This window comes from Kitasatospora sp. NPDC051853 (assembly GCF_044452665.1).
GTDB lineage: Bacteria > Actinomycetota > Actinomycetes > Streptomycetales > Streptomycetaceae > Kitasatospora.
On record NZ_JBITBY010000003.1, the window covers coordinates 568746 to 624060 of the forward strand.

General features: G+C 72.3%; 57 protein-coding genes, 2 tRNA genes and 1 other RNA gene (2 of these 60 only partly in view). 38 read left to right on the forward strand and 22 right to left on the reverse strand.

From position 1 onward, the window contains the following. Window positions 1–233 carry the 3' portion of a BTAD domain-containing putative transcriptional regulator gene (locus ACIA8O_RS11610; protein ID WP_396293466.1) on the forward strand. The gene continues 2752 nt to the left of window position 1, outside the view, so only the last 233 of its 2985 coding nucleotides appear in the window; the start codon falls outside the window, past its left edge; it ends in the stop codon at window positions 231–233. 170 nt (window positions 234–403) lie between these two features. Here the strand turns inward: ACIA8O_RS11610 and lepB are convergent, their stop codons facing one another. From lepB to ACIA8O_RS11635, 5 genes are all read right to left on the reverse strand, one after another. After that, on the reverse strand, window positions 404–1081 hold the full coding sequence (gene lepB / locus ACIA8O_RS11615) for a signal peptidase I (protein ID WP_396293467.1): 678 nt from the start codon (window positions 1079–1081) through the stop codon (window positions 404–406). Between the two features lie 143 nt (window positions 1082–1224). Then, on the reverse strand, window positions 1225–3519 hold the full coding sequence (locus ACIA8O_RS11620; protein WP_396293468.1) for an FtsX-like permease family protein: 2295 nt from the start codon (window positions 3517–3519) through the stop codon (window positions 1225–1227). Next, window positions 3516–4202 (reverse strand): ABC transporter ATP-binding protein, encoded by a 687-nt coding sequence (locus ACIA8O_RS11625; protein WP_396293469.1) that lies wholly within the window; start codon window positions 4200–4202, stop codon window positions 3516–3518. Before ACIA8O_RS11625 ends, ACIA8O_RS11620 begins: the two co-directional genes overlap by 4 nt. A gap of 83 nt (window positions 4203–4285) precedes the next feature. Beyond that, window positions 4286–4675 carry a hypothetical protein gene (locus ACIA8O_RS11630; RefSeq protein ID WP_396293470.1) on the reverse strand — a complete coding sequence of 130 codons (390 nt, stop codon included), beginning with the start codon at window positions 4673–4675 and terminating at the stop codon, window positions 4286–4288. 1034 nt (window positions 4676–5709) lie between these two features. After that, window positions 5710–5794 (reverse strand) — tRNA-Ser (locus tag ACIA8O_RS11635). A gap of 132 nt (window positions 5795–5926) precedes the next feature. Between ACIA8O_RS11635 and ffs the strand changes: the two genes are divergently transcribed. The 10 genes from ffs to ACIA8O_RS11685 all read left to right on the forward strand — a co-directional run bounded on the left by ffs (window position 5927) and on the right by ACIA8O_RS11685 (window position 15751). Further along, window positions 5927–6017: signal recognition particle sRNA small type (ffs, locus tag ACIA8O_RS11640), an RNA gene on the forward strand. A gap of 50 nt (window positions 6018–6067) precedes the next feature. Beyond that, entirely contained in the window at window positions 6068–8323 is a 2256-nt protein-coding gene (locus tag ACIA8O_RS11645; protein WP_396293471.1) for a DNA polymerase III subunit gamma and tau, read from the forward strand. Window positions 8324–8412: 89 nt separating this feature from the next. Further along, on the forward strand, window positions 8413–8751 hold the full coding sequence (locus tag ACIA8O_RS11650) for a YbaB/EbfC family nucleoid-associated protein (protein ID WP_396293472.1): 339 nt from the start codon (window positions 8413–8415) through the stop codon (window positions 8749–8751). Between the two features lie 164 nt (window positions 8752–8915). Further along, on the forward strand, window positions 8916–9515 hold the full coding sequence (recR, locus tag ACIA8O_RS11655; RefSeq protein ID WP_345287001.1) for a recombination mediator RecR: 600 nt from the start codon (window positions 8916–8918) through the stop codon (window positions 9513–9515). Further along, window positions 9508–10161 carry a DUF5063 domain-containing protein gene (locus tag ACIA8O_RS11660; protein ID WP_396293473.1) on the forward strand — a complete coding sequence of 218 codons (654 nt, stop codon included), beginning with the start codon at window positions 9508–9510 and terminating at the stop codon, window positions 10159–10161. Before recR ends, ACIA8O_RS11660 begins: the two co-directional genes overlap by 8 nt. A 304-nt stretch (window positions 10162–10465) precedes the next feature. Further along, window positions 10466–11746 carry an aspartate kinase gene (locus tag ACIA8O_RS11665; protein ID WP_396293474.1) on the forward strand — a complete coding sequence of 427 codons (1281 nt, stop codon included), beginning with the start codon at window positions 10466–10468 and terminating at the stop codon, window positions 11744–11746. Next, entirely contained in the window at window positions 11743–12810 is a 1068-nt protein-coding gene (locus ACIA8O_RS11670) for an aspartate-semialdehyde dehydrogenase (protein WP_396293475.1), read from the forward strand. The genes ACIA8O_RS11665 and ACIA8O_RS11670 overlap by 4 nt, the downstream gene beginning before the upstream one ends. A gap of 277 nt (window positions 12811–13087) precedes the next feature. Beyond that, window positions 13088–13651 carry a SigE family RNA polymerase sigma factor gene (locus ACIA8O_RS11675; protein ID WP_396293606.1) on the forward strand — a complete coding sequence of 188 codons (564 nt, stop codon included), beginning with the start codon at window positions 13088–13090 and terminating at the stop codon, window positions 13649–13651. After that, window positions 13644–14711 carry a hypothetical protein gene (locus ACIA8O_RS11680; RefSeq protein ID WP_396293476.1) on the forward strand — a complete coding sequence of 356 codons (1068 nt, stop codon included), beginning with the start codon at window positions 13644–13646 and terminating at the stop codon, window positions 14709–14711. Before ACIA8O_RS11675 ends, ACIA8O_RS11680 begins: the two co-directional genes overlap by 8 nt. A gap of 239 nt (window positions 14712–14950) precedes the next feature. Then, the gene (locus ACIA8O_RS11685) at window positions 14951–15751 is read left to right on the forward strand and encodes an SURF1 family protein (RefSeq protein ID WP_396293477.1); all 801 of its coding nucleotides are present in this window, start codon (window positions 14951–14953) and stop codon (window positions 15749–15751) included. Window positions 15752–15771: 20 nt separating this feature from the next. On the opposite strand, the gene ACIA8O_RS11690 is transcribed toward ACIA8O_RS11685, so the two are convergent. Then, a complete protein-coding gene (locus tag ACIA8O_RS11690) occupies window positions 15772–17589 on the reverse strand; it encodes a S9 family peptidase (protein WP_396293478.1) in 1818 nt (605 codons plus the stop codon). A gap of 146 nt (window positions 17590–17735) precedes the next feature. Continuing rightward, a complete protein-coding gene (locus ACIA8O_RS11695) occupies window positions 17736–18245 on the reverse strand; it encodes a hypothetical protein (RefSeq protein ID WP_396293479.1) in 510 nt (169 codons plus the stop codon). 279 nt (window positions 18246–18524) lie between these two features. On the opposite strand from ACIA8O_RS11695, the gene ACIA8O_RS11700 reads away from it, so the two are divergent. Continuing rightward, window positions 18525–18950 (forward strand): hypothetical protein, encoded by a 426-nt coding sequence (locus ACIA8O_RS11700; RefSeq protein WP_396293480.1) that lies wholly within the window; start codon window positions 18525–18527, stop codon window positions 18948–18950. A 139-nt stretch (window positions 18951–19089) separates the two neighbouring features. Continuing rightward, window positions 19090–19341: a hypothetical protein gene (locus tag ACIA8O_RS11705; protein WP_396293481.1), complete on the forward strand. Its 252-nt coding sequence runs from the start codon at window positions 19090–19092 to the stop codon at window positions 19339–19341. Between the two features lie 18 nt (window positions 19342–19359). Here ACIA8O_RS11705 and ACIA8O_RS11710 read toward each other — a convergent pair whose 3' ends face one another. Further along, a complete protein-coding gene (locus ACIA8O_RS11710) occupies window positions 19360–19887 on the reverse strand; it encodes a gamma carbonic anhydrase family protein (protein ID WP_396293482.1) in 528 nt (175 codons plus the stop codon). Between the two features lie 63 nt (window positions 19888–19950). Continuing rightward, window positions 19951–20646: a TetR/AcrR family transcriptional regulator gene (locus ACIA8O_RS11715; protein ID WP_396293483.1), complete on the reverse strand. Its 696-nt coding sequence runs from the start codon at window positions 20644–20646 to the stop codon at window positions 19951–19953. 118 nt (window positions 20647–20764) lie between these two features. Between ACIA8O_RS11715 and ACIA8O_RS11720 the strand changes: the two genes are divergently transcribed. The 3 genes from ACIA8O_RS11720 to ACIA8O_RS11730 all read left to right on the forward strand — a co-directional run bounded on the left by ACIA8O_RS11720 (window position 20765) and on the right by ACIA8O_RS11730 (window position 23093). Next, the gene (locus tag ACIA8O_RS11720) at window positions 20765–21400 is read left to right on the forward strand and encodes an NADPH-dependent FMN reductase (RefSeq protein WP_396293484.1); all 636 of its coding nucleotides are present in this window, start codon (window positions 20765–20767) and stop codon (window positions 21398–21400) included. Between the two features lie 9 nt (window positions 21401–21409). Then, on the forward strand, window positions 21410–22831 hold the full coding sequence (locus ACIA8O_RS11725) for a DHA2 family efflux MFS transporter permease subunit (RefSeq protein ID WP_396293485.1): 1422 nt from the start codon (window positions 21410–21412) through the stop codon (window positions 22829–22831). Window positions 22832–22907: 76 nt separating this feature from the next. Then, window positions 22908–23093: a hypothetical protein gene (locus ACIA8O_RS11730; protein WP_396293486.1), complete on the forward strand. Its 186-nt coding sequence runs from the start codon at window positions 22908–22910 to the stop codon at window positions 23091–23093. 74 nt (window positions 23094–23167) lie between these two features. Here the strand turns inward: ACIA8O_RS11730 and ACIA8O_RS11735 are convergent, their stop codons facing one another. From ACIA8O_RS11735 to ACIA8O_RS11750, 4 genes are all read right to left on the reverse strand, one after another. Continuing rightward, entirely contained in the window at window positions 23168–23446 is a 279-nt protein-coding gene (locus ACIA8O_RS11735) for a hypothetical protein (protein ID WP_396293487.1), read from the reverse strand. A gap of 164 nt (window positions 23447–23610) precedes the next feature. Beyond that, window positions 23611–23684: transfer RNA gene (locus ACIA8O_RS11740), tRNA-Pro, on the reverse strand. 100 nt (window positions 23685–23784) lie between these two features. Then, window positions 23785–24726 carry a metallophosphoesterase gene (locus ACIA8O_RS11745; protein ID WP_396293488.1) on the reverse strand — a complete coding sequence of 314 codons (942 nt, stop codon included), beginning with the start codon at window positions 24724–24726 and terminating at the stop codon, window positions 23785–23787. Window positions 24727–24856: 130 nt separating this feature from the next. Further along, window positions 24857–26038 carry an LPXTG cell wall anchor domain-containing protein gene (locus tag ACIA8O_RS11750; RefSeq protein WP_396293489.1) on the reverse strand — a complete coding sequence of 394 codons (1182 nt, stop codon included), beginning with the start codon at window positions 26036–26038 and terminating at the stop codon, window positions 24857–24859. 242 nt (window positions 26039–26280) lie between these two features. On the opposite strand from ACIA8O_RS11750, the gene ACIA8O_RS11755 reads away from it, so the two are divergent. Then, a complete protein-coding gene (locus ACIA8O_RS11755) occupies window positions 26281–26736 on the forward strand; it encodes a GatB/YqeY domain-containing protein (protein WP_396293490.1) in 456 nt (151 codons plus the stop codon). A 101-nt stretch (window positions 26737–26837) separates the two neighbouring features. On the opposite strand, the gene ACIA8O_RS11760 is transcribed toward ACIA8O_RS11755, so the two are convergent. Then, on the reverse strand, window positions 26838–29084 hold the full coding sequence (locus ACIA8O_RS11760; protein ID WP_396293491.1) for a transglycosylase domain-containing protein: 2247 nt from the start codon (window positions 29082–29084) through the stop codon (window positions 26838–26840). 400 nt (window positions 29085–29484) lie between these two features. Here ACIA8O_RS11760 and ACIA8O_RS11765 point away from each other — a divergent pair, with 400 nt between their 5' ends. Next, entirely contained in the window at window positions 29485–29808 is a 324-nt protein-coding gene (locus tag ACIA8O_RS11765; protein WP_345286967.1) for a WhiB family transcriptional regulator, read from the forward strand. A 153-nt stretch (window positions 29809–29961) separates the two neighbouring features. On the opposite strand, the gene ACIA8O_RS11770 is transcribed toward ACIA8O_RS11765, so the two are convergent. Together ACIA8O_RS11770 and ACIA8O_RS11775 are read right to left on the reverse strand one after the other, a co-directional pair. Next, window positions 29962–31209: an ArsA family ATPase gene (locus ACIA8O_RS11770; RefSeq protein WP_396293492.1), complete on the reverse strand. Its 1248-nt coding sequence runs from the start codon at window positions 31207–31209 to the stop codon at window positions 29962–29964. Next, on the reverse strand, window positions 31206–32264 hold the full coding sequence (locus tag ACIA8O_RS11775) for an ArsA-related P-loop ATPase (RefSeq protein ID WP_396293493.1): 1059 nt from the start codon (window positions 32262–32264) through the stop codon (window positions 31206–31208). Before ACIA8O_RS11775 ends, ACIA8O_RS11770 begins: the two co-directional genes overlap by 4 nt. 187 nt (window positions 32265–32451) lie before the next feature. On the opposite strand from ACIA8O_RS11775, the gene ACIA8O_RS11780 reads away from it, so the two are divergent. The 11 genes from ACIA8O_RS11780 (at window position 32452) to ACIA8O_RS11830 (ending at window position 40784) form a co-directional block, all read left to right on the forward strand. Next, on the forward strand, window positions 32452–32607 hold the full coding sequence (locus tag ACIA8O_RS11780) for a DUF4177 domain-containing protein (protein WP_345286961.1): 156 nt from the start codon (window positions 32452–32454) through the stop codon (window positions 32605–32607). Further along, window positions 32607–33071: a RidA family protein gene (locus ACIA8O_RS11785; protein ID WP_345286959.1), complete on the forward strand. Its 465-nt coding sequence runs from the start codon at window positions 32607–32609 to the stop codon at window positions 33069–33071. The genes ACIA8O_RS11780 and ACIA8O_RS11785 overlap by 1 nt, the downstream gene beginning before the upstream one ends. A 227-nt stretch (window positions 33072–33298) precedes the next feature. Further along, on the forward strand, window positions 33299–35116 hold the full coding sequence (locus ACIA8O_RS11790; RefSeq protein WP_396293494.1) for a recombinase family protein: 1818 nt from the start codon (window positions 33299–33301) through the stop codon (window positions 35114–35116). 604 nt (window positions 35117–35720) lie between these two features. Then, window positions 35721–35969, forward strand: a complete 249-nt coding sequence (locus ACIA8O_RS11795; RefSeq protein WP_396293495.1) for a hypothetical protein — start codon at window positions 35721–35723, stop codon at window positions 35967–35969. Window positions 35970–35971: 2 nt separating this feature from the next. Next, entirely contained in the window at window positions 35972–36469 is a 498-nt protein-coding gene (locus ACIA8O_RS11800) for a hypothetical protein (protein WP_396293496.1), read from the forward strand. Between the two features lie 50 nt (window positions 36470–36519). After that, window positions 36520–36729: an HNH endonuclease gene (locus ACIA8O_RS11805; RefSeq protein ID WP_396293607.1), complete on the forward strand. Its 210-nt coding sequence runs from the start codon at window positions 36520–36522 to the stop codon at window positions 36727–36729. A gap of 906 nt (window positions 36730–37635) precedes the next feature. Next, entirely contained in the window at window positions 37636–38130 is a 495-nt protein-coding gene (locus ACIA8O_RS11810) for a phage terminase small subunit P27 family (RefSeq protein ID WP_396293497.1), read from the forward strand. A 228-nt stretch (window positions 38131–38358) separates the two neighbouring features. Continuing rightward, complete coding sequence (locus ACIA8O_RS11815; RefSeq protein WP_396293498.1) at window positions 38359–39027, forward strand: DUF6879 family protein; 669 nt, start codon at window positions 38359–38361, stop codon at window positions 39025–39027. Then, window positions 39024–39866 (forward strand): helix-turn-helix domain-containing protein, encoded by an 843-nt coding sequence (locus tag ACIA8O_RS11820; protein ID WP_396293499.1) that lies wholly within the window; start codon window positions 39024–39026, stop codon window positions 39864–39866. The genes ACIA8O_RS11815 and ACIA8O_RS11820 overlap by 4 nt, the downstream gene beginning before the upstream one ends. 346 nt (window positions 39867–40212) lie before the next feature. Then, the gene (locus ACIA8O_RS11825; RefSeq protein WP_396293500.1) at window positions 40213–40527 is read left to right on the forward strand and encodes a hypothetical protein; all 315 of its coding nucleotides are present in this window, start codon (window positions 40213–40215) and stop codon (window positions 40525–40527) included. Continuing rightward, on the forward strand, window positions 40524–40784 hold the full coding sequence (locus ACIA8O_RS11830) for a hypothetical protein (RefSeq protein ID WP_396293501.1): 261 nt from the start codon (window positions 40524–40526) through the stop codon (window positions 40782–40784). The genes ACIA8O_RS11825 and ACIA8O_RS11830 overlap by 4 nt, the downstream gene beginning before the upstream one ends. Window positions 40785–40853: 69 nt before the next feature. Here ACIA8O_RS11830 and ACIA8O_RS11835 read toward each other — a convergent pair whose 3' ends face one another. After that, complete coding sequence (locus ACIA8O_RS11835) at window positions 40854–41114, reverse strand: GntR family transcriptional regulator (RefSeq protein WP_396293502.1); 261 nt, start codon at window positions 41112–41114, stop codon at window positions 40854–40856. A gap of 273 nt (window positions 41115–41387) precedes the next feature. Between ACIA8O_RS11835 and ACIA8O_RS11840 the strand changes: the two genes are divergently transcribed. The 4 genes from ACIA8O_RS11840 to ACIA8O_RS11855 all read left to right on the forward strand — a co-directional run bounded on the left by ACIA8O_RS11840 (window position 41388) and on the right by ACIA8O_RS11855 (window position 44009). Next, complete coding sequence (locus ACIA8O_RS11840; protein ID WP_396293503.1) at window positions 41388–41735, forward strand: hypothetical protein; 348 nt, start codon at window positions 41388–41390, stop codon at window positions 41733–41735. Between the two features lie 330 nt (window positions 41736–42065). Further along, the gene (locus tag ACIA8O_RS11845; protein ID WP_396293504.1) at window positions 42066–42911 is read left to right on the forward strand and encodes an NUDIX hydrolase; all 846 of its coding nucleotides are present in this window, start codon (window positions 42066–42068) and stop codon (window positions 42909–42911) included. Between the two features lie 94 nt (window positions 42912–43005). Further along, window positions 43006–43191, forward strand: coding sequence for a hypothetical protein (locus ACIA8O_RS11850; protein ID WP_396293505.1), 186 nt, complete (start codon window positions 43006–43008; stop codon window positions 43189–43191). Beyond that, window positions 43188–44009 (forward strand): MBL fold metallo-hydrolase, encoded by an 822-nt coding sequence (locus ACIA8O_RS11855; RefSeq protein ID WP_396293506.1) that lies wholly within the window; start codon window positions 43188–43190, stop codon window positions 44007–44009. The genes ACIA8O_RS11850 and ACIA8O_RS11855 overlap by 4 nt, the downstream gene beginning before the upstream one ends. 95 nt (window positions 44010–44104) lie before the next feature. On the opposite strand, the gene ACIA8O_RS11860 is transcribed toward ACIA8O_RS11855, so the two are convergent. Beyond that, the gene (locus tag ACIA8O_RS11860; protein ID WP_030288117.1) at window positions 44105–44779 is read right to left on the reverse strand and encodes a Crp/Fnr family transcriptional regulator; all 675 of its coding nucleotides are present in this window, start codon (window positions 44777–44779) and stop codon (window positions 44105–44107) included. Window positions 44780–45064: 285 nt separating this feature from the next. Between ACIA8O_RS11860 and ACIA8O_RS11865 the strand changes: the two genes are divergently transcribed. Next, window positions 45065–46093 (forward strand): MerR family transcriptional regulator, encoded by a 1029-nt coding sequence (locus ACIA8O_RS11865; RefSeq protein ID WP_396293507.1) that lies wholly within the window; start codon window positions 45065–45067, stop codon window positions 46091–46093. 10 nt (window positions 46094–46103) lie between these two features. Here the strand turns inward: ACIA8O_RS11865 and ACIA8O_RS11870 are convergent, their stop codons facing one another. Together ACIA8O_RS11870 and ACIA8O_RS11875 are read right to left on the reverse strand one after the other, a co-directional pair. After that, entirely contained in the window at window positions 46104–46532 is a 429-nt protein-coding gene (locus ACIA8O_RS11870) for an SRPBCC domain-containing protein (RefSeq protein WP_396293508.1), read from the reverse strand. A 129-nt stretch (window positions 46533–46661) separates the two neighbouring features. Then, a complete protein-coding gene (locus ACIA8O_RS11875; protein WP_396293509.1) occupies window positions 46662–47624 on the reverse strand; it encodes a sigma-70 family RNA polymerase sigma factor in 963 nt (320 codons plus the stop codon). Between the two features lie 151 nt (window positions 47625–47775). Here ACIA8O_RS11875 and ACIA8O_RS11880 point away from each other — a divergent pair, with 151 nt between their 5' ends. Continuing rightward, window positions 47776–48519: a VC0807 family protein gene (locus ACIA8O_RS11880; protein ID WP_396293510.1), complete on the forward strand. Its 744-nt coding sequence runs from the start codon at window positions 47776–47778 to the stop codon at window positions 48517–48519. Here the strand turns inward: ACIA8O_RS11880 and ACIA8O_RS11885 are convergent, their stop codons facing one another. Further along, a complete protein-coding gene (locus tag ACIA8O_RS11885) occupies window positions 48520–51186 on the reverse strand; it encodes an ATP-binding protein (RefSeq protein ID WP_396293511.1) in 2667 nt (888 codons plus the stop codon). Between the two features lie 153 nt (window positions 51187–51339). On the opposite strand from ACIA8O_RS11885, the gene ACIA8O_RS11890 reads away from it, so the two are divergent. The 3 genes from ACIA8O_RS11890 (at window position 51340) to ACIA8O_RS11900 (ending at window position 55190) form a co-directional block, all read left to right on the forward strand. Continuing rightward, window positions 51340–52494 (forward strand): PucR family transcriptional regulator, encoded by a 1155-nt coding sequence (locus tag ACIA8O_RS11890; RefSeq protein ID WP_396293512.1) that lies wholly within the window; start codon window positions 51340–51342, stop codon window positions 52492–52494. A 279-nt stretch (window positions 52495–52773) separates the two neighbouring features. After that, window positions 52774–53997 carry an alpha/beta hydrolase fold domain-containing protein gene (locus ACIA8O_RS11895; RefSeq protein WP_396293513.1) on the forward strand — a complete coding sequence of 408 codons (1224 nt, stop codon included), beginning with the start codon at window positions 52774–52776 and terminating at the stop codon, window positions 53995–53997. A 26-nt stretch (window positions 53998–54023) separates the two neighbouring features. Beyond that, a complete protein-coding gene (locus ACIA8O_RS11900) occupies window positions 54024–55190 on the forward strand; it encodes an alpha-hydroxy-acid oxidizing protein (protein ID WP_396293514.1) in 1167 nt (388 codons plus the stop codon). A 115-nt stretch (window positions 55191–55305) separates the two neighbouring features. On the opposite strand, the gene ACIA8O_RS11905 is transcribed toward ACIA8O_RS11900, so the two are convergent. After that, a protein-coding gene (locus tag ACIA8O_RS11905) for an alpha/beta fold hydrolase (RefSeq protein ID WP_396293515.1) crosses the window boundary here: on the reverse strand, window positions 55306–55315 show its end. The gene runs 800 nt beyond the window's last position; the window shows 10 of its 810 coding nt (coding positions 801–810); the start codon falls outside the window, past its right edge; it ends in the stop codon at window positions 55306–55308.

A 55315-nucleotide genomic window follows, 5' to 3' on the forward strand; every position in this document is an offset into this window, starting at 1 on the left:
AACAGGCCCTGACCATCGCCACCGAACTCACCAAGCCCTACGCCCAGGCCCTCGCCCACACCGTCCTGGGCCAGTCCCTCCCCTCAGCCACCCACCTCCGCACGGCCCTCACCCTCTTCGACCAGCTCGGCTCCCCGGAAGCCGCCGCCGTCCGCACCCTGCTCGCCGACCAGGCCGAGGCGGCGCCGGCCGACAGGCCGTCGGACGCGAGTACGCGCACGGGGATGTCGTAGCCGGACACCAAGCCTCGGCATGTCCGTCCACCCGGACGGTGAGCGGCAGGTCGTCACCAGTGCCTCAGTCGGAGGGAGTTGAGGCTTCCAGCCGGCTGCCGCCCCGGGCCCGGACCGCAACAGCGGTCCGGGCCCGGGGACGGCGAGGACACGTCGTGAGGAGGCTGGTCCTACCAGGCCTTCGCGCGGTGGCGCCAGGGGAGCCGGGCGGTGGTCCAGGCCGCCCAGCCACGCACGGTCGGCCATGCCGCGACCAGTCCGAGGAGACCCCCGACGACGATTCCGGCGAAACCGGCCAGGTAAACGGGGAACCGGCTCGCCCCGGCGGGTCCCGACAGGGAGCCCCAGTCCTGGAACGGCCAGGCGATTGCGACCAGTTGCCCCTGCACGCTGCTCACGGGCAGGGTTCCACCGCCGGCCTCCTTGAGGTGGGACCGCGAGTCGACCGAGATGCTGCGGGCATCGCCGAGGACGAAGATCCGCCCGGTTGGCACCTGCACGGTGAAGTCTCCGAAGGCCGCGGTGTCGCCGTGTGCGTACGGTTCGTCGACGGTCCGGCCGTTGACGCCGAGTCGACCCTGGGCGTCGCAGCAGCTGACCGTGTCGCCGGCCACCGCAACGACCCGGACGGTGTACGTCAGTCCTGCCGTGTCGCCGGCCCAGTCGCCGCTCCGGACGACGACGACGTCTCCGCGTCGGATGCCCTTCCCGCCGTCGGCCTCGGTGTCCAGGACGGTTTCGTTCCACGCCTTGGCCGTTGGTGACATGGCGATGGTGCCCACCCGGTGGAACTCGTAGCGGTGGGCCCACAGGAGTGCGCCGATCGAGACCAGGAGTGCGCCCGCCACGGCCGTGAAGATCCGCCAGTACCGGTACTCGGTCCTCGATTTCGGCGGATGGGTCCGGTCCGCGGAGAACATCCCGCCTTCGGCTGCCGTCTCAGGGGCCCTGCTTTCGATCCTGCTGTCCACAGCACTGCTCCGATCTTCTGCTACTCGCGGCGGAGGTCCTCGGGGCGGGGCCGCAGTCCCGAGACGAACAGGCTCACCGCACCGGCAACGGCCAACGCGACGGCCACCAGTGGGAGCGCGAAGCCGACGGCGCCGAGGTACCACCCGATCTGCTGACCCGAAAGCAGCAGCAGCGCGTTCGCGGCCAGGTGCCCCGTCCCCAGTGCCAGGACCAGGGCGAGGGCGAGCGGTGCCAGCAACTGCCAGGCCTGGACCGCCCGGAGCGTTCGCACCGGCGTACCGACGACGACCAGGGAAGCCACGTGGCGTCGCCGCTCGATGGACCGTCCGATGGCGCTGATGAGGAACGCGACGATCCCCAGGAGGAAGCCGACCCAGATGCCGCTGTACACCACACCCTGGTGCACGTGGTAGGCCTCGAGCCCGTCGAGGTCGAGGTCGATGACGCTCATCGTCGCGGCGGGAGCAACCTTCACCAGGGCGGAGGCGAAGCGGTCAAGGCCCTTGATGCTGGACGGCAGCCGGAAGAAGTAAATGGTGTTGGACGTCAGCATCCGGGGTTGCACGGCGCGGGTGTCCAGCAGCGCCATACCGGTGGGAAGCAGGCCGGCGTTGGGCACGTCCAGGGTCTGTTCGGGGACCTCCACCGCGGTGGTGGTGCCCTGTGCGTCCAGGTACGGCAGGACGGTTCCGGCGGAGACGAGAGGCGCCGTATACCCTCCGAGATGCGTCCTGAGCCGGTACAACTCCCCGTCCCGGCAGTCGGGCAGTGGCGTGTTGCTCATCATGCGCAGGGCTCGGCAGTCCGCGGAGATCTTCTGAACCCCCATGAGGCGTACCCGGTCCGCCTCGCCCTGGGGAGCTCCGCCGACACCACCACTGGGGGGTGCGGTGATGCTCTTCTGCAGCAGCCAGTGGAATGCCGCGGGCAGCGCGACGGCACGGTCTCGTGCCTCGGCCGGAACGTCGTTGCCGGACAGCTGCACGACCAGGTGATCGGGTGCGGGCAGGGCGGCCAACTCCGACTGCCTCAGGACACCCGCTCCGATCGTGGCCGTCAGAATGAGTACGCACAGGCCACCGAGGTGCCAGGACAGTCCGGCCGATTCGAAGCGGACCCGTCGAGCAGCGAGACGGACCGCCAGTGGCGACGACGTTCCGACGAGCCATCCGGCAACCGTCATCAGCAGCGGACGCAAGACCAACAGGAGGCCGACCGTCGCACACAGCACCCCGGCGATCAGCACGGCGCCCGATCCGCCGCTCATCGCCGCTCGGCGGCCCCCACCGTTGTCCGAGGTGAGGAGCGGGAAACCGATGAGCCCCAGCCCGAGGACGAACGGTACGCCGTACCACCACCGCGGTTCCTTGTCGGCGGTGTCGAATCGCGCCTCGACCGGCCTGGCCAGTGCCCTGCTGGTGCCCTGCGCCCCGATGAGGGCCGCGCTCAGCGTGATCAGCACCAGCGCGGCAACGGCCCCGGCCGTGGGCAGTTCCGAAGCCGAGGGGTACCAGGTGAACCCCAGGACGCCGGACGGCCCGAGCAAGCGGTTGGCCAGTCCGTAACCCGCGATGCCGAGCAGGCCGCCGAGCAGTCCCGCCGCGGCCGACTCGAGTGCGGCCAGCCGCAACACCTGGCGCCGAGGCAGCCCGAGCAGGCGCAGGGCGGCGTACCGGCGGGTCCGGGTCGCGGCCGAGAGGCGTGAGCAGACGTTGAGGTAGATCGCCATGGGCGCCACGATGATCAGCGCCAGCTCGAAGGGAACGTTGCCGAACTGGGCCTTGACCTCTTCGTCGGCGCCGGATCCGCCCCAGCCGCGCCCCTCTGCCGGGCGGCCCATCTGCTCACGCTGCACACCGACGTAGGCGTACAGCTCGGACGGCCCCAGCAGACCGGCCGGGCCGATCTCACCGATGCTCGTTCCTTCCAGCAGGCTCTTGAAATCGACGTCCCGAGAAGCCAGTTCGGCGGCCGCCGGAGAGAGGAGAACCTCCCCCGGGCCGGGTAGGCGGGAGACTCCAGGGGGGAGGGGAGCGTTCTCGGACCGCGTCACGAGCACGCGGGTCACGCGCGCATCGTGCCAAGCGCCGAAGGCGATCTGGAAGCTGAAGCTTCCCCTCTCTTCGGCAAGAGCGCTGAGGGGTTGCCGGTTGGAGCTGACCGCACCGCGTTCCGTCAGGACCGACGGCATCATCCCGACCAGCAGGACCACCACAGCGCCCAGCGCGAGCCCGAGGACCATCAGTGCCATCCGGATGGCGCCGGGCGCACCGCCACCCCGGATGACGCGAACGGCCAGCCGCAGATCGATCACTTCTCGGCACTCCCCGGCGCGACGGGCTCGGAACCGTGTAGAGCACCATCGCGCAGAGCGATGGCGCGATCCGCACTCCGGGCCAGTGAGTGATCGTGAGTCACCAGCACCACTGCGGAGTTCTGCTCCCTGGCCAGTTCCCAGAGCAGGTCGATGACCACGGCTCCGTTGGCACTGTCCAGTGCCCCGGTGGGCTCGTCGGCGAAGACCACCGCAGGGCGGTGAACGACCGCGCGTGCCACGGCCGCACGCTGCGCCTGGCCTCCCGAGACCCGGGCCGGCCGTCGGTCGGCCAGCTCGGCCAGGCCGAGCCGGTCCAGCAGGTTGCCGACACGCTCCTGCCGTTCCCCCCTCGGTACCTTCAGCAGTTCGAGGGGGAGCGAGATGTTCTCGGCGATCGTCAACTCTGGTACCAGCTCGGAAGATTGGAAGATGAAGCCGAACGAGGTCCGTCGGAGCTCAGACCGCTCGTCGTCCCCCATGCCGGCCAGCGAGCGCCCCTGGAACGCGACCGTGCCGCCCTCGGGTTGGATCAGTCCGGCCAGGCAGTAGAGCAGAGTCGTCTTGCCCGACCCGCTCGGACCCACCAGGGCAACAGCCTCGCCGGCCGCGATCGAGGCACTCACGCCGTTCAGCACCCGTGTTGTCTGGAACGAGTGGCTTACGTCTTTTCCGACGAGCATGTGGTTCCGTTCACTCTGAGCAGTAAGGTGGGCGGGTGCCCGCCCGGGGCTTCTGATCCAAGCCCCGGGCGGGCACGCTGGGTTCAGCGAGTCATGTACTCGGTCGCGCAGCTGTCAGTGCCCCAGCTGTTGTAGCGGCAGGTCTGGACCCACCCGTAGGTGACCCACGTGGCCTGCGGGTCGTACACCACACGGTCGACCCACACCGTCGCCCCGCTGCCGCCGGAAGTGCTGCCGATGGTCGAGTAGCTGTAGCCCGAGACCTTGGCGAGCGCCTTGACGCTGTTGCTGTCCGCGGCGGTGTCGGACAGCGTGCCGGAGACCTGCATCCCGCCGTGGTTGCTGCCCTTCGCCCACCAGGTGACGTTGCCCTCCAGGTTCTGGGTGGACGTACCCACCCAGATGTAGCCGTTGCCGCTCCGTGCGACCGCGGCGGTGGCCACGCCGGCCAGCAGCGCTCCGGTGAGCCCCACTATCGCTGTGCCCTTACGTATGGACGTGCGCATATCCCCTCCAGGGGTGCGATGGAATGGCTTTAAGTTGATCGTTCTTTCGAGGCCTCCCTCGTGATCAACGAAGGCGACTTTAGCCAGCGATGTGCGGGTGCGATCATTTTGCAGAAGGGGTGTGGCGTAGATCACATCTTGTACCGGACATGCGTGCACGTATCGGACGTCATGGAATATGACCCTCCTCTTGTATGGGTTGAAATAAGGATGACTGGCGGGCGGTCGGCGGCGCCGGGGGGAGGGGGCTCGTTGTTGCTGACTGTCCATCAACAGCGTTTGAAGTAGCATTAGTTGTATGGACCTCTACGCCGGGGTGGGGAGGTGGCGGCAGTCGTCGAGCGTGTGCCGCGTGCACCGGGTGCTGCGGCATCGGCCTCTGGTTCTTCGGCGTCGCGAATCGGTCGGGCGGTCATTCACCGGGCAGATTTTGACGAGTGCTATCGGGGTCTGGTTCGGCTGGGAGAAGTTCCCGTTGAGGGTCCTTTGAGATTTGTCGCTGAGGAGCCGAGGTGGGGGAGTCGTTGTATGTGTGAAGGCGCTCGAGGCTTGTAGCTCGGCGCGCTCCGGTTCGGTGCGAAGCGACCCTCGGCTCCCCGGTGTCCTGCTCCTGAGAAGGTCGGTATTGCTGGAGCGGGCTGCGAAGCCGCCCGCTCCAGGCCCGCACCCAGCCTTCTGGGTCCACATCTGGCCGGCGGCGTCCGCAGGGCTTCGACGGTGCGGTCGCAGTCCCGTTCGATCCCGACGTGGCCGGGCATTGCGCCGTGACTCGTGGAGCGAGGGCTTCCGGCGCGCCCGGTGCCGGCCGCCGCCTCGCCCCGACGTATCGAAGGGGGCCATGGGGGCTGTGGCGATCTCGGCCTCGCCGCGGGCCGTCCGACGCCGATCGTGTTCCCCTTCCGGCCGTCCGGCCGGTTCCAGCGTGCCTCGAGGTGACCAGGCCGTACCCGCGGAACGACGAAGGCCCCGGGCCGCTGTGCGGTCCGGGGCCTTCGTGAAGGCGGAGGATACGAGATTCGAACTCGTGAGGGTTTTATCCCAACACGCTTTCCAAGCGTGCGCCCTAGGCCTCTAGGCGAATCCTCCGTGGGAGAGCTTAGTACATGTTCGGGGGTGCTCGCGACCATCCATCTGCAGGTGGTCGGGGGTGGGTGCCTGGGGATGGGTGGGCGGGTGGGGTGGTGCGGCTCGGGGCCGGGATCCGCTACTGTGGGGACCAGCCCCTCGTGTGGCGTCATCTCTCTGAACCCCCCCAGGGCCGGAAGGCAGCAAGGGTAGGAGGGCTCTGGCGGGTGCACGAGGGGTCCTTGCGTTTCCGGGAGCGGCCCGGCTGTCCGTCTGGCCCGATATCGTCGGGGTGTGTCCCTAGCCCTGTACCGCCGCTACCGCCCCGAGACTTTCGCCGAGGTCATCGGGCAGGAGCACGTGACCGCTCCGCTCCAGCAGGCCCTGCGCAACAACAGGGTCAACCACGCGTACCTGTTCAGCGGGCCGCGCGGCTGTGGCAAGACGACGAGCGCCCGCATCCTGGCCCGCTGCCTCAACTGCGAGCAGGGCCCGACCCCGACGCCCTGCGGCGAGTGCCAGTCCTGCCGGGACCTGGCGACCGGCGGGCCGGGCTCGATCGACGTGATCGAGATCGACGCCGCCTCGCACGGTGGTGTGGACGACGCGCGCGAGCTGCGCGAGCGGGCGTTCTTCGCGCCGGTGCACAGCCGGTACAAGATCTTCATCCTGGACGAGGCGCACATGGTGACCTCGGCCGGGTTCAACGCGCTGCTCAAGGTGGTGGAGGAGCCGCCGGAGCACCTCAAGTTCATCTTCGCCACCACCGAGCCGGAGAAGGTGATCGGGACCATCCGGTCCCGGACGCACCACTACCCCTTCCGGCTGGTGCCGCCCGGCACGCTGCGGGACTACCTGGCGGAGGTCTGCGGCCGGGAGGGCATCCAGGTCGAGGATCCGGTGTTCCCGCTGGTGGTGCGGGCGGGCGCGGGCTCGGTCCGCGACTCGATGTCGGTGATGGACCAGCTGCTGGCGGGCGCGGCCGAGGGCGGCGTGACGTACCAGATGGCGACCTCGCTGCTCGGGTACACCGATTCGGCGCTGCTGGACGAGGTGGTGGACGCCTTCGCCGGGCACGACGGGGCGACGGTGTTCCAGGTGATCGACCGGGTGGTCGAGGGCGGGAACGATCCCCGGCGGTTCGTCACGGACCTGCTGGAGCGCCTGCGGGACTTGGTGATCCTGGCGACGGTGCCGGACGCGGGGGAGAAGGGGCTGATCGACGCGCCGGCCGACCGGATCGCGATCATGCAGGCCCAGGCCGACCGTTTCGGCCCGGCCGACCTCAGCCGGGCGGCGGACATCGTCAACACGGGCCTGACCGAGATGCGGGGGAACGCGGCACCCCGGCTGCAGCTGGAGCTGATCTGCGCCCGGGTGATGCTGCCCGGCGCGTACGGGGACGAGTTGTCGCTCCAGGCCCGGCTGGACAAGCTGGAGCGCCGGGCGATGGCGGGCGGTTTCGCCGCTCCGGTGCCGGCCGCCCAGGCGGTGCCGCAGATGCAGCCGCAGGTTCAGGTGCAGCAGGCGCCGCCGGTGGAGATGCCGGTGGCCCCGCCGGCCGTGCAGGCGGCCCCCGTGCAGGCGCAGCCGACGGCTCCTCAGCCGCCCGCGCCGCAGGGCGGGGTGACGCCGGGTCAGCCCGCGCCCGGTGCGTGGCCGATCCCGCGCAGCTTCCCGGCCGGTGGCGGTGCGCCCGCGCCCGCGCAGGCCGCGCCGGTCCAGCAGGCTCCGCAGCCCGTGCAGCCGCCGGCCACGCCGGTGGTGCAGCAGCCGCCCGCGGCCGGTCAGCCGTCGGCGGCCGCGCAGCAGGGGGCGGGCCAGGTGCGGCAGCTCTGGCCGCAGATCCTGGAGGCGGTGAAGAACCGCCGCCGCTTCACCTGGATCCTGCTGAGCCAGAACGGGCAGGTGGCCGGGTTCGACGGCAGCACGCTCCAGGTCTCGTTCATCAACGCGGGCGCCCGCGACAGCTTCGTCAGCAGCAACAGCGACGACGTGCTGAAGCAGGCGCTGTCGGACGCGCTCGGCGTGGACTGGCGGGTGGAGTGCATCGTCGATCCGTCGGGCGGAGCGGGCGGCGCAGGCGGTGCAGGTGGAGCGGGCGGAGCGCAGCAGGCCCCGGCGGCCCCGGCCGGTGGTGGCTGGGGAGCGCCGGCCCAGCAGCCGCAGGCGTTCCAGCAGCCGGCCCGCCCGGCGCAGCCGTTCCAGCAGCCGGCTCAGCAGCCGCAGCCGGCGGTGCAGCCGTCGGCCCAGCCGGCTCCGGTGCAGGCCGCCGCGCCCGTCCAGCAGCCTCCGGCCCCGGCGCCCGCCGTCGTGCAGGCGCCCCCCGTGCACTCCGCGCCCCAGCCGCCCCCGGCACCCCGGCCGGAGCAGCCTCCCGCCCCCGAGCCTCCGCACGAGGAGTACCCGCCGGACGACTACGACATCGAGGGTGACGCGGTCTACACCGGTCCGCCCACGCACGCGCAGCAGTCGGGCGTGGACACCACGGAGCTGATCGTCCGTGAGCTCGGGGCGACGGTGCTGGAGGAGATCCGGCACAACCGCTGAGCGGGCCCGGCGGGCCGGTCCGGGCACGTAGGCTCGGCCCGGAACGTTGGACCGAGCAAGAACGACCCGAGATCTCACAGGAGTGACCCGTGTTCCCTGGTGGTGGCCAGCCCAACATGCAGCAGCTGCTCAAGCAGGCGCAGAAGATGCAGGAGGAGCTGGGCAAGGCGCAGCGCGAGCTGGCCGAGACGCACGTCTCGGGTTCGGCGGGCGGCGGCCTGGTCGAGGCGACGGTGACGGGTGCCGGTGAGCTGGTGGCGCTGACCATCGCCCCGGCCGCGGTGGACCCGGAAGACACCGAGACGCTGGCCGACCTGGTGCTGGCCGCGGTCCGGGACGCCAACGCCTCGGCGCAGAAGATGCAGGCCGAGCGGATGGGCCCGCTGGCCCAGGGCCTCGGCGGCGGTCTGCCCGGCCTCGGTTTCTGAGCCGGGCGCCGAGCCGGGCGGAGGAGCGCAGCGCCGATTCGAACGCGCTGCGGGGATTTATCGTGAGTCGGGCGTCGGACGGTGTGTCCGGCGCCCGATTCGTTGGATGATGGCACCGGAGCCGGCGGCGCGACCGCCGGCCCGGGCCGAAGAGAGGCGCGACGTTGTACGAGGGCGTTGTTCAGGACCTGATCGACGAACTGGGCAGGCTGCCCGGCGTCGGGCCCAAGAGCGCGCAGCGGATCGCCTTCCACGTGCTGCAGGCCGATCCGGTGGACGTCCGGCGGCTGGCGCACGCGCTGCTGGAGGTCAAGGAGCGGGTCCGGTTCTGCGTGACCTGCGGGAACGTCGCCGAGGCCGAGCAGTGCCGGGTCTGTCTGGACCCGCGGCGCGACCTCGCGGTGATCTGCGTGGTGGAGGAGCCGAAGGACGTGGTGGCCATCGAGCGCACCCGCGAGTTCCGGGGCCGCTACCACGTGCTGGGCGGGGCGATCAGCCCGATCGAGGGGGTCGGCCCGGAGGACCTGCGGATCCGGGAGCTGATGACCAGGCTCGCGGACGGCACCGTCACCGAGCTGATCCTCGCCACCGACCCCAACCTGGAGGGGGAGGCGACCGCCACCTACCTGGCCCGGCTCTGCAAGCCGATGGGCCTGAAGGTGACCCGGCTGGCCAGTGGCCTGCCGGTCGGTGGGGACTTGGAGTACGCCGACGAGGTCACCCTCGGACGGGCCTTCGAAGGGAGACGACTTCTCGATGTCTGACCAGAGCAGCGGTAACCGGATCGGCCACGGCGCGGACGAGCCCGACGACTTCGCGGTGCAGATCGCGGACTCGGTGGAGAGCTTCGTGCTGGCCGTGACCGAGGTCGCCCGGGGCGACGAACCGGGCAGCGCGGTCTCGCTGCTCCTGCTGGAGGTGTCGCAGCTGCTGCTGGCCGGCGGGCGCCTCGGCGCGATCGAGGACGTGCTGCCGGAGGACCGCTTCGAGCCGGACGCCGGGCCGGAGCCGGACGGCATCGAGCTGCGGGAGAAGCTGGCCGAGCTGCTGGCCCCGATCGACGTCTACCACGAGGTCTTCGACCCGTACGGTCCGCCGGAGAAGCCGAACGCGTTCCGGATCTCGGACGACCTGGCGGGCGTGGTCAGCGAGCTGCGGCACGGGCTGACGCACTACCAGGAGGGCCGGGTCAGCGAGGCGCTCTGGTGGTGGCAGTTCTCCTACCTGTCGAGCTGGGGCTCGACCTGCAGCGCGGTGCTGCGGGCGCTCCAGTCGCTGATCGCGCACGTCCGGCTGGACAGTCCGATCGGCGCGGTGCCGGACGGTGCGGACACCGACGACGACGGTCTGACGGACGAGCAGCTGGAGCAGCAGGCGGGCGACCTGATGGCCGCCGAGCTCGGTCTGTAGGCGACCGAAGCGGGCCCGGTGGCACGCCCGGGCGGCGAGTGTGACGCACCAGTCACCGGGGCCGTCCGGGCGGGAAAACCGGGGCCGCGCGGGCCCCGTCCCGGCAAATCTCCGGGGCGGCCGGGCCGCGCCCGCAGACTCGCCGGTGGGCCCTGACCGGAGGCCGAGATCACCGTCTCATCATATGGAATCCGCAGGTCGGGCCCGGCTCGCTCGCTAGACTGGCGCCCGACCGCAGAACCCCCGCTCACCGGGGGTGCGGGGGCCACCACCCCCCGAAAACGACACTAGTCGAGGAGCGCACGTGGGCCTTGTCGTGCAGAAGTACGGCGGCTCATCCGTTGCGGATGCCGAGGGCATCAAGCGCGTCGCCCGCCGGATCGTAGACGCCAAGAAGGCCGGCCATGAGGTCGTCGTCGTGGTGTCCGCCATGGGTGACACGACGGACGAGCTCATCGAACTCGCGGAGCAGGTCTCCCCGATCCCCTCCGGGCGCGAGTTCGACATGCTGCTGACCGCCGGCGAGCGGATCTCGATGGCCCTGCTGGCCATGGCGATCCGTTCCCTGGGCCACGAGGCCCAGTCCTTCACGGGCAGTCAGGCCGGCATCATCACGGACTCCGTGCACAACAAGGCGCGCATCATCGACGTGACGCCGGGCCGGATCCGCAGCGCGCTGGACGAGGGCAACATCGTCATCGTCGCCGGCTTCCAGGGCGTCTCCCAGGCCAGCAAGGACATCACCACGCTCGGCCGGGGCGGCTCGGACACCACCGCGGTGGCGCTGGCCGCCGCGCTGAACGCCGAGGTCTGCGAGATCTACACCGACGTGGACGGCGTCTTCACCGCCGACCCGCGCGTGGTGAAGAAGGCCAAGAAGATCGACTGGATCGGCTTCGAGGACATGCTGGAGCTGGCCTCGTCCGGCTCCAAGGTGCTCCTTGACCGCTGTGTGGAGTACGCGCGGCGCTACAACATCCCGATTCACGTACGCTCGTCCTTCTCCGGCCTGCCGGGGACCATTGTCAGCAGCACCAACCCGACCAAGCCCGAAGGGGGCGAGATGGAGCAGGCGATCATCTCCGGAGTCGCCCACGACACGTCCGAGGCCAAGGTCACGGTCGTCGGCGTGCCCGACAAGCCGGGCGAGGCCGCCCGGATCTTCCGCGCCATCGCGGACGCCGAGGTCAACATCGACATGGTGGTGCAGAACGTCTCCGCCGCGTCGACCGGCCTCACCGACATCTCCTTCACCTGCCCGAAGACCGAGGGCCAGAAGGCCATCGACGCGCTGGGCCGGGTCAAGGAGGGCATCGGCTTCGAGTCGCTCCGCTACGACGACGCGATCGGCAAGATCTCGTTGGTCGGCGCGGGCATGCGCTCCAACCCCGGGGTCACCGCGACCTTCTTCGAGGCGCTCTCCGAGGCGGGCGTGAACATCGAGCTGATCTCCACCTCGGAGATCCGCATCTCGGTGGTCACCCGCGCCGACGACGTCAACGAGGCCGTCCGCGCCGTGCACAGCGCCTTCGGCCTGGACAGCGACACCGACGAGGCGGTCGTCTACGGCGGCACCGGCCGATGACTCCTGCGGGGAGGAGGCCGAACCTCGCGGTGATCGGCGCCACCGGCGTCGTCGGCGGGGTGCTGCTCGGCCTCCTCTCCGTCCGGCAGGACGTCTGGGGCGAGGTCCGGCTGCTGGCCTCCTCCCGTTCCGCGGGGCGGAAGCTGACGGTCCGTGGGGCCGTGGCCGAGGTGGGCGAGCTCACCGAGGACGCCCTGGCCGGGATCGACGTCGCGGTGTTCGCCGTGCCCGACGAGGTGGCCGCCCGCTGGGCCCCGATCGCCGCCGCCAAGGGCATCGTGGTGGTGGACGGCTCGGCCGTCTTCCGGCAGGACCCGGACGTCCCGCTGGTGGTGCCCGAGGTGAACGCCCCGGCCGCGCTGATCCGTCCGCGCGGCATCCTGGCCATCCCCGGCTGCGCCACCCTCACCATGATCGGCGCGCTGGCCGCGCTGCACTCCGAGTACGCGCTGCGCGAGCTGGTGGTGGCCTCGTACCAGGCCGCCTCCGACGCCGGACGGGCCGGGATGGCCACCCTGCGCGGGCAGTTGGGCGAGATCGCCGGTACCGGCGTGGGCGAGCTGACCGGCGACCTGCGGGCCGTGGTCAGCGACCACGGCCCCTTCCCCGCGCCGCTGGCGATGAACGCGGTGCCCTGGGTCGGCCGGCCGGCCGACGGCGGCTGGTCCTCCGAGGAGGTCCGGCTGCGCGACGAGCCCCGCAAGGTGCTCGGCCTGCCCGGCCTCAAGGTCTCCGCCACCTGCGTCCGGATCCCGGTGCTCACCACCCACTCGCTGGCCGTGCACGCGGTCTTCGAACGCGAGGTCACCCGCGAGGCGGCGCAGGAGATCCTGCAGGGGGCGCCCGGCGTGGTGCTCTACGACGATCCGGCGGCGGGCGAGTTCCCCACCCCGAACGACGCGGTCGGCACCGACCCGGTCTGGGCGGGGCGGGTCCGGCGGGCGCTGGACGACCCCAACGCGCTCGACCTCTTCCTCTGCGGCGACAACCTGCGCAAGGGCGCCGCGCTCAACCTGGTGCAGACCGCCGAGCTGGTGGCCGCCGAGTCCGCCGCCCTGGGCTGACGTGCCGGGCCGACGCCCCGTCGGGCCCGGAGGCCGGCCCTCCGCCGGGCCGGGGCCCGGTACGGTCCGGTCCGGGAGTTGGGCCGCGCGATCCCGGACGTTCCGTCAGATTCCCTCCCGGAAGCACTGGAGGGCCCCGGTCCGGTAGGCGAGAATGGCCCGCAGTCCGGGGCAACCATGACAGGGGATCGAGTGTCCAACAGGCGTGGCGAACGTGGTGGGGGCGGTACGCGTGGGCACGGTGCACATCGGCCCGGTGCGCGTCGGTGCGGGTACGGTGCGCGTGGCGGCGCGTCCCGACGGTAGCCCGGTGGGCACCGCCCCGGAGGCGCTGGGGGCCAGCGTCGACCACCTGACCGAGACCTACCGGGCGCACTACCGCTCCCTGCTCCGGCTGGCGGCCCTGCTGCTGGACGACATCTCCTCCTGCGAGGACGTGGTCCAGGAGGCCTTCATCCGGGTGCACGCCGCCCGCCGCCGGGTCCGCGAGCCCGAGAAGACCCTGGCGTACCTCCGCCAGACCGTGGTCAACCTCTCGCGCTCCACCCTGCGCCGCAGGATCATGGGCCTGCGTCTGCTGCCCAAGCCGATGCCTGACATGGCCAGTGCAGAAGAAGGCGCCTACGATGCGCTGGAGCGCGACGAGTTGAAGGCCGCGCTCCGGGGGTTGCAACGCCGTCAGCGGGAGGTGCTGGTGCTGCGCTACTACGCGGACCTGACGGAGGCCCAGGTCGCCGACCTGCTGGGGATCTCGATCGGCTCGGTCAAGGCGTACGGCTCGCGCGGGCTGGCCGCGCTCCGGACGCGGATGGACCAGAGCGCGGGGACGGGCGATGACTGACCACCAACTGCCTTCGGGGGAGGACCAGTTGGAGAACGAACTGCGGAGCCGTCTGCACCAGGCGGTGGCCCGGCTCGAACCCGATCCGGCCGCCCTGCCGCGGCTGCGCCAGGAGGTCCCCAGACGCCGGGCCCGGCACCGCACGACCTGGACCACGGCCGCCGCCGCGGTGCTGCTCAGCGCCGCCGCTTGGCCCACCATCCAGGGCGTCCAGGGCCTCGACCTCTCCGGCGGCCCGGTGGAGAGCCCCACCGTCGGCGCCGCGCCCAAGGCCACCGGCATCCTGCGGCCCAGCCCCAGCGGCACCACCCGCCCGGTGCCGCAGGCCCCGCAGAGCCCGGGCAGCCCGAGCCCGGTCACCGAGTCGCCCTCCGCCACCGCCGCGCCGGTGCCGCAGACCAGCACCACCGCGACGGCGACCGGTGGGCCCGGCGGCACGCCGACCCCCACGGCGGTGGCCCCCGCCTGCACGGCGGCCGACCTCGGGCGGCCCTCCGTCTCGGTGGGGCAACCCGACGCGGCCGGGAACGTCTACGGCTGGTTCCGGGTGCAGAACGTCTCCGCCCGGACCTGCCAGCTCGGCGGCGGCGGGGCCGTCTCCTCCGACCAGGCCCGGATCCGGGTGGCCGCCCACACCGCCGGCGGCCCGGCCACCGCCCTGCCCGCACCCACCTCGAACGGGCCGCTGCTGCTCGCACCCTCGACGGCGTACCTGGTCCGGTTCGGCTGGGTGCCGGAGACCGCCTGCCCCGCACCGACGCCCGCACCGGGGCCGAGCGCGGGCGCCGCCCCCGAGAAGGGCGAGGCCGCCAAGGCCCGCGCGGCCGCCCCCGCCCCCTCCGGTTCCGCCGCCCCCTCCGAGGGCCCCGGGCCCGACCCCACGCCCACCCCCACCCCGACTCCCACCCCGCCCCCCGGGCCGGAGACCACCCTGCTGCTCACCCACGTCCCCGACCCGGGTGGCCAGCCCGTCTCGGCCACCATCCCCAACGCCTGCACCGGCACCGTCTACCGCACCGCCCCCGAACACGACCAGCCGACCGCCTCGCCCACGCCGTAGGCGCGTGCACCGGGGCACGGCGATGGTGGTCACCCCGGGGGCGCGGGGAACTGCGCGCGGGGGAACGGCAGCACGTGCAACCGGCTGACGTGCCCCGACCTCACGCCGGTCCGCCTTCCGTACTCGCGCAGTTCCCCGCGCCCCCCGGGTGACCACGTACGTCCTCGCGCCCGGGCGGCCGTCTTCGAGGGGCGGACCTGGTGCCGGGGGTCGGTGTAGGGGCGGTTACCGTGGTGCGTGTGTACCGGTTCCTCCTGACTTCGCGCTGGCTCGGCGGCACCGTGGTCGCCGTCCTGGCGATCGTGGTCTGCGTCTTCATGGGCAGCTGGCAGCTCAGCCGCTTCGAGGACCAGGTCGACCGGCACCAGGACGCCGCCCGCACCGCCACCGCCGGCTCGACCGGCCCCGCCGTGCCGCTCGCCGAGCTGCTGGCCGGCCCGGGCGCGAAGGTGACCACCGACACCGTCGGCCGTTCGGCGACCGTCTCCGGCCGGTACGACCGCGAGCACCAACTGCTGGTCCCCAACCGCACGGTGGACGGCCGCCAGGGCCACTACGTGCTCACCCCGCTCTGCCCGGAGACCACCGGCCAGGCCTGCGTCCCGGTGGTCCGCGGCTGGGCCCCGGGCGCCCCGTCGGCGGACGCCGCGAACGCCCCCGCCGTGCCGGAGGGCACGGTGACGGTGGCCGGCCGGCTGCAGGCGCCGGAGAACAGCGGCAGCGACGGCGCCGTGACGGGCGGTCTGCCCGCCGGCCAGCTGGGCACCATCAGCCCCGCCGCGCTGGTGAACGTGCTGCCGTACCCGACCACCGACGGCTGGCTGGCGGCCGACGCCGTGCCGGACGGCTTCACCGCCGTGCCGACGGTGCAGCCGCAGGGCGGCAACGGCCTGAGCCTGCGCGCCTTCCAGAACCTGGGCTACACCCTGGAGTGGTTCGTCTTCGGCGGCTTCGTGGTCTTCATGTGGTTCCGGCTGGCCCGCCGCGAGGCGGAGAAGGCCAGGGACCGGGCCCTCGGACTGGACCCGGCCCTGGACTGATCCGACGGTGGGTCAGCCGGTCACCGAGCCCGGCCCAGGTGCCGCAGCGCGAAGCCGATCTCCAGCCGCAGCTGCTTGATCCGCTCCTCGACCACCAGCGACCCGTGCCCGGCGTCGTAGCGGTAGACCTCGTGCTCCTTGCCGAGCTCCTCCAGCCGGGCCACGTAGTTGTCGATCTGCCGGATCGGGCAGCGCGGGTCGTTGACCCCGGCGCTGATGTAGACCGGGGCCTTCAGCCGCTCGACGTAGGTGATCGGGGAGGAGGCCCGGTACCGCTCGGGGACCTCCTCCGGGGAGCCGCCGAAGAGCGTGCGGTCCAGCGACTTGAGCGCCTCCATCTCGTCCTCGTACGAGGCGAGGTAGTCGGCCACCGGCACCGCGGCCAGGCCGAGGGACCAGTTCTCCGGCTGGGTGCCGAGGCCGAGCAGGGTCAGGTAGCCGCCCCAGGAGCCGCCGGAGAGCACCAGCTGGGCCGGGTCGGAGAGGCCGGAGGGGACCGCCCAGTCGCGGACGGCGCCGATGTCCTCCAGCTCGATCAGGCCGATCCGCTCCTGGAGGGCGTCCGTCCAGGCCTGCCCGTAGCCGGTCGAGCCGCGGTAGTTGACCCGGACGACGGCGAAGCCGTGGTCCAGCCAGGCGGCGGGGCCGCCCGCGAAGGAGTCGCTGTCGTGGTGGGTCGGGCCGCCGTGCACCTCGAAGACGGTGGGGAACGGCCCCTCCCCGTCCGGCCGTTGGACCAGCGCGTGGACCCGGCCGCCGGGGCCCTCGACCCAGACGTCCTCCACCGCCACCGAGCCCGGCGGCACCGGGCCGGGCGCCCGCAGCACCACGTGCCCGGCGGTGGAGCGCACCGCGGCCGGCTCGGCGGCGGAGGACCAGAGGAACTCCACCGTACCGTCGGGGCGGGCGGTCGCGCCGGAGACGGTGCCGCGCGGGGTGGCCAGCCTGGTCAGCTCACCGGTCGTCAGCTCGTAGGAGAACAGCTCGCTGCGGGCCTCGAACTCGTGCTCCACCAGCAGGGCGGCGGCACCCGGCCGCCACTGCGCGGAGAGGTCACCGGGGAACTCCCGGCCCTGCTCGTCCCGCAGCACCAGCTCGGTCTCGGCGCCGGTCGCCACGTCCCAGAGCATCGGCTCCCAGCGGCCCCGGCGCTGGTGCGCGACCAGCAGCCGGGTGTCCCCGTCGGCCGGGGCGAAGCCCAGGCAGGCCAGCCCGCGCGGCTCCTGACGGCCGGTCACCTCGTCCAGCTCGGCCACCGTGGCGCCGTCGGGGAGGCGGAGCACCCGGATCGCGGAGTGCATCGCGTCGCCGTGCTCGGTGTGGTCGACCGCGAGCAGGGAGGAGTCGTGGCTCAGGTCGCCGATCCCGCCGTACTCCTGGTGGTGGTAGACCGTCTCGACCGCGGCCGAGCCCGGGCGGCGCAGGTGGATGGTGGTGCCCTCGTCGTCCTCCGAGGTGCCGACCAGCACGGTGCCGTCGCGGCCCAGCGCCAGGCCCGCGCCGTACGCGGCCTCGATGCCGGGGACGGCGAGCTCGTCCGGGCCGCCCGCGAAGGGCTGGCGCCGCCAGACGCCCAGTTCGTCGCCGTCGGTGTCGTCGAACCACCAGATCCACTCGCCGTCGGGGCTGAGCTCGGCGTCGGTGGTGCCGTTGGGGCGGTCGGTCACCCGGCGGTGGGTGCCGGCGGTGCGGTCCCAGGCGTAGACCTCGTAGGTGCCGGTGGAGTTCGACACGTACAGCGCCCGGTCGGGTGCCTCCTCGGCCCAGTCCGGCAGGGAGACCCGCGCTGCTCGGAACCGCTGCTCCCACGCCGGTACGGCACTCGTCTCGTCAGTCATCCCCCCAGGGTGTCACGGCCCGGGGGTGCTCCAGCAGGGGTCGGCCGGGCCGGCCGTCCGGGGTGGCCCGCTGGGCCGACCGGCCGGGCTGACCGGCCGGGGTTGACCGTCCGGGCTGACCGGCCGTCAGGGGCGGGCGCCGTCCCTCAGGCCAGGGTGGTCTCCACGACCCGGATGCGGTCGCGCCAGACGGTGACGTCGGTGGCGCCCCGGCCGCCGCCGAAGGACTCGGCCAGGGCGCGGTCGAAGGCCCCGGACTCCAGCGCGTCGGCCAGCCGCCGGGCCCGGCCGTACCGTTCCTCGTCCGGCCCCTGGTACGGCAGGCGGCGCCACCGCAGCGAGGTGGCACCGGGACCGTAGCGGTGGCCGCCGAGGCTGGGGTGCGGGAGGTCGAGGGAGAGAGCGTAGAGGTCCTGCTCGGCGTGGTCGGTGGTGGTGCGGAACCACGGCGGCCCGATCCGCAGCCCGGCCGTCCGCCCGTGCTCGCCCGGCACCGGGCCGGACTGCGACCAGCCGAACGCCGCGATCACCGGGTCCCGTCGCACCGCCTCGAACAGCGGCCGCAGCGCCGAGAGCGGCCGTTGGGGCACCCGGGTGGCGACGGGGCGGCGGCTGCGGTGGATCGGGACTCCGAAGAACTGGGTCGGCGTGGACACGGTGCCTCCTGCTGCTCTGTGCTGCTGGGCTGCGCTGCGGACAGGACCTTACCTAGATGCGTTCGCGAACGCGAACACGTATTCGAATTATTTCGAACGGCGTGGCGCGGCGCGAAACGGGCTGGTCCGGGGGCCGCGGGAAGTGGCAGCATCGGGCGGTTGGCGCTGTTAGCCTCGGTCGCGAACGCGGCTGTCCGCGCGCCGGCCGACCGGGCGACGGTCCGGGTCGATGTCCGCGCCCCAGAGCGGGGCCGGTGGCCGCGAGGGAGAGAGCACCAGATGCCTGCGACGACGACCGGCGGCGCCGACGAGGCGCTCTCGGTGCTGGTCCGCGAGGCGCTCGACCGCCCGGGCATGACCTTCCGCCGCTTCACCGAGGCCACCGTCGACCCGGCCACCGGCTACCGCCCCGGCACCACCTGGCTGCACAAGCTGGTGCGCAACGAGGTGGTCCGCGCCCCCGAGCCCCAGGTCCTGCGCGCCCTCGCCACCGGCCTCGGCCTCCCGCTGGCCCGGGTCCAACGGGCCGCCGCCGCCCAGTACCTCGACTACGACACCACCGAGCTCACCGGGCTGCCCGCCGACGCCCGCGCCATCGTGGCCCACCTCGCCGAGCTCGACCCGGCCGACCTGCCCAAGGTCCGCGCGGTGGTGGAGGCCTTCGTGGCCCGCCGTTCGAACCCCGGGGGCCCGGCCGGGGCCTGATCCGGGCCGCTCTACGCCCTCGACTGTCAGACCCGTGCGGTAATGCGGTTCCGCGCGCTTCTCCCCAGCCCCCATAATCGGTTGTACGTTCGATTCTGCCTCGGCCGAACACGCCCACCGCCACCGGGAAGGGGGTCAGATGAACAGGGTCAGCTGGTACCACGCCGAGCTCGACGACGGTGCCCCCCTCGTCCTGCTCACCTTCCCCGACGAGTCCGTCCTCATCGGCGACCCGCGCACCCTGCCCCCCAACCTCCTCCCCGTCCTCGCGGCCACCCTCGCCACCGGCCCCCTCACCCCGGCCCGGCTCCGCGCCCTCCTGGCGGACCACCTCCGGGCCGACGCGCCCGTGGCAGCCACCTCGGCCGACACCCGGCCGGCACCTGGCTGACGCCTGGCTGACGCCGGATCAGGCGCGGCCGATCTCCGCGTGGGCGGCGGCGAGCAGCAGGTAGCCCTCGCCGTTGGCCTTGATGCCGGCCTTCTCCTCCTCGGTCAGGGCGCGCTTCACCTTGGCGGGCACCCCGGCCACCAGGGAGCCGGGCGGGACCTGCATGCCCTGCGGCACCACGGCCCCGGCGGCGATCAGCGAACCGGTGCCGATGCGGGCGCCGTTGAGCACGGTGGAGTTCATCCCGACCAGGACGTCGTCCTCCACCACGCAGCCGTGCAGCACCGCGTTGTGGCCGACCGAGATCCGTGCCCCGAGCACCGCCGGGAAGCCCGGGTCGGCGTGCACGGTGCAGTTGTCCTGGATGTTGGTGTCGGGGCCGACGGTGATGCTCTCGGCGTCCCCGCGCAGCACCGCCCCGTACCAGACGCTCGCCCCCGCCCCCACCGTCACGGCCCCGACCACCACCGCGTTCGGTGCCACGTACGCCCCCGGGTCCACCTGCGGTTCGAGCCCGCCCACCCCGGTGATCAGTGCCTCCGCCATGCCCGTACCCCTCGTCTCCCGGTTGCCGCTGCCTGCGGTCGCGCCAGCCTAGGGGCTTCCCTGCTACCGGTCGGCGCGGTAGGCGCGGAGGAAGGCGGCGACGCCGCCGGTGACCAGGTGGTCGATCCGCTCGGGGGGCAGTGGCAGGACGCCGTAGTGGGAGAGGTGCACGATCGGCTGCGAGCCGAGCGCCATGAAGTGGGTGGCGGCCAGCCCCGGATCGCCGTGCAGGTCGAGCAGGCCCGCCGAGGCCAGACCGGTGAGCGCCTCGGCCAGGGCGCGGCCGACCGGTGCGGGCCCGGCCTCCTGCCAGGCGGCCAGGACCTCCGCCGGTACGTGGTCGGCCTCGGCGTGGATGTGCCGGACCAGTGCGAAGTGGTCCGGGTAGTCGGCCATCAGCTCGACGAAGGCCCGGGCCACGGCCGTCAGGTCGCGCTCCAGGTCCTCCGGCCGGGGCGGCCGGGCGGGGTCCAACAGGGCGGCCAGTCGCCCCAGTTGGGCGTCCTTGACCTGGTTCGCGGTCCACCGGATGACGGTCTCGAAGAGCTGGGCCTTGCCGCCGGGGAAGTGGTTGTAGAGCGTCCGGGTGGAGACCGCGGCGGCGGCCGCGAGCGCGTCCACCGAGGCCCTGGCGTAGCCCTCGCGGCCGAACACGGTGCAGGCGGCGCTCGCCATCGCCATCTGCTTCTCCAGCCGGCGCGGCGACACCGTCTCCCGTGCCCGCGCCACCAGGGCGTCGTTGCTGCTGCTGCCCGCCATGCCCGTCCTTCCTCGTGCTTCCGACCTAGGTACAACGACCGTTGTCATTTTTACAACGCTCGTTGTACTTTACTCGATGTCGGGCCGCACCGGGCAGCCCGTGGGGAGGGGAACACCCATGTCCGCCACCGCAGTTCACCCGTCCGGCACCACCACCCCCGCGGCGGAGGAGCCGCTCCGCATCGCCGTGATCACCGCCAGCGTCCGCGAGGGCCGCCACGGGCCCGCCGTCACCGACTGGTTCCTCGGGGTGGCCGCCCGCCAGGGCGGCGCGGTGTTCGACGTGATCGACCTGGCCGAGGTCGACCTGCCGCTGGTGATGCCGGGCTGGGGCGGCGAACCGTCCCCCGAGGCGGCCGCCGCACTGGCCGAGGTCACACCCCGCCTCGCCGCCGCCGACGCCTTCGTGATCGTCACCCCCGAGTACAACCACAGCTTCCCGGCCGCCCTGAAGAACCTCCTCGACTGGCACACGGGCCCCTGGCACGCCAAGCCGGTCGGCTTCGTCTCCTACGGCGGCCTCGGCGGCGGCCTGCGCGCCGTCGAACAACTCCGGCTGGTCCTGGCCGAGTTGCATGCCGTCACGGTCCGCGACACGGTCAGCCTGCACGGCCCCTGGTCCGGCCTCGGCCCCGACGGCGCCCCGCGCGACCCCGCCGTCGCGGAGGGCGCCGCCAAGGGCATGCTCGGCCAACTCGCCTGGTGGGGAAGCGCCCTGCGCACCGCCCGGGCCGCCCACCCCTACCAGGGCTGAGGCGGCGTCATGTCCTCCGCCCTTTCGCCGGCCGCCACCGCGCCCGCCGCCCTCCCACCGTCCACCGCCGCCTCGGTGCTCAACCGCACCCTCCTGGTGGTCGTCACCGGCTCGGTCATGTCGGTGCTCGACGTCACCATCGTCAACGTCGCCCTGCGCAGCCTCACCACCGCCCTGGCCGCCCCGCTGGAGACCGTCCAGTGGACCACCACCGCCTACAGCCTGTCGCTCGCCGCCGTCGTCCCCACCGCCGCCTGGGCGATGGGCCGGATCGGCGCCAAACGCACCTACCTGACCGCCCTGGCCCTGTTCACCCTCGGCTCCCTGCTCGCCGCCTGCGCCTGGAGCGCGGGCAGCCTGATCGCCTTCCGCGCCGTCCAGGGCCTCGGCGGCGGCCTGCTGATGCCGGTCGGCATGACGATGGTGATGCGGGCCGCCGACCGCAGCCGGCTCGGCCGCGCCATGGCCCTCTTCGGACTGCCCGTCCTGATCGGCCCGGTGCTCGGGCCCGCCCTCGGCGGCTGGCTGCTGGACGTCGCGGACTGGCGCTGGATCTTCCTGGTCAACCTGCCGGTCGGCGCCGTGGCCCTGACCCTGGCCGCCCTCCTCCTCCGCCCGGACACACCGTCGTCCGGCCCTTCCGCGGCCGCCCCTCCCCGGCTCGACCTCCCCGGCCTGCTCACCCTCTCGCCCGGCCTGGCCCTGCTCCTCTACGGCCTCACCCTGGGCGGCGAACGCGGCGACCTCACCACCCCCGGCGCGCTCCTCCCGGCCCTCGCCGGGGCCGCCCTGATCGCCGCCTTCGTCCGGCACGCCCTGACCGCCCGTCAGCCCCTGCTCGACCTGCGGCTGCTCCGCGACCGCACCTTCGCGGTCTCCGTCCTCACCCTGGCCCTCTTCGTCAGCGGCTACTTCGGCTCGATGCTGCTCGGCCCGGTCTACTGGCAGCAGGCCCGCGGCCTCTCCACCACCGCGGCGGGCCTGCTCGGCGCCCCCGTCGGCCTCACCGTCGGCCTCGCCATGCAGGTGGCCGCCCGCCGGATCGACCGCACCCCACCACGCCGCCTGGTCCCGGCCGGCGTCGCCGTCGGCGCCCTCGGCATGGCCCTGACCGCCGTCCAGATCGGCGACCCCACCGTCCCGGTCTGGCGGCTGGTCGCCACCGCCATGCTGATGGGCGCCGGCGCCGGAACCGTCCTGATGCCCACCATGACCACCGCCTCCCGGGGCCTCCCCGCCGAACGCCTGGCCGCCGCCGGCACCGCCCTCAGCATCAACTCCCAACTCTGGGCCGCCGTCGGCACCGCCCTCGTCTCCACCCTCCTCACCACCACCGGATTCCGCACCGCCTACACCGCGGCCGCCCTCCTGCTGGCCCTCGCCCTCGTCCCCGCCCTCCTCCTCCCGGGCCACCGCCCACAGGAGAACTGACGGCCCGTCGTCTTCACAGCAGAACCCCGTGCGTCACACCCGTCCCACACGATTACAGTGACCAGCGACGAGAGTCGTGCACGTCCCGCCGCCCGAGTGGGCCGACGGGACGTCCACGCGCTCCGGGGCCGCCGGCACCTGCAACAACCCCGGCACCTACGCCCTCCTCCAGGAGGACGGCAACTTCGTCCTCTACAAGGCCGAGGGAAGCCCGGGCGAGGGCGGCGCCCTCTGGTCCGCCTACACCTGGGACAAGATCTGACCGCCACCCACCCGACCCGTCCCCGACGGACGGTCACCCGCACCACGACAGGTGCCCTGCCCGTGCCCAACCGTTCAGACTTCGGGGCCAGATCCCCGGAGAACGTCCCCGGGTTCGACGCGGAGCCCGCCCGCGCCGGCACCGGTGAGCACGAGACGGGCACCGTGCGGCGGGTACACCTCGTCCACCGTCACCTGCGGGTAGCGGCGGATCTCCGCCACGACGACAACGACCCCCCGGCCGTCCGAACCGGCGAGGTGGAACCGCGCCCCCAGCCGCGTAGGCGCCAGGCACCGCACGACGACGGCGAGCCGATCCCCGTCGGCCACGCCCACCTGCACGACCTCGACCACGGGCTGCCCCTGCGCCCGCGGCGCCTGCACGGAATTCGTCGTCACACCATCATGATCCCAGGCCCGAACAGCCCCGTTCACGCCCGTTGCTGACACCCGGTCAGCGCGCCCGCGACAACGACAGATGCCCTGCCGGATCTCTCCGGCAGGGCATCTGCACTGGGTCGGGGTGGCGGGATTTGAACCCACGGCCTCTTCGTCCCGAACGAAGCGCGCTACCAAGCTGCGCCACACCCCGGTCTTTCTTCGTTGCTCTCCGTCCCCGGTGCAACGAGTAGAACTCTATCGGACGTCCGCCGAGATGCGAAATCCGGTTTCCCGGGGGCGTGAGCTGGGGGTCAGCGGCGGGGGGTGAGGGTGAGGAGGGTGGCCTCGGGGGGGCAGGCGAAGCGGACAGGGGTGTAGCGGTTGGTGCCGCAGCCTGCGGAGACGTGGAGGTAGGACTGGTGGCCGCCGGCGCGGTGGGCGGAGAGGCCCTTCACCCGGCGGGTGTCGATGTCGCAGTTGGTGACCAGGGCGCCGTAGAAGGGGACGCAGAGCTGGCCGCCGTGGGTGTGGCCCGCGAGGATCAGGGGGTAGCGGTCGGCGGTGAAGGCGTCGAGGACGCGGAGGTAGGGGGCGTGCACGACGGCGAGGGAGAGGTCGGCGTCGGGGGAGGGGCCGCCGGCGACCTCGTTGTAGCGGTCGCGGCGGATGTGGGGGTCGTCGAGGCCGGTGAACTCGACGTCGAGGCCGGCCAGCTTGAGGCGGCCGCGGGTGTTGGTGAGGTCGAGCCAGCCGGCGGCGTCGAAGCCGTCGCGGAGGTCGGTCCACGGGTTGTGGACGGCGCCGGTGATGCCGCGGCGGCCCGAGCCGTCGGGGTTGTTGAGGCCGTGGACGCCGGTGCGCAGGGCCTTGAGGTAGCGGGTGGGGCTCTTCCGGGCGGGGCCGTAGTAGTCGTTGGAGCCGAAGACGTAGACGCCGGGGAAGTCGAGCAGGGGGCCGAGGGCGTCGAGGGTGGCGGGGACGCCGAGCGGGTCGGAGAGGTTGTCGCCGGTGTTGACCACCAGGTCGGGGCGCAGGCCCGCGAGGCTCTGGAGCCAGCGCTGCTTCTTCCGCTGCCCGTCGACCATGTGGATGTCGGATACCTGGAGCACTCGGATCGGCCGGGCCCCGGCGGGCAGGACGGGCACCTCGACCCGGCGGAGCCGGAAGGAGCGGACCTCGTAGCCGGCGGAGTAGGCGAGGCAGGCGGCGCCGGTGGCGGCGATTCCGAGCGGGACGGAGTACAGCGGTCGCATCGGTCCATGCTCTCAGACCGCTGATCGCACCGAGAACGTCCCCGGGCTGACCCTCGGTCAGGAGGGCGGCCCGGGGACGTCGGGGGTGGGCGGGGGCTTGCGCGGGGAGGGGTGTGCTCGGCGGAGGGGGTCAGGAGCTGCGCCGACGGAGCGTCAGGAAGACGCCGGCGCCGAGGGCGATCAGGGCGGCGCCGATGGCGGCGAAGGTGGTGGTCCGGCCCGCGCCGGTCTCGGCGAGGCGGCCGTCGGTGGAGGTGGAGGCGGAAGCAGAGGCGGAGACAGAAGCAGAGGGGGAGGCGGTGGCGGACGGGTGGCCGGAGGCGGGCGGGGCCGGGGTGGCCGAGGGGGTGGTGGCGGTGACGAGCTTCACGGTGGCGCCCTTGACGCAGTGGGTGGTGCCGAGGAGGGGCTGCTGCGGGTGCTCGTTGACGACCAAGCAGCGGTCGATGCGGGTGTCGCCGGGAGTGGAGCCGGCCGGGTAGGAGACCCGGACGCGGTGGGTGGCGTCGGCGCCGGCCTTGAGGCTGGAGTCGCGGCCGTCCAGGTAGGCGGCGGAGGAGTTCCCGTCCCAGTGCTTGAGCTGGGTGACCCGCTGCCAGGAGCCGTCGGCCCGGCGGACCTCGACGACGGCCTTCGGGGCGACCGTCAGGGCGTTGGCCAGGTTGACGTAGCCGGAGGGGGTGTCGTTGACCAGGACGGCGTCGAACTCCACCGGGGCTCCGCCGATGACGGCGGTGGAGGGGACCGTGCCGAGGCCGAGCTTCGGGGTCTTGAGCGCGATGGTGCGGAGCTCGTCGGCGAGCGGGGTGGTGGAGTCCTCGGCGGTGAGCACGGAGTGCAGCGGGATCGAGGGGATGCCGCCGTTGGTGGCGCCCTGGTGCGGCAGGCCCATCGGGGCGCCGATCCGCAGGTCGAGGGTCTTCTTGCCGCCGGCCGGGACGGTGACGGCGGTGGGCAGGGTGCCGGAGTAGATGCCGCGGGCGAAGGCGAGCGGGACGGCCTTCCAGGTGCCCGAGGCCTGGTCCTTGTAGTCGATGACCAGCGCGTCGTTCGGGGCGCCGAGGGTGACGTCGGCGGAGAAGGAGAGGGTCAGCTTCCGCTCGGTCGCACCCGGGTTGGTGACCGTCTCGCTGAACTCGACGGGCTGCCCGGCGAAGCCGACCGCCTCGGGGGCGGCGACGGAGAGGGCGACCGCCCCGGCGGTGCCGGCCGGCTCGGCGGAGGCGGCCGTGGAGAGGGTGAGCGGGGCGGCCACGGCGAGCAGGACGGTGGCGGCGGCAACAGTGGTGCGAGTACGAACGGTGGTGGTCATGGCTGTCCCCCGGGAAGTGACGGTCGGTTTTCTGACAGGGCGTCCGCTCGGGCGGTCCGCCTGGTGTGCCGGGGGCTCCTCGCCACCCTCACACCCTGATAGACGTGCATCCCCCCGAGGGGTTGCAGGTGGTTCGGAAGAATTTTTCGGGCGCCTGAGGGAGGGGGTCGTGGGGGGCCGGAGGCGGGCGGTCGCGCGGGAATGGGTTTGCCGGGCGGACGGCGGCGGCGTAGGAATGCTGCATGACTACGCTCAAGCAGCAGCTGCAGGAGGACCTCACGGCTGCGATCAAGGCCCGGGACGAGCTCCGCACGTCCACCATCCGGCTCACCCTCTCCGCCGTCACGGCCGAGGAGAAGGCGGGCAAGACCGAGCGCGAGCTCGACGACGCCGAGGTGCTGAAGGTGATCGCCCGCGAGGCGAAGAAGCGCCGGGAGGCGGCCGAGGCCTTCGAGCAGGCCGGCCGTACGGAGTCGGCGGCGCAGGAGCGGGCCGAGGGCGAGGTGCTGGCGCACTACCTGCCGAAGCAGCTGAGCGACGAGGAGCTGACCGCGATCGTGGCCGAGGCGGTGGCCGCCAGCGGGGCGACCGGGCCGCAGGGCATGGGTGCGGTGATGAAGCTGGTGAAGCCGAAGGTGGACGGTCTGGCGGAGGGCGGCCGGGTGGCCGCTGCCGTGAAGGCCGCGCTCCAGCCGTAACCGGGTCGACGCCGGCGCCGGAAGAACCGGTGCCGGAGGGATGCGAGAGGGCCACCCCCGGGAAGGGGGTGGCCCTCTGACGTCGGGTCAGCCGGGCGGGGTCAGCGGTGGCCGCCGTTGCCCCAGCCGTTGCCGTTCCCGTTGCCGCCGTTCCCGCCGCCGATCATGCCGGGCGGGAAGGTGAAGTTGCCGCCGATCAGACCGCCGTTGCCCTGGCCGCCGTCGCCGGCCGGCGGGGTGGCGGGGTTGGTGGCGTTGGGGTCGGTCTTGGGCTGCGGGTCCGGGATGTCGACGGTCTGGAAGGTGCCGCGCGGGGTGCCCATCAGGACATCGTTCATGGCCATCTGCCAGATCGGGCCGGGGCCGGTGGCGCCGTAGACCGAGTCGAAGCGCTTGCCACCGATCTTGATGTTCTTCATCGAGACGTAGGTGGTCGGGCCGCCCATCCAGACGGCGGTGGCCAGTTCGGGGGTGTAGCCGTTGAACCAGGCCGCGTACCGGTTGTCGGTGGTACCGGTCTTGCCGGCGATCTGGCGGCCGTCGTCCAGGCCGAGGGAGGAGCCGGTGCCCTTCTCGGTCACGCCGAGCAGCAGGGTGTTGATGGCGTCGGCGGTGGTCTCGCTCATCGCCTGGGTGCAGTTCGGCTGCGGCACCGGGAGCTGGGTGCCGGCGTTGTTGACCACCGACTTGATGGCGATCGGGGTGCAGAACTTGCCGCGGGCGGCGAAGGCGGCGTAGACGCCGGCCATCGTGAGCGGGCTGAGCTCACGGGCGCCGAGCACCATGGAGGGCACCTCGGGGAAGGCCGCGCCGCTGGCCAGCGTCTTGATGCCGAGCTTGTTGGCCATCTGCTTGAAGGCGCAGAGCCCGGTCTCCTGGGCCATCTGGATGAAGTAGGTGTTGACCGACTTCGCCATGGCCTCCTTGAGCTGGTAGGGCCCGATCTCGCTCTTGCTCTCGTTCTCGATGGTGGCCGGGGGCTTGTCGGTGTTCTTCCAGGTGCCGTTGCAGGTGTTCATCGACGGGTACAGGATCTTGTACTCCGACGGGTACTGCTGGGTCACCGGGGTGCCGTTCTCGATCGCCGCGGCGGCCATGATCGGCTTGAAGGTCGAGCCGGGGGAGAAGCCGTTGCCGCCGCCCATCGCCGCGTCGACGTTGAGGTTGAGCACGGTCTGCTTCTGGTTGCCGTCGAGGCCGTAGGGGCGGGTCTGGGCCATCGCCAGGATCTCGCCGGTACCGGGCTTGATCATGGTCATCGCGGCCGAGACGTCGTCGGTCGGGTAGACCTTGGTGGTCACCGCCTTGTGGGCGGCGGCCTGGTTCTTCGGGTCGATGGTGGTGTAGATCTTCAGACCGCCCTGGGACCAGAGCTTCTGACGGTCCGTCGCGGTCTTGCCGAAGGACGGGTCCTGCTTCACCACGTGGCGGACGTAGTCGCAGAAGAAGCCCATGCCGTTCTGCGCGGTGATGCAGCCGTTCAGCGGCTCCTTGTACTTCAGGCCCAGCGGGGCGGCGGTGGCCGCCTTGGCCTCCTCGGCGCTGATGTGCTTGTTCTCCAGCAGCTTGCTGATCACCGTGTCGCGGCGGATCTGGGCCGCCTTGGGGTGCAGCACCGGGTCGTAGGCCGAGGGGTTCTGCACCAGGCCGGCCAGCATCGCGGCCTCGGGGATGGTGAGGTCCTTGGCGCTCTTGGAGAAGTAGCGCTGGGCCGCCGACTCGATTCCGTAGGCCTGGTGGCCGTAGAACGTGATGTTCAGGTAGTTGGTGAGGATCTGGTCCTTGCTCAGTTCCTCCTCGAGCTTGACCGCGATCTTCAGTTCCTTGATCTTGCGGCCGAGGCTCTTCTGGGTGGCGAGCAGGAAGGCTTCCTTGTCGTCGCCGGCCTGCTCGACGAAGACGTTCTTCACGTACTGCTGGGTCAGCGTGGACGCGCCCTGGGTGGCCTCGCCGGACTCCGCGTTCTTGCCGATGGCGCGGGCCACGCCCTTGAGGTCGACGGCGCCGTGCTCGTAGAAGCGGGCGTCCTCGATGTCGACCTGGGCCTGCCGCATGATCGGGGCCATCTGCTCCTTGGCGAGGATGGTCCGGTCGCGGTCGAAGACCTTGGCGATCAGGCCGCCGCCGGCGTCGTAGATGTACGAGGCCTGGGAGAGGGTCGGCGTCTTGAAGTCCGTGGGGACGTTGTCGAAGCTCTCCGCGGTGTCCTTCGCGGTCAGACCGAGCGCGCCGATCGCGGGCAGCGCCATCCCGGCCACCAGGACACCGGACAGCACGCTGATGCCCAGGAACTTGAGTCCGAGCCCGGCCTTGTCAAGCGGAGATCCCGCGGGTCGCTGAGGTGCCATGGGGAGAACACTACGTCGCTGATTCCCGTACAAGGGGGCAGGTGTTCGCCTACGCTTGTCACAACACTGCGACAGCTTCGCTCTGTTCATGGTCATCACTCTTGTGAGTGATGAGCTTTGCCCGAATTGACCCAATTTCAGACGGTCTACCGGCGGGTCCGTCGGTGGCGGTGTGGCAGAGGGTGACGAGAGTGGTCGGATGGCGTCTGACAAGGCCTCCGACCTGCGATCACTCCAACGGGTGAGTGGACGGATACCCATAGTCCGATCGGGTCATTTGAGATTGGGCCCGAAGGGGCTGTTGCGTCCTGGCGTTCTTCCGTAACGTCCTCAACTGGCAACGGTGAATATGCCGTTGCCGCCGTGGGGGAGCCCCGATTCGGGAGAGGACGGCGCCGGGATGGGCTGGGTGGACGACTGGAGTGCGCAGGCTTCCTGCCGCACGAGTGATCCGGACGAGTTGTTCGTACAGGGGGCGGCGCAGAACCGCGCGAAGGCGGTCTGCAGTGGCTGCCCGGTCAGGACGGAGTGCCTGGCCGATGCCCTGGACAACCGAGTGGAATTCGGTGTCTGGGGCGGAATGACCGAGCGGGAGCGGCGGGCACTTCTCCGCCGCAGGCCGACGGTGATGTCCTGGCGCAGGCTGTTGGAGACGGCCAGGACGGAGTACGAGGAGTCGCTCGCCACGGGCGTCATCCTCACCGACTACGCCCAGGCGGGCTAGGCGGTTCGGACGATCCGTCGGAGGGATCGGCGCCCGGGTGGGGGAGCCCGGGCAGCGATCGGTCCGTACGGCTGTGTGGGGGTACGCCCGCTGGGCGCCGCCGTGCCGGTGGCACGGGTGCTCAACGGGCGTGTCGCAGAGGCGGGCTGACGGTCAGTCGGTCGGCTCGCCGCCCAATCGCGCACCGATGGCCCGGAGGCCGTCGAGGTCGTGCACGTCACCGGGCAGGGCCGGCACCTCGACCATCGGCACGTCCGGGTAGACCGAGACGAAGCGGTCGCGGGTGAGCCGCTCGCGGTCCATCACCTGCATCCGTTCCGCGTGCAGCCGGAGCAGTCCGGCGGCCAGCGTCTCGGCGGCCACGTCGTGATCGGTACGGGCGTCCCCGTCGGAGTCGGGGGATCCGTTGCCGTCGGGGCCGCTGCCATGGGAGTCGCTGCCCCGAGAGCCGTTACCCGGGGAACCGCTGCCGTTGGAGCCGTTCTCCTCGAGCGTCTCGGCGGCGGCCAGCGCCCGTTCCGCGGTGAGCTGCGGTGCGCCGGTGCCGTGCACCCGGTTGAGCACCAGCCCGGCCAGCGGCATCTCGTCGGCGGCCAGCCGGTCGACGAAGTACGCGGCCTCGCGCAGCGCGTCCCGCTCCGGGGCGGCGACCACCAGGAAGGCCGTGCCGGGTGCCTTGAGCAGCTGATAGGTGCGGTCGGCCCGCTCGCGGAAGCCGCCGAACATCGAGTCCATCGCCGAGACGAAGGTCTGCACGTCCGTCAGCAGTTGGGCACCGAAGACCTTGCCGAGGGTGCTGGTGACCAGGCCCATCCCGACGTTCAGGAACTTCATCGCGCTCCGGCCGCCGACCTTGGCGGGGGCGGTCAGTATCCGGATCAGCTTGCCGTCCAGGAAGGAGCCCAGCCGGTTCGGCGCGTCCAGGAAGTCCAGCGCCGAGCGGGACGGCGGGGTGTCCACCACGATCAGGTCCCACTCCTCGGCCGCGCGCAGCTGGCCGAGCTTCTCCATCGCCATGTACTCCTGGGTCCCGGCGAAGCCGGCCGAGAGCGACTGGTAGAAGGGGTTCTCCAGGATGGTCCGGGCTCGCTCCGGGTCGGCGTGGGCGATCACGACCTCGTCGAAGGTCCGCTTCATGTCCAGCATCATGGCCTGGAGTTCGCCGCTGCCGTCCACGCCCTTGACCACCCGGGGGGTGTTGTCCAGCTCGGTCAGGCCCATGGACTGGGCCAGCCGCCGGGCCGGGTCGATGGTCAGCACCACGACCTTGCGGCCCTGCTCGGCCGCACGCAGGCCGATCGCCGCGGCGGTGGTGGTCTTGCCGACCCCGCCGGAGCCGCAGCAGACCACGATCCGGGTCGCCCGGTCGCCGATCAGCGCGTCGATGTCCAGCCCGGTCATGCCGCCCCCTGCCGCTTGAGCTCGCCGGCCAGGCGGTACAGCCCGCCCAGGTCCACCCCGCCGCCGAGCAGCGGGAGTTCGTAGGTGGGCAGCTTCAACTGCTGCACTGCGGCGCGCTGTTCGCGCTCCAGCTCGACCCGTTCGGCGTGCTCCCGGGCCTGTTCCAGCAGCGGGCCGATCAGCGGCTCCACCGCCGCCCGCCGGGTGGCGGCCGACGTGGAGCGCCCGCCGAGACCGGCCTCGACGAGGGCCAGCGCGACCTCCTCGCGGTGGTCGCCGTCCACGGCCGCCACCGCCGCCGCGTCCAGTACGGGCGGGCGCACCGTGTTGACCAGCACCCCGCCGACCGGCAGACCGGCCTCGCGCAGTTCGCCGATGCCGTCCACCGTCTCCTGCACCGGCATCTCCTCCAGCAGGGTCACCAGGTGCACCGCCGTCTCGGCCGAGCGCAGCACCCGCATCACCGCCTGGGCCTGTCCGTGGATCGGCCCGAACCTGGCCAGCCCGGCCACCTCGGAGTTGACGTTGAGGAACCTGGTGACCCGTCCGGTCGGCGGCGCGTCCATCACGATCGCGTCGTAGGCCCGCTTGCCGTCCGGCCCCTTCCGGCGGGCCGCCTCGCAGGCCTTGCCGGTGAGCAGCACGTCCCGCACCCCGGGCGCGATGGTGGTGGCGAAGTCGACGAAGCCGACCTTCTGCAGCGCCTTCCCGGCCATGCCCAGCTTGTAGAACATGTCGAGGTACTCGAGCAGCGCCTGCTCGGTGTCGATCGCCAGCGCGTACAGCTCGCCGGCCGGCCCGCGGCCCGGCAGCCCGAGCTTGGCGGGGGAGACGGTGGCCACCTTCCGCTCCTCGTAGGGCAGAGCGGCTATCCCGAACAGTTCGGCGATGCCCTGCCGGCCCTCCACCTCGATCAGCAGCGTCCGGCCCCCCTCGGCGGCCAGCGCCAGGGCGAGCGCGGCGGCGACGGTGGTCTTGCCGGTGCCGCCCTTGCCGCTCACCACGTGGAGCCGGACCCCCTCCCAGTCCGGGCCGTGCCGGTCCTGCTGCTCCACGCTCCGCCTCCGTGCCTCTCGGGTGCCGGCCGTCAGCCGGCGTCAGGTGCTGCCGTCGCCAAAGGTGCTCTCCCGCGAGGGTAACCAGCCTCCGCCGCCGATGCCGGGATTCCCGGACGGGTGACCCCTGACGGAGAACGGCCGGCGGGCGACGGCCGACAGGTGACATGGCACTAGAGTCGGGCCCATGACCAAGTGGGAATACGTCACCGTGCCGCTGCTCGTCCACGCCACCAAGCAGATCCTGGACACCTGGGGCCAGGACGGCTGGGAGCTCGTCCAGGTCGTTCCGGGCCCGAACCCGGAGCAGCTGGTGGCCTACCTGAAGCGGGAGAAGATCTGATGGGCAAGGTCGAGGAGAAGCTGGCCGAGCTCGGCCTCACCCTCCCCGAGGTGGTGCCGCCGGTCGCCGCGTACGTCCCGGCGATCCGCTCCGGCGAGTACGTGCTGACGGCCGGTCAGCTCCCGATGGTGGCCGGCAAGCTGCCCAGCACCGGCAAGGTCGGCGCCGAGGTCACCGCCGAGGAGGCCAAGGAGCTGGCGCAGGTCTGCGCGCTCAACGGCCTGGCGGCGATCAAGTCCGTGATCGGTGACCTGGACAAGCTGGAGCAGGTCGTCAAGGTGGTCGGCTTCGTTGCCTCCGCCCCCGACTTCACCGGGCAGCCGGGCGTGATCAACGGGGCCAGCGAGTTCCTCGGCGAGGTGCTCGGCGCGGCGGGCGTGCACGCCCGGTCGGCGGTCGGCGTCGCGGTGCTGCCGCTGGACGCGCCGGTCGAGATCGAGTTCCAGGTCCGGGTCCGCGACTGACGCTGCGCAGCTTCGGTGGGGCAGGGACCTCAGGGGCGCGAGGAACTGCGCGCTGGGGGACGGCAGCACCTGCAACTGGCTGACGTGTCCTCAGTTGCAGGTGAGCCGCCTTCCGGTTCGCGCAGTTCCCCGCGCCCCCGCGTAGGTCGCTTAAAGCATGTCAGAGCGGCAGCCGCGGGGAATCGCTCGGTCCCCACCACGCGTAACAACGCGAGGGAGGGCGCACCATGGCGCGCAGGAAGAAGACGGCCCGGAAGCTGGAGGGCGTCGCGGCCCCCACCACCCCCTACGACGGGTGCGGGAAGTGCTTCGTAGGGCTTCGGCGACTGTCCCGGGTGTCCTCGGACGACCCGAGCGACAGTCCTATGAAGCAAGCGGACCTGACCATCCGGGCGGTTGAGTCCATCGGCGGGCACATCATCGCCTGGGCCGATGACTGGGACATCTCCGGAGACCAGGACGCGGTTACCCGGCCCGAGCTGGGTCCGTGGCTGCGGGAGGAGAACGGTCCGCACGACGGCCTCGCCGGGTCCTCGGTCGAGCGGTTCGGCCGCAGCGTTCAGGACGGTCTCAACACCGAGAAGCTGATCCGGACCACGGGTCGGATGCTGGTCACCGCGGACCACCCGGGCATCTGGGACCTGACCGACGCCGTTCAGGAGCAAGAGTTCACCTTCCGGCTGATGATGGCTCAGACCGAGTTGCGGAACATCCAGAAGCGCAACCGCGACGGTGCCGAACGCGCCGTGGAGGCGCACCGGGTCACCGGGCCCCCGTCGTACGGGTACATGCACGTGCGGGCCACCCCGACGGCGCTGGTCGAGCGGGTGATCGACACCGAGGCGCACACCGTGCTGTTGGAGGTGGTCCGGCGCATCCTGTCGGACACCACCGGGAGCGTGACCGTGGACGGCGAGGTTGCCCGCCTGAACCGGGCCGGGGTGATGTGCCCGAGCGACCGCCTCGCCGTGCTGTACGGCCGGGAGCCCGAGGGCGGGGTGTGGCACCGCAAGACCCTGGCTCAGATCCTCTGCGGGGAGAACGCCCTCGGACTGCACATGCTCAAGGGCCGAATCCAGCTCTCGGCCGAGACGGGCCGGCCCGTCCGGATCGCCCCCGAGCTGTGGGATAGGGCCACCCATGAGGCCCTCAAGGCGAAGATCCGGCCGGAGTCGCGGAAGCTCGCGCCCGAGGTGAAGGCGACCCGGCGGTTCAGCAACCGGGCCGTTCTGCTCTCGGCGCTGGCCGACTGCGGTAACTGCGGCAACGGGATGGTCCGTGGCGGGAGCAGCCGCGCCAATGGCAAGTACGTCCCTGCCTACACCTGTCAGGGGCGGCGGCGAGGCATCCCGGGGTCGGAGATGTGCACGCCCGCGCCGATCATGGCCGGGCCGACCGCAGACAAGATCGTTGAGACCCGGTTCCTCGCCCGCTTCGGCGCTGGCGAGATCATGCGCCGGGTGTACGACCCGGGAACGAACCTCGCTTCCGAGATCGCCACCCTGGAGGCGGTCAAGGCCCGGTTGCTGGCGGACCGCGCGGTCGGCATCTACGACGAACCCGAGGACTTCGCCCGGTTCGAGACGCAGTTCAAGGCGTGCACCGCGGACATCAAAGCCCTGCGATCGCTGCCCGAGCGGCCCAGCGGGTGGATCACGATCCCCACGGGCGAGACCGTCGCGGAGCGGTGGGCGCGCGAGGACGTACAGGGGCGCCGGGAACTCTTGATCGAGCACGGCGTCCGGGTCGCGATCCGGCCCGGCCGAGACTCCGAGGCACGCGTCACGGTGACGGCCGAGATCGCCGACGACCCGACGGCCGAGGTGCTGGGAGCAGTCGACGGCGACCCGACCCGTCCCGAGGCCCCGGCGGTCGAATCCGCGGCGGCCACCGTCCCGGCCGAGCGCACGTCCGTCCGGCTCGCCGAGCCCGAGGGCGAGGTGCAGGGTCCGCCGATGCTCCGGATCATCCTGCCCCGGCCCGAGGAACCCGAGAAGACGCCCGCCAAGCGCACCAGGCGCAAGGGGGTGACCCTGGCGGCCTGACGCCCTCTCAGAGCCCCGTACAGCCCCGGTCTGGCCCCGTGCCCGGCCGGGGCTTCGTGCTTCCCGCCCCACAGCAGGGGTGGTACCGGTGGTGGTTGAAGCTCAATTTCTAGGTTCTCTTGAGATGTCTAAAGAGACCTAGAAAAAGGGCTCTAACCATCACCGGTACCACTCCCGGGCGAGCGGGTGCCGCCATGCCCGTTCGGCTGCCGCGGACCAGCCTTCGGCCTGCACCGTGGCGAGGACAGCCCACACGCGCTGCTCGACCTCGGCCAGTCCCTCGGCCGAGCCGCAGGGATGCGCCTACAGCGGGGTGGTGAGGGTGGTGGTTGAAGCCCTATTTCTAGGTCTCTATAGACATCTCAAGAGAACCTAGAAAATACCCTTCAACCACCACCTTCACCACCCCGGGGGCGATCGGGAATCCCTCGGTCCCTACTACTCCCGGAGGAAGGAACGGACCGAGTCGACCCAGGGGCGACCCGCACGAATCAGCGGCCCGCGGGTGACCGTCCGTCCCCACCATTCCCGGAAGCAGAACAGACAACGCTGGAACACCAGCGGGAACCGTGCCGTCGACACAGCCGCCACCGGAGGTAGCACCGTGATCAACCCCAGCAGCTTTCCCCACTCGTACGAGGACCGTGACACACGGCGGCTCCGGCTTCGCGCCGATGCCTTCCAGTACAGCTCTGCCATGGAGCAGCTTGCCGAGATGAAGCGCAACCGCCCCGAACAGTACGACCAGATGGGGGCCGTCGCTCACCTCTCCTTTGGCTACTACGAAGCGGCGAAGAGCGCCGCCGCGCAGCTCGGCCGCAACATGTCAGCCCCGAGCAGCCAGGAGAACTGATTATGAGTCACGACGTGACCCGAGCCGCCGAAAAGCTCGCCAAGCTGCGCGCCCAGGCCGATAAGTTCGCCGCTCCGCTCGCCGAAGCCGAAGCCGCACTGGCAGCCGCCCAGGAAGCCGAACAGGCCCGCCGCGCGGAACGGGCCGCGAAGTACGACCGCGCGTTCCTCAAGACCTGGCAGGAACAGGCTGCTGAGCGTGCCGACCGGGGCAACGAACTCCATACGACGTTCCTTGAACTCCTCACCGCAGAGCCGTGGTTCGAGGCGTACGTCGCACACCGTGCCGAGCGGTACAAGCGTGAGCAGATCCTCACTGCCGCACAGAACGCCCAGTCCCAACTGGGCGAAGTACGCACCGTGCCCGAGCAGCGTTGGTACGGCCTGCGCATCATCGAGGACATCACCAGCGCGGTGGACAATGCCGCTGCCGCGATCGGGGCCGCCTACGCGGAGGAACTGGAGTCCAAGCGGAACGCCTACCTCGACGCGTCGGACTGACACTGCCGGGAGGGTTCCAACCGAGCGGGGGCAACTCCAGTGCCGCACGCCTGCGGAAGCAACTTCGCCGCGCCGGCCAGGCCACCTGCGGGGGCTGCGGGGTCGACTTCCTACCGTCCGCCGTGGACGTGGACCACCGGACTCCGCTCGCTCTCGGCGGCGAGGACGTGGACTCGAACATCTGGCCCCTGTGCCGCCCATGCCACAAGGCCAAGACACCCAAGCCACAGAGCGGCAAATACGCCCTTCTGAACATGTGAAGGCCGGGTGGCTCGCGCTTCGTACTTCTTCCCGGGTCACCCGGTCGCCCAACGGGTTATGAGAGTCACCTCACCGGCCTACGTGTGCGCCGGGGACTCGGCTTTCCATTGAGTGCAAATCTAACTCGCAGGGCAACCAGGCGAATGATTACGCAAATCCAGATGACAATCGTTCCGGAATTTACTACGCAGTCAAGCGTCTCCATATGCGTGTACCTTTCTCGGTTGATAGCTCCCCTTACATGGAGAGTTCCGAGTTTGATCCTGGCTCGGAACACGGAAGCCACCCACCGTTCGGGCGACACGCCCCACAGGCACTTTCAGGATGCGCCTTACACAGCGCAACTGACAAGACCTGCGGCGGGGGCGAGTGACGGCATATCGGGGGACTGATCGGAGGCCCGCATGCCCCGCAAGCCGAGACCCCCGTGCAGCGTCCCCGGGTGCCCCGAGCTGACCACTGGTGGCCGCTGCCCCGCTCACGAGCGTGAGGCGACCAGGAACCGGGAGACGCCGGGCACCAGCGCGTACGGCACTCGCTGGCCGCGCATCCGGAAGGCGTACATCTACGCGCACCCGTGGTGCCTGCTCTGCGGCCGAGCGGCGACCGTAGCCGACCACTTCCCGCGCAGCCGAAGGCAGTTGCTCGCTGACGGGGTGTCCGATCCCGACGCGTGGCACAGGCTCAGGCCGCTGTGCACGCAGTGTCACAACCGCGAGACCGCCAAGCACCAGCCCGGAGGCTGGGCAGCGGAGCAAGTCAAGCCAAAAAGGCTCTGACCTGCGGCTTTACCAGGGGGGTGACCCCCTCTCCCTCCCCAGAGAGCACGGCAGGGAGGCAAAAAACTCACGCCGGGGCTGTAGCCATTTTTGGGTGCTCCGGTGCCAGCACGGCGAAGGGAGACCATGGCGGATCGCTACCGGCCTCGGCCGGCTGTCGCACGGGCCCGCGAGGGGAACCCGTCCAAGTCCGAAATCAGGGAGGGGGTGGTCGTCCCTCGCGCCGTTCTCGCCGAGCCTGACTGGGGCGAGGTGTTCCGGGACTCGCCGGACCCCGAGATCAGCGCGGCGAACCGGCGCTGCCGTCAGGTAGCGTCCGCTGAGTGGCGGCGCATCGTGCCCGTGCTGGAGATCGCGGCCGGGCTCGGCGAGGTGGACCACACCACCGTCAAGGATCTGTGCGTCTGCGTCGCCCGGATCGACCAAGCCGAGCGGGACCTCTCCGAGCGCGGCCTCATGGTCACCGCCGAGCGCGGGACCGTGAAGAACGGCGCCGCCACCATCGCCGCACAATACCGCTCCCAACTTGCCCGCTACATCCGAGAGTTGGGGCTATCTCCGAGTGCGCGCGTCGCCATCACGGCACCAGAGCCAGACGACGACTCCGACATCTGGGACTGACAGCGAAGGCCCCCGTACCCTCCCCATCGTGGGGTCGGTGCGGGGGTTTTCGTCGTCTCGGGAGAATATTCGAGAATCCGCGCTCGCTGTGGGGCGATACCAAGGCATCCTGATCCAGCCTGTCCGACGGTGAGGGGAGCGGCTGTGAGCCGACGACTGCGGTACATCGGAAGCAACTCGGGGAACAACGGATGCCCAACGCTCTACGAGGACGTTGAGACTGGGGAAGTGCTGGTGCAGGGCGACGCGGTCACCGACCCCGATGAAGTGGCCCAACTCCGTAACACCAAGCCCGGCGAAGGCTTCGTCATCGTGCCGCGGGTGCTGCTCGCCGACTTCGCGCCGCGTGACGTGGACCGGGAGCCAGTCTTGATCAGCTTCGACGAGTTCGACGGCATGTTCGAGAGCTTCCAGCACACGGCCTTCCGGCTGGAGACTCGCCACCGGTACCGCTCTGACGAGCAGACAGAGACGTACCGTCGTTTCAGCGCCGGGCAGGCCGCCGGATGGGACTTGGACGACCCGTGGTGCCGTTCGCGACGTGAGCAGGTGGCCTTGGGCAAGCGGTTCGAGCGGGTCAGGATCATGGACAACCCGCCCACTCCGGGGCAGCGGTACCTACTCGACAACGCCGAGCGAAACAGTGCCGTCGGCGAAGACATCCGGTACCTGTGGCGTGCTGACGCCGACCGGCTCGGCCTTCCTCGCGAAGATGCCTGGCTGTTCGACTCGCGCGTGATCGCACTGCTGCACTTCGACGCCGACGACGACATCACCGGCGTGGAGCTGATCACCGACCCGGTGCAGGTGGCTCGCGCCTGCCAGGTGCGGGACGCCGCTTGGCATTTCGCCACGCCGCACCGAGCGTTCGGCGCTGAGGTACCGTCCGGCATGTGAGCACCGACTTCCAACAGGCCCGAATCGCCCTCGGTCTGCGGCTTCGCGAGCTGCGCACCGAGGGCGGTCTCACGGGTCGGCAACTGGCCGACCGTCTGGGCTGGCCACAGTCCAAGGTCAGCAAGCTGGAAACCGGCCGACAGACGGCCACCCACGACGACCTCAACGCATGGGCAGAGGGCGTTGGTCAGCCGCAGGCTGCACCCGAACTGAAAGCCAGGCTAAGGGCGTTCGAGTCGCAGTCGCGTTCCTGGCGTCGGCAGCTCGCGGCTGGGCACCGGCCGGTGCAGGACAGGTTGACGGTCGAGTACGAGCGTTCGACTGTCCTGCGCGCCTGGGAGGGTTCCATGGTCGTCGGCATGCTCCAGACAGCCGACTACGCCCGGCACGTTTTCAGTGCCTACGTCGACCTTCACCAATCACCGCGCGATGTCGAAGATGCCGTGCGCTCCCGCGTTCGACGGCAAGAGAGCCTGTACCAGCCGGGCAAGCAGTACCAGATCATCATGTGGGAGGCGGCGCTCCGGGCTCTGGTCTGTCCGCCGGCCGTGATGGCCGCTCAACTCGACCGGCTCACCGGCGTGATCGGGCTGGACACCGTGCGCCTGGGCATTGTCCCACTCAACGCCTCCCTCAACTTGCCTCCGGCCAACGGGTTCTGGCTCTATGACGAACGGCTCGCCATCGTGGAGGACTGGCACGCCGAACTCTGGCTGGACCAGCCCGACACCGTGGCCTTGTACCTGCGCGTATGGGAGTCACTCGCCGACGCGGCTGTCTACGGCGCGGATGCGCACAAGGTCATCGCGCGGTGCCGCCGAGCACTCGGAGCGGTTTGAGAATCCCCGCGAGCCTCAGTCGCGTTCGCTGGAATATTCGCGAATCATCGACTCATCAGTGATTCTCGGGCGCTTAGCGTGCTGGTCACCGATTCTGACCAGTCCGAGGGAGCGGCCCGTATGGCGGCGAGCACCACCACCCGCAGAATCAAGACATGCGAGGAGTGCCGGGCAGGGCAGGGCGAGCGCGCCCCAGCCCCTTTTGTTGACCTCGGTGCAGCGCCGTCAGCGCTCCGGGCAGCGCTTCCGCCCTTCCCTCCGGGGCCGACGCAGCACAACCTTCACGAGTACCTCCGCCTCCCGCCCGATCACCAGCCGAGCGACTCCAACTCTTGTACAGCTAAGCGTGGTTGACGACATGAATGAGGGCGGGAAGCCATCGCCGCGTGACGTGGCCAAGGCGCGGGCTCAGCGGATCGCCGAGGAACTTGGCCGGTTGTACCGGCGTACGCCGTCGGTTACCTGGACCGAGGAGGGGCACCTTCGGGTGTCGTTGCGGATTGCCGAGCAGCCCGACGAGGCTCTGCTCCTGGCGACACTCGAAGTACTGGGCCGGGGCGATCGGATGGGGCACATCAAGAGGCTTGCATGGCAGGCCATTTGGGCCGAAGTGGAGATGAAGATGTCGGAGGAACCGCCGGCTGGAGAGGGGGAAGCGTGAGCGTGGTCGAGTTCTACCCGCAGGGACACTTCGGGCTGCACTGGGAAGCCGTGGAACAGCCGGAGGGCGAGGAAGGCGACGTGCACGGCCTTGTGGTCGCCGCGACACAAGACCGCAGGATCGCCGTGGCGCACATCAGCAACCCGTGGGCCGTCGTGATCGGTACTCGCGCCGAACTGGCAGCCCTGCGCGACGCACTGAGCAGCGACCGGCTCGACTACCTGCTGGCCGACGCACCCAACCCACCGACTCGGTGATCGACTGCTGACCGAAGCGGCTGTCTGACGCATGGCCCCGTTCCACTGGTGAACCCAGTGGGGCGGGGCCTACTTCGTTTTCGGCTCCGGACGGTCAGTGGGTGGAACGACTGTCGACCCCTTGCCCCACCGCGTGGTGATCAGCCCCTCTTCCTCCCGCAGCACCTCAAGCGCACGCCGGATAGTCATGTTGGCCATCCCGAACCGGGACATCAGGACCGTCTCAGACGGGAACGGCTCGCCCTGGTCGTAGGCACCACTGCGAATCTCAGCGGCCAACTCGGCAGCGGCGAGACGATACGGGGGCACTCGGCGGGGGCGGTCAGGCATGGCGTCAGCGTAGAGAGATGATCCGCTTCCATCTACTTAGGTGGGTGAGTGAGTAGAGAACTTAGAGGAGTGGCCCTATCTTGGAACACGAAAGAACCCCGGCGCCGCTTAGGACCGGCTCCGGGGTTCATGTCCGCACAGCTATTGGGAGCTGCCGACATGCGACACCTTATCGCCTGCGCCCTGCACGCAGCCCTGCGCTTCGCCCTGCCTGCCCGAGGTCGACACCGCCGCCCTCGGCCCTTCGTCGCGATTTGCGCCCCTATCGAGCCCGTGAACCTCACCGTGCCGAAGCGGGTCATCTGTGCCCCCGTCCAGCCCGTCCCGCTCGATGACCTGCGCCTGACCGTGCCGCCCGTCCTGGTGCGCGGACACCTGCTCGCGTTCGAGCGGATGACCCCGGAGCAGCGGGAAGCCGCGCGGAACTTCCATCTCGCGGACACGGAGACGCGCTGGCGGAAGATCATCGAGTTCGAGTTGCAGCGGGAAGCCGACGACCGCCGCCGCCGCCGCAGAGCCGCCCTGTTCGCCGCAGAGATGGACCTGCCGGACCCGCTGCACTGGCTCGATGAGATCACCACCGGAGAGCCGCACACCCTGACCGGGAAGCGGGTCGCGTGATGACCGAGAACCCCGAGCCCCCTGCGGGCCACTGCGCCCGCTGTGGCCGAGCTGACGGCACTGTGCAGGAGATCGGCGCGGTAGAGCGCCAGAGCGGCCCCGCATGGCCCGTCTACGGTTGCACCGAGCACGCGAAGATCCTGCGGGCTCTGGCCGCGCCGGTCGAGTCCTCGGCCTGCAAGTAGTTCCACCAGGCCCCGCCCGGCATACGATCGGGCGGGGCTAACGTCTGGGTGCAATCCCGCATCTAGACATGTCTTAAGGGGATGGCGCCCCCGGGATGACCACGGCCCCTGCCGGAGGCGCTGCACCGGCCGGTAGCATCCGGCCATGATGTCGATGCCGCCGTCGTGGCCAGCCAGGATCCGGGCCCTCGCCGCGGGGGAGCTGACCCCGCCGGTGCCCAAGCAGTCCGCCACCGTGGTGCTGCTGCGGGACGGTGCGGAGGGGCCGGAGGCGTACCTGCTGCGCCGCCGGACCTCGATGGCCTTCGCTGCCGGCCAGTACGCCTACCCGGGCGGCGGGGTGGACCCGCGCGACGCCGAGGGCGGCTACGGCTGGGCCGGCCCGTCCCCCGCCGAGTGGGCGGAGCGGCTGGGCACCGACGAGCCGACCGCCCGGGCGGTGGTCTGCGCGGCGGTCCGGGAGACCTTCGAGGAGGCCGGGGTGCTGCTGGCCGGTCCGGACGCGTCCCGCACCGCCGATCCGCGCGACTGGTCGAAGGAGCGCGCCGCGATGGAGCGGCACGAGCTGGCCTTCGCCGACTTCCTCTCCGCCAACGGCCTGGTGCTCCGCTCCGACCTGCTGGCGCCGTGGGCCCGCTGGGTGACGCCGGAGTTCGAGGAGCGCCGCTTCGACACCTGGTTCTTCGTGGCCGCGATGCCGCCCGGGCAGCTGGCGGCCGAGACCGTCGGCGAGGCCGACCGGGTCGCCTGGCTCCCGCCGGCCGAGGTGGTCGAGGGCTACGCGGAGGGCCGCTACCGGATGATGCCGCCCACCGTGACGGTCCAGCGCGAGCTGCTGACGGTCCGTTCGGCGGCCGAGGCGGTGGCCGCCGGGGCCGACCGGAAGGTGGTGCCCGTGCTGGGGCGGGCGGAGACTTCGGGGGATCGGCTGACAGTTCGCTGGCCGGGGTATGAAGAGCTGACTATCGAAGGTATTTTTCCTCCCGAGTAGCCGTCACGATCTCCCGCCGGGACCGTGGGAGGCCGGACGCCGCTCGCCCGCATCCACCGAGAAGCACCAGCTCACACCCAGGAAGGACGATCCGATGACCCACAACGACGTGGCTCGCCGGTCGGCGCTCACCGACAACACCCTCGCCGCGCGTCCGCTGACGCTCCGTTCGCTGGCCGGCCGGGAGGCCGACCGCGTGCCGGAGGAGCCGACCCTGCGGCGCCTGGAGCGGCAGCTGCCCCTGCGCAGCCTGTACCGGGTCAGCGAGGGCGGCCGGTGACCGGTCTCCTCCCGGGTGACCCCGCCGACGGGATCGGCGGCGGGGCCACCCCCCGGGCGTTCTGCGTGCTCGCGCCGAACCCCTCCCCGATGACCCTGGACGGCACCAACACCTGGCTGCTCTCCGAGCCCGGCTCCGACCTCGCGGTCGTGGTGGACCCGGGCCCGCTGGACGAGGGCCACCTGCGCCGGGTCGTCGACACCGCCGAGCAGCAGGGCAAGCGGATCGCGCTGACCCTGCTCACCCACGGGCACCACGACCACGCCGAGGGCGCCGCCCGCTTCGCCGAACTGACCGGTTCCGACGTCCGCGCGCTGGACCCGGCCCACCGGCTGGGCTCCGAGGGCCTGCGCGGCGGCCAGGTGATCGAGGTCGGCGGACTGGAGATCCGGGTGGTCGGCACCCCCGGGCACACCGCGGACTCGCTCACCTTCCACCTGCCCGCCGACGGCGCGATCCTGACCGGCGACACCGTGCTGGGCCGGGGCACCACGATGGTGGCCCACCCGGACGGCCGGCTCGGCGACTACCTGGACTCGCTGCGCCGCCTGCACACCATGGCCGCCGAGCGCGGCGTGCGCACCGTACTGCCGGGCCACGGCCCGGTGCTGGCGGACGCGCTCGGTGCCGTCGACTACTACCTGGCCCACCGGGCCGCCCGGCTGGCCCAGGTGGAGACCGCGGTGGAGGCGGGGTACCGGACGGCCGAGCAGGTGGTGGCCAAGGTGTACGCGGACGTGGACCGTTCGCTCTGGCCGGCCGCCGAGCTCTCGGTCCGGGCCCAGCTCGCCTACCTGGAGGACCACGGCCTGATCTGACGGGCCGCAGGACGGCGGAAGGCCCCCGGGACGATCGCGTCCCGGGGGCCTTCCTGATGTCACGTCAGCAGCGGGGCCGCGCCGGCCGGGCCGTGTCAGCGCGAGCGGCGGGAGAGCCGCTCGACGTCGAGCAGCACCACCGCGCGGGCCTCCAGCTTCAGCCAGCCGCGGCCGGCGAAGTCGGCGAGCGCCTTGTTGACCGTCTCGCGGGAGGCGCCGACCAGCTGGGCCAGCTCCTCCTGGGTGAGGTCGTGGGCGACGTGGATGCCCTCCTCGGACTGCACGCCGAAGCGGCGGGAGAGGTCCAGCAGCGCCTTGGCCACCCGGCCGGGCACGTCGGAGAAGACCAGGTCGGACATCACGTCGTTGGTCCGGCGCAGGCGGCGGGCGATGGCCCGCAGCAGCGCGATGGAGACCTCGGGGCGGGCGTGCAGCCAGGGCTGGAGGTCGCCGTGGCCGAGGCCGAGCAGCTTCACCTCGGTCAGCGCGCTGGCGGTGGCGGTGCGCGGGCCCGGGTCGAAGAGCGACAGCTCGCCGATCATCTCGCTGGGGCCGAGCACGGCCAGCATGTTCTCCCGGCCGTCCGGCGAGGCGCGGTGCAGCTTCACCTTGCCCTCGGCGACGACGTACAGGCGGTCGCCCGGGTCGCCCTCGTGGAAGAGCGACTCGCCGCGGGCCAGCGTCACCTCGGTCATGGAGGCACGCAGCTCGCCGGCCTGCTCGTCATCGAGAGCCGCGAACAGCGCGGCACGCCGCAGAACGTCGTCCACGTGCTTCCTCCTGCTGGTGGTGGATGGTGCATCCGGTCATGACTTGCATCACCAAGGATGACGCATGTCGCTCCGATCATATGAGGAGGGGTGCTGGCCGGGGGTACGGTACGGGGCCATTTGTACTCATCACGGCCGGTCGGGTACCGCTGTGCGCGTCCGTTCACCCGTCCGTCGCAACGGCGCCGGCGCCCCGCGGCGACCCGCCGGGCGGTCGAGCGGTCGGGCGGTCGGTCGGGCCCCGGACTTGACCTTCGAGCCGCCTGAAGGACGAGCATCACCCGCATGGAACTCATCGGCATCAGCGCCTTCGCCCGGTTGGCCGGGCTCGCCCCCAGCGCGCTCCGCTTCTACGACGACTGCCGGATCCTCCTCCCGGCCCGGGTCGACCCGGCCACCGGCTACCGCCACTACCACCCGGACCAGGCCGGGCGGGCCCGGCTGCTGCGCGGCATGCGCGAGGCCGGGCTCCCGCTGGCCGACGTCGCGGTGGTGCTGGACGGCACGCCCGGCGAGGCGCGCACGGTGCTGGCGGAGCACCGGGAGCGGCTCGGCGAGCAGGCCGCCGCGGCCCGGGCGGCGCTGGACGCGGTGCTCGCCGCGCTGGGCGAGCCGGACGGACCGCAGGGCGAGGGTGAACTCCGGCTCTCCGGCGCCGAGTTCGCCGGGGCGGTGCGGCAGGTGGCCCCGGCGGCGGCCCGGACGGCGGAGCACCCGGAGCTGGCCGGGGTGCTGCTGGACGTCGACGAGGCGGAAGTCCGGCTGGTGGCCAGTGACCGGTACCGCTTCGCCCTCCGCACCCTCCGCAGCTCCGGGGGCGGCGCCCCGCGGCGGCTGCTGCTGGACGTGGACGAGCTGCTCGTCCTCGCCCGCTGGGCCGCCCGTTCGCACGAACTGGTGCTGACGGGCTCCGAGCTCCGGGCCGCCGACGGCTCCACCCGCCCGCTGCCGGTCCGGGACGGCGAGTTCCCGGACTACCGGCAGATGCTGGCCGCCTTCCCCGCTCCCGCCCATCGGGTGCTGGTCGACCGGCTCGCCCTCCGCGACGCGCTGGAGAGCGAGGACGGCCGTGCCGTGCTCGCCTTCGCCCCGGACCGCCTCACGGTCGGCGCCGTCGGCCTGCCCGTCGTCACCCAGGGCACCCCGCCGCCCTGGCCGGTCGGCTTCGACCCCGCCGTGCTCGGCCCCGCCCTGGAGGCGGGGATCGGCCCGGACGTCCTGCTGGAACTGGCGGGCCCCCGGCTGCCGGTGCTGCTGCGCTCCGCCGACCAGGGCAGCTTCACCACCCTGGTGATGCCGGTCCCGGTGAGCTGACCCCCGGGGATCACCCGGCCAGGTGGGCGGCGAGGCGGTCGAGGGAGGAGTTGAGGCCGGCTTCGGCCTGCGGGCCGAGGTACTGCGGGGGGACGTCGGTCTGGTGCAGCCGGACGGCGGTGCGGCCGTCGCCGAGGTCGGTCAGGTGGATCGTGCTGAGCATCGTGGTGCCCCGGACCCGGAAGGCCAGCAGCTCGGGCTCGGTCACGGTCTCGAAGACGGCGTCGAGCGGGAAGCTCCGGTCCGTCCCGTCGACCACCATGGTGGACTCGAAGCGCCCGCCCGCGAACGGCTCGATGGTGACGCTCTCCAACGGGACGTGGGTGCCCTCCGGACCCCAGAAGTCCACGAAGCGCTCCGGGGTGACGTAGGCGTGGAACACGTCCGCGCGGTCGGCCCGGAAGACGCGGTCGATGGTGAGCTCGCCGAGGTCGGTCATGTCGTACTCCCTGGTCGGTGGAGGCTCCTTCCGAGCCTCTCGCAGGGGTGGACCGCCGGCCCCGGCCGGACTCATCGGTCCCCGGGAGGAAACTTTCCGCCGCGACGTGTGCCGACGTGTGACGGGCGGTCAGCCGTCGAGGCGCGGCGGGAGGCCGAAGAGCGGGAAGAGCGGGTCGGTGTCCAGGAAGTTGTGGAGCCCGGTGATCCGCCCGTCCCGGACGTCCAGGACCTGGAGCGCCCACGGGACGAAGCCGCCGTCCGGGTCGGGGCGGTACTGGGCGAAGGCCGGGGCGCCGTTGGCCGAGACCGGGAGCAGGCGGGAGCCGCGGCAGCCGCTGCCCGGGCCGTGCAGCCAGAGCAGGTACTGGTCCAGGCCCCGGAGCCACATCTCGAAGGGTGGCATGGAGAGCACGACGTCCTCGGCCAGCAGCGCGGCCAGCCGGTCCAGGTCGAAGCTCTCGAAGGCGGAGACGAACTTCGCCAGCAGCGCGGCCTGGTCGGCGTCGAGCGGCCTGGCCGGCTCGGCGTCGGCGCCCGGCTGCGCCGCCAGGGCCGAACGGGCGCGCTGCATCGCGCTGTTGACCGAGGCCACGGTGGTCTCCAGCAGCTCCGCCACCTCGGCCGCCGACCAGCCCGCCACCTCGCGCAGGATCAGCACCGCGCGCTGACGCGGCGCCAGCCGCTGGAGCGCCGCGACGAAGGCCAGCCGGACCGACTCGCGCTGCGCGGCCAGCTCGGCCGGGTCCCCGGCCAGCACCCAGGCGTCCGGCACCGGGCCGATCCAGGTGACCTCGGGCAGCTGGGTCCCGTACGCCTCGGAGACCGGCACCGGGCTGGTCAGGTCCATCGGCCGGGCCCGGCCCTGACGGCCCTTCAGGGCGTCCAGGCAGACGTTGGTGGCGATCCGGTACAGCCAGGAGCGCAGCGCGGAGCGGCCCTCGAAGCCCCGGTGGCCGCGCCAGGCGCGGATCATCGTCTCCTGCACGGCGTCCTCGGCCTCGAAGGCCGACCCCAGCATCCGGTAGCAGTAGCCCGTGAGCTCCCGCCGGTACTGCTCCAGCTCCTGCTCGACCTCCGCCGTGACCGCCACCGTGCCGCCCCCTGCCGCCTCTTCGCCGTTGCCCGGCCGCGGCCCGGTGCGGAGCCAAGGTCCGTGCGGTGCGGCGGGCCTGACGCTACCTCAGCCCGCCGACGCCCTGGTGTCGGGCCTGACGGGCTGCTACCCTCCCCGGCTGTTGATCATGAACGCGATCGTCCGTACGGGGGAGACCATGACCGAGTCCCAGCTCAGACCGTCCGCCGAAGCCGTCGGGGCCCTTCCGGCGCCGCCCGAGCGGGGCGGTGCCGCAAGCGTGCTCTGGCAGTGGGGCCCGTTCGTCCTGTTCGGCGTGGTGCTGCCGCTGATCACCTACAACCAGCTGGTCGACCACGGCGTCGGCACCGCTGCGGCGCTGCTGCTCTCGGCGCTCTGGCCGGCCGCCGAGACGGTCGGCATGCTGCTGGTCCGGCGCCACGTGGACGAGATGGGCGTCCTCTCGCTCACCCTGCTCGCCCTCACCCTGCTCAGCTCGCTGGCGTTCAACAGCCCCCGGATGATCCTGGTCAAGGACTCGGCCCTGACCGGCCTGTTCGGCCTGGTGATGTTCGCCAGCCTGCTGGCGCCCCGGCCGCTCTGCTTCTACCTGGGCCGCAAGTTCGCCACCGACGGCTCCCCGGGGGCGGTCGCGTGGTGGAACGGGCTCTGGAAGTTCGCCGGCTTCCGCCGCACCCAGAAGATCATCACCACCGTCTGGGGCACCGCCTTCACCGTCGAGGCCGTCCTGCGGATCGCCCTCGCCTACCTGCTGCCCACCTCGGTGATGGTCACCCTGAACACCGTCCTGCCGATGGTGGTGCTGGCGGCGCTGATCACCTGGACCATCCGCTACGGGCGCCGCGCGGGCGAGCGCGGCCGGGCGGCGGCGTCGGCCGCTTCGACGGCCTGATCATCCGCCCAGGGAACGCGCCCGTCCGGCCAGGCCGTCCGCACCGCAGCGGACGGCCAGCGCCAGACCCTCCGTCAGCCGGCGCCGCGCCGCGCCCGGGTGCCCGGCCCCGGTGAGCGCCTCGCCGAGATCGACCAGGGCGAGGGCGTGCTCGTAGCGGGCGGGTGAGCTTTCCAACCGCCGGACCGCCTCCTCCAGCAGGGGCAGCGCGCGCGGCCCGCCGTGCACCGGGGCGGCGAGCCGCAGCGCGCTGCCGACGGCCGAGTCGGGGCCGAACTCCTCGGCCCGGCGCACCGACTCCTCCGCCAGCTCCCGGGCCCGGGCCGGGTCCCCGGGCAGCAGGGCGAGGGCCAGGTGGCCGGTCCAGGGCGCCCAGACCGGGTTGCGCCAGCCGCGCGCGTCCAGCGCGGTCCCGGCCCGGGCCAGCGCCTCGGCCGCTCCGGCGGTGTCGCCCCGGGCGAGCAGCAGCCGTCCGTACAGGGTCGGGGCGTCCGGCAGCACCATCACGGCCGGGTACGGCGGCTCGAAGGCGTGGCGCCGTGCGAGCTCCACGGCCTCCTCCGGCCGGCCCCGGGCGAGCAGCGTGTCGGCCAGCACCCCGACCGCGAACCACTGCAGCGGGGTGCCCGGGGCGATCCGCCCGGCGATCCGCAGCGAGCGCCGCAGCAGTTCCTCCGCCTCGGCCAGCTCGCCGCAGCGGAAGCGGTGCAGGCCGGTCAGGAAGAGCGCGAACCCCAGGTGCCCGCCGCTCCACCCGGCCACCTGATAGGCCGTCACCGCCTCCTCGAACAGCGCCCGCGCCCGGTCCGCCCGGTCCGCGTAGAGGCAGGCGATGCCGAGGACGCCCGGCAGTTCGAAGCCCCAGGTGGTGTTGGTCCAGCCGAGCTCCGCCGGGAGCCGGCCGTCCTCCAGCACCCAGTCGGCCAGCGCCATCGCCTCCTTGGCGTCCCCGCCCCGGAGCGTCAGCTCCCAGCAGCGCAGCACCGACACGACGGTGGCCGGGCCGCCGCCCGGGGGAAGGCCCCGGCCGTACCGCTCCAGCCGCCGGAAGCGCTCCGGGCCGTCCGGCGCCTCGGCCCGGAAGGCCGCGAACATGAAGTGCGCCACCTCCAGCCGCTCGCGCCCCGGCCCCGGCGCGGTCCGGGCCGCCTCCTCGGCGCAGACCGCGGCGGCCTCGCGCAGCCGGTTGCCGTGGGCCAGTGCCTGGGCCAGCCGGAAGGTCGCGTCCACCCGCGCCCCGGGGAGCAGCCCGGGCTCCTCCTCCAGGGCCAGGCGCAGCTGGTTCACGGTGGTGAAGGGGTCGGTCAGCAGGGCCGAGCAGCCGAGCTCGTACAGCACCGCGGCCCGCTCCTCCGGCTCCGGCGGTTCGCTCAACGCCCGGCGCAGGCACCGCTGGGCGGCCTCGGGGGCGCCGGTGGCGAGGTGCTCGGCCGCGGCCCGCCGGAGCCTGCGCACCGTCCCGGCGTCGCCGTCCGGCTGGGTCTCCAGCAGGTGCCGGGAGGCGGCCGTCAGACCGAGGCCGGCGTTCTCGATCTCGGTGGCGGCGACGCCGTGCAGGGCGGTGCGGACGGCGGGCGGCATCGACTGGTGGACCGAGGTGGCGATCAGCGGATGGACGAACTCCAGCCGGCCGTCGGCGGTGCCGGTCAGCACGCGGTGCCGGCGCAGCTCCCGCAGCGACTCGGCGGCGGCCTCCGGCCCCTGGGCGGCGATGGCCGCGGTGAGCTCCGGGCGGATGTCGGTGCCGAGCAGCGAGGCCGCCCAGGCGTAGCGCAGGATGCTCGGCCCCAGCCTGCCGAGCCAGTGGGCCGGCGTCAGGCCGAGGGCCGAGGCGGCGAGTTCGCGGAGCTGGTCCGCGTTGACCTCGACCGGGTCCAGCCGCTGGTCGCACACCTCGCGCAGCAGCGCCCCGGTCGCGAACGGGCTGCCGCCGGTGACCGCCCAGACCTGGCGGCAGAACGCCTCCTCGGCCGTGTCCCCGAGCGAGGCGCGGACCAGCCCGGCCACCGACTCCGGCCGCAGCGGCCGCAGGACGTGCGCCCGGTCGGCCCGCGTCCGCAGGCCCCGCAGCAGCTCCGGGCTCCAGCCGGGCAGTTCGTCGAACTCCTCGCGGCAGGCCGCCACCAGCAGCACCGGGAGCTCCCCGGCCCGCTCGGCGGCGGCGGCCAGCCAGCCGAGCGACTCCGGGTCGGCCCAGTGCAGGTCGTCGACCACCACGACCAGCGGCTCCAGCAGCCGGGCCAGCCGCACCAGTACGAAGTCCAGCCCGTCCCTGACCCCCTGCGGGTCGAGCTCCCTGGCCGGCGGGACCAGCCCGACCACCGGTCCGACGATGTCGTGCCAGGGCCCGGTGACCTGGCGCTGCCCCTCCTCGCCCAGCCCGGCCAGCACCGGCTGCAGCAACTGCCGCACCACGTGAAAGGGTTCGTGGCGGCGCTGCTCGCCGCCCCGGGCGAGCAGCACGGTGCAGCCCGCCCGCTTCGCCAGCCGCCGCACCTCGGCGAGCAGGGCCGTCTTCCCCAGCCCGGCCGCCCCGACGTACAGCAGCAGTCCGCCGGTCCCGTCCTCCCCGTCGGCCGGCCCGGCCAGCGCCCGGACCGCCTCCGCGGCCGCCCCGCTCTCCGCCTCGCGTTCGTACAGCGCGGCCCGCTCCCGCTCCGCCCCCACCCCGTGTCCCCCCTCGACTCTCCGTGCACCCCCTGGCCGAGGCTAGCGGCGCCACCGCGGCGGTGTGGCGGACTTGACCGACGTCGGCCGTTCGGGGCCCGACGGCGCGGGCGCGGTGCGCGGTGCGGCCCCCGCCGGGCGAGGATGGTCGCCGTGGACGGAGACGGCGAGCGGTGGCGGCTGCTGGAGCACTTCCCGGTGGAGCGGGTGACGGCCGAGGCCGCCGCCGCCCTGGTGCGGGAGGCACCGGGCTACGCGGGGCGTAACGAGGAGAGCCTCGGCCGGGAGCTGCTGGCCGTCCTTGGGCCGGCCCTGGCCTCGCTCCGCACGGGTGAGCAGCCGACCGCCCAGGACGTGCGGCGCTGCGAGGAGTTCGGCGCGCTGCGGGCCGAGCAGGGCATCGGCCTGGAGCCCTTCCTGGAGGCCTTCCGGCTGACGGCCCGTCGGGCCTTCGACGCGCTGTACGAGATCCTCCGCGGTCACGCCGACCCCGCGCTGGCCCTGGAGCTGGCGGGCGACTTCTGGGCCCGCTGCGACCTGGTCTCGCTGGCCGTGGTGCGCGGCCACCGCAGCCACGAGGCCGAGCGGGTCCGCGCCGACCAGGAGCAACGGACCCTGCTGCTGCGGCAGTTGCTGCTCGGCGAGCTGTCGCCGGACTGGCTGCCGACCGCCGCCGGCGTGCTCGGCCTCTCGCCGCGCGCGGAGTACCGGGTCTGCTACGCCGGGCCGGAGGCCGACGGGGACGTCCGGGCCGTCGAGCGGGCGCTGCGCGACCACCTGGTGGCGCACCTGGCCGAGCCGGGCGCCCAGCGGGTGGTCGGCCTGACCGCGGCCCGTCCGCGCGGGACGGTCACGGTGCCGGCCGGCCTCGGCCCGGCCCGTCCGCTGGCGAGGCTGCACGAATCGCTGGTCGAGGCCCGCCGGGCGAGTGAACTGGCCCTCGCGTTCGGCCTGCGCCGTCTGGTCTCCGCCGGTGAACTCCCGCTGCACGGCGCGGTCCTGGCCCAGCCCGAGGTCGGCGAGCAGCTGGCCGGGCGTTGCTTCGGCCACCTGGAGGGCGAGCGCCGTGCCACCCTCGCGGCCACCCTGGACGCCTACCTCGGGGCGGACGGCAACGCCGAGGCGGCGGCGGCCGCGCTCTTCGTGCACCCCAACACCCTGCGCTACCGCCTGCGCGGCTTCACCGCTGCGACCGGCCTGGACCCGGCGCGCACGGAGGACGCGCTGACGGTCTGGTGGGCGCTGCGGCACCGGGAGGCGACGGGGCGCGGCAGGGCCGGGGGGACTGTGGCCGCCGACAAGCGCTGAGGGCTCCTACCTCCGGGCCAGGGCGTGGAACGGCCGTTCCGCAGGGCTCGGCGAGGGGGCCTTTGTCGCAGCCGACAGTTTTCGGCGGCGCACTGCTGTCCCCCGCTCCATCGGTTCCGGGCCGCCGCGCTGGCACGGTGGGAAGTGCCCGGACGGCCGAGCCCCCGCAGGACCGTCCGGGCCTCCACGGAGGCCGGTGAGGATGCCCGGCCCCTCCGGCACCGCCCCTCCGGGCAGGTGCGTCTTGCGTCGACGGCGGGGTGAACGGAGTCCACGGCGATGAACCGCCACCTCGCACGGCTCGAACGGCACGGCACGGGCCGGGCCCGCAGGCCCTGGCTGATCACCACGTCCGCGGTCCTGCTCGGCCTGCTCGCGGTGCTGTTCACCGTCCTGATGACGGTGCCGGTGCCCAGTACGGTGACCGCACTGGCCACCCTCGGCCTCGACGGAGCCCAGCTGCTCACGCTGGTGGCCCTGCTGGCGGCCGTCGTGCTGGCCGTCCTGGCCCGGCGCCGCCGGGCGGGGGCGGCCGGCTGGATCGCGTCCGCGAGTGCCGCGCTGATGCTGGTCATGACGGTCGTCCCGGCCGTGGCGCTGTCGCGGACCGCGGCCGCCGAAGGGGTCGGGACCTCCGTGGCCTCCTACCTCAGCCGCGGCCTCTCGTTCGGCAAGGACCGCCCGGCGGACGCCCGGACCCACACCTACGCGACCGTCGACGGCACCGAGCTGAAGCTCGACGCCCTGCCCGCCCGCCGCGGTTCCGGCACCCAGCAGGGCTCCGGCCCCCGCCCGGCGGTGGTCTACGTCCACGGCGGCGGCTGGAAGATCGGCGGCCGCGAGGACGGTTACCCGTGGGGCCGCTGGTTCACCGACCGGGGCTACGACGTCTTCACCATCGACTACCGGCTGCTCCCGCACGCCGACTGGCGCAGCGGCGTCGGCGACGTGAAGGCCGCCGTCGGCTGGGTGCGGGACAACGCGGGCACCCTCGGGGTCGACCCGGCCCGGATCAGCCTGTTCGGCGAATCGGCCGGCGGCCACCTCGCGCTGATGGCCGCGTACACCGAGGGCGACCCGGTGTTCCCGCCGACCGAGCCGCACCGGGACACCTCGGTCCGCACCGTCCTCAGCTTCTACGGCACCACCGACTTCGACGACGCGGTGGCCAACTCCACCGCGCCGGACCTGATCCGCCGGGCCACCCGCGAGTACGTCGGCGGGACGAAGGAGCAGCAGCCCGAGCGCTGGTACGCCTCCTCGCCGGTCCACCACGTCCGCCCCGGCCTGCCGCCCACGCTCAGCGTCCACGGCGAGGACGACCGGCTCATCCCGGTCTCCCAGTCGCGACTGCTCGGGCAGGCCCTGGCCGGCGCCGGAGTCGAGCACCGCACCGTCGAACTCCCTTGGTCCAGCCACCTGTTCGACCTGACCAGGGGTAACCTCGCCACCCAGATCTCCGCCGGGGTGATCGAGCAGTTCCAGCAGCAGTACGCCAACTGATCGTCCATCAGAGAGAGTCGAGAGAGATGACCGCGCGCTTCGGGGACTACCAGAACGAGATCTACTTCAACGGCCTGGGCGGTGTGCTGCCGACCATGCCGATGACCTTCGCGGAGCTGGAACGCCGTGCCCAGTCCGCCCTGCCGCCCTCGGTGCTCTCCTACGTGGCGGGCGGGGCCGGCGACGAGTCCACCCAGCGGGCGAACGTCGCGGCCTTCCAGCGCTGGGGCCTGATGCCCCGGATGATGGTCGGCGCGGTGGAGCGGGACCTCTCGGTGGAGCTGTTCGGGATGACGCTCCCCACCCCGCTCTTCCTGGCCCCGGTCGGGGTGATCGGCCTGTGCGCACAGGACGGCCACGGCGACCTGGCCACCGCCCGGGCGGCCGCCCGCACCGGCGTGCCGATGGTGGCCTCCACCCTGACGGTCGATCCGCTGGAGCAGGTGGGGGCCGAGTTCGGCGACACCCCCGGCTTCTTCCAGCTCTACACCCCCACCGACCGGGCCCTGGCGGAGAGCCTGGTGCACCGGGCCGAGGCGGCCGGTTACCGGGGCATCGTGGTCACCCTGGACACCTGGATCACCGGCTGGCGCCCGCGCGACCTCGCGGCCAGCAACTTCCCCCAGCTGCGCGGCCACGCCCTGGCCAACTACACCTCCGACCCGGTCTTCCGCGCCCGCCTGGCGAAGACCCCCGAGGAGGACCCGGGCGCCGCGGTCCTGGAGTGGGTCCACGTCTTCGGCAACCCGCTCACCTGGGCCGACCTCCCCTGGCTGCGCTCGCTCACCGACCTGCCGATCGTCCTCAAGGGCCTCCAGCACCCCGAGGACGTCCGCCGCGCCCGCGACGGCGGCGTGGACGGCATCTACTGCTCCAACCACGGCGGCCGCCAGGCCAACGGCGGCCTGCCCGCCCTGGACGCCCTGCCCGGCGTGGTCGAGGCCGCCGGCGGGCTCCCGGTCCTCTTCGACTCCGGCGTCCGCACCGGCGCCGACGTGATCAAGGCCCTGGCCCTGGGCGCCACCGCCGTCGGCATCGGCCGCCCCTACGCCTACGGCCTGGCCCTGGGCGGCACCGACGGCATCGTCCACGTCCTGCGGTCGCTGCTCGCCGAAGCCGACCTGATCATGGCCGTCGACGGCTACCCCACCCTGGCCGACCTGCGCACCGAGGGCGCCCTGCACCGGATCTGACCGACCGTCGGGGCCCGTACCGGCTCTCCGGTACAGGCCCCGACGTGCTGCCCCGCTCGTCCGAGGGCCTCAGCCCGGCGATCCCCGACGGTCGGCCCCGCTCACCCGAGCAGCCTCAGCCCAGC

What these genes read in the sequence shown, in the direction of transcription:
- ACIA8O_RS11690 (WP_396293478.1), bottom strand. Translation starts at nt 17,589, where the DNA reads ATGACTGACGAGACGAGTGCCGTACCGGCGTGGGAGCAGCGGTTCCGA.
- ACIA8O_RS11765 (WP_345286967.1), top strand. Translation starts at nt 29,485, where the DNA reads ATGGGCTGGGTGGACGACTGGAGTGCGCAGGCTTCCTGCCGCACGAGT.
- ACIA8O_RS11850 (WP_396293505.1), top strand. Translation starts at nt 43,006, where the DNA reads ATGACCCACAACGACGTGGCTCGCCGGTCGGCGCTCACCGACAACACC.
- ACIA8O_RS11720 (WP_396293484.1), top strand. Translation starts at nt 20,765, where the DNA reads ATGTCCGCCACCGCAGTTCACCCGTCCGGCACCACCACCCCCGCGGCG.
- ACIA8O_RS11755 (WP_396293490.1), top strand. Translation starts at nt 26,281, where the DNA reads ATGACTACGCTCAAGCAGCAGCTGCAGGAGGACCTCACGGCTGCGATC.
- ACIA8O_RS11785 (WP_345286959.1), top strand. Translation starts at nt 32,607, where the DNA reads ATGGGCAAGGTCGAGGAGAAGCTGGCCGAGCTCGGCCTCACCCTCCCC.
- ACIA8O_RS11900 (WP_396293514.1), top strand. Translation starts at nt 54,024, where the DNA reads ATGACCGCGCGCTTCGGGGACTACCAGAACGAGATCTACTTCAACGGC.
- ACIA8O_RS11700 (WP_396293480.1), top strand. Translation starts at nt 18,525, where the DNA reads ATGCCTGCGACGACGACCGGCGGCGCCGACGAGGCGCTCTCGGTGCTG.
- ACIA8O_RS11865 (WP_396293507.1), top strand. Translation starts at nt 45,065, where the DNA reads ATGGAACTCATCGGCATCAGCGCCTTCGCCCGGTTGGCCGGGCTCGCC.
- ACIA8O_RS11780 (WP_345286961.1), top strand. Translation starts at nt 32,452, where the DNA reads ATGACCAAGTGGGAATACGTCACCGTGCCGCTGCTCGTCCACGCCACC.
- ACIA8O_RS11745 (WP_396293488.1), bottom strand. Translation starts at nt 24,726, where the DNA reads ATGCGACCGCTGTACTCCGTCCCGCTCGGAATCGCCGCCACCGGCGCC.
- ACIA8O_RS11725 (WP_396293485.1), top strand. Translation starts at nt 21,410, where the DNA reads ATGTCCTCCGCCCTTTCGCCGGCCGCCACCGCGCCCGCCGCCCTCCCA.
- ACIA8O_RS11790 (WP_396293494.1), top strand. Translation starts at nt 33,299, where the DNA reads ATGGCGCGCAGGAAGAAGACGGCCCGGAAGCTGGAGGGCGTCGCGGCC.
- ACIA8O_RS11835 (WP_396293502.1), bottom strand. Translation starts at nt 41,114, where the DNA reads ATGCCTGACCGCCCCCGCCGAGTGCCCCCGTATCGTCTCGCCGCTGCC.
- ACIA8O_RS11670 (WP_396293475.1), top strand. Translation starts at nt 11,743, where the DNA reads ATGACTCCTGCGGGGAGGAGGCCGAACCTCGCGGTGATCGGCGCCACC.
- ACIA8O_RS11760 (WP_396293491.1), bottom strand. Translation starts at nt 29,084, where the DNA reads ATGGCACCTCAGCGACCCGCGGGATCTCCGCTTGACAAGGCCGGGCTC.
- ACIA8O_RS11750 (WP_396293489.1), bottom strand. Translation starts at nt 26,038, where the DNA reads ATGACCACCACCGTTCGTACTCGCACCACTGTTGCCGCCGCCACCGTC.
- ACIA8O_RS11710 (WP_396293482.1), bottom strand. Translation starts at nt 19,887, where the DNA reads ATGGCGGAGGCACTGATCACCGGGGTGGGCGGGCTCGAACCGCAGGTG.
- ACIA8O_RS11845 (WP_396293504.1), top strand. Translation starts at nt 42,066, where the DNA reads ATGATGTCGATGCCGCCGTCGTGGCCAGCCAGGATCCGGGCCCTCGCC.
- ACIA8O_RS11880 (WP_396293510.1), top strand. Translation starts at nt 47,776, where the DNA reads ATGAACGCGATCGTCCGTACGGGGGAGACCATGACCGAGTCCCAGCTC.
- ACIA8O_RS11625 (WP_396293469.1), bottom strand. Translation starts at nt 4,202, where the DNA reads ATGCTCGTCGGAAAAGACGTAAGCCACTCGTTCCAGACAACACGGGTG.
- ACIA8O_RS11660 (WP_396293473.1), top strand. Translation starts at nt 9,508, where the DNA reads ATGTCTGACCAGAGCAGCGGTAACCGGATCGGCCACGGCGCGGACGAG.
- ACIA8O_RS11870 (WP_396293508.1), bottom strand. Translation starts at nt 46,532, where the DNA reads ATGACCGACCTCGGCGAGCTCACCATCGACCGCGTCTTCCGGGCCGAC.
- ACIA8O_RS11895 (WP_396293513.1), top strand. Translation starts at nt 52,774, where the DNA reads ATGAACCGCCACCTCGCACGGCTCGAACGGCACGGCACGGGCCGGGCC.
- ACIA8O_RS11680 (WP_396293476.1), top strand. Translation starts at nt 13,644, where the DNA reads ATGACTGACCACCAACTGCCTTCGGGGGAGGACCAGTTGGAGAACGAA.
- ACIA8O_RS11770 (WP_396293492.1), bottom strand. Translation starts at nt 31,209, where the DNA reads ATGACCGGGCTGGACATCGACGCGCTGATCGGCGACCGGGCGACCCGG.
- ACIA8O_RS11800 (WP_396293496.1), top strand. Translation starts at nt 35,972, where the DNA reads ATGAGTCACGACGTGACCCGAGCCGCCGAAAAGCTCGCCAAGCTGCGC.
- ACIA8O_RS11715 (WP_396293483.1), bottom strand. Translation starts at nt 20,646, where the DNA reads ATGGCGGGCAGCAGCAGCAACGACGCCCTGGTGGCGCGGGCACGGGAG.
- ACIA8O_RS11705 (WP_396293481.1), top strand. Translation starts at nt 19,090, where the DNA reads ATGAACAGGGTCAGCTGGTACCACGCCGAGCTCGACGACGGTGCCCCC.
- ACIA8O_RS11810 (WP_396293497.1), top strand. Translation starts at nt 37,636, where the DNA reads ATGGCGGATCGCTACCGGCCTCGGCCGGCTGTCGCACGGGCCCGCGAG.